Here is a 56717-nt window from a genome sequence, read left to right as displayed (position 1 = left end):
CGGTACAGCCCGCCGCTCATCTCCAGCCTCCAAGGGGTACGTCGGAGCCGGACCACCGGGCCCGCACGCCCATGACCTTAGTCAACCTCGACCGCTTACCCACGCCCGGCGCATTAGGTGCCGTCCCCGCCCGATAGGCTGGCGATCCCATGTCCGAAGCCTCCGCCTCCCACGCCGCTGACCGTCGCGAGCTGACCGCCGCGCAGCGTAACGCCGTCGCCGAACTGCTCCGCGTCTCACCGGTCGCCGACGAGCTCGGCCGACGGTTCGCCAGGGCCGGTCACGAACTGCACCTGGTGGGCGGCTCGGTCCGGGACGCGCTGCTCGGCCGCCTCGGCGAGGATCTCGACTTCTGCACCGACGCCCTCCCGGACCAGACGCTCGCCATCGTCCGCGGCTGGGCCGAGTCGATCTGGGAGACCGGGCGGGAGTTCGGCACCATCGGCTGCCAGCGCGCCGGGCTCCGCCTAGAGATCACCACCTTCCGCGCAGAGGCCTACGACCAGGTCAGCCGGAACCCGATCGTCGAGTACGGCACCAACCTGGTCGACGACCTCAAGCGCCGGGACTTCACGATCAACGCGATGGCGGTCAGCGTCCCCGACCATCGGTTCACCGACCCGTACGGCGGTTTGGCCGACCTGGCTGCGAAGATCATCCGTACCCCCGGCACGCCCCGGGAGTCATTCGGTGACGACCCGCTGCGGATGCTGCGCGCGGCCCGGTTCGCCGCCCAGCTCCGCTTCGCCGTCCACCCGGACGTCCGCGAGGCGATGACCCGGATGGCCGCCGACCTGGACCGGATCACCGCCGAGCGGATCCGCGACGAGTTCAGCAAGCTGCTCTGCGGCGCGGACCCGATCACCGGGCTGCGGCTGCTGGTCGACACCGGGCTGGCCGACCGGTTCATTCCCGAGCTCTCCAGCCTGAAGCTGGAGATCGACGAGCACGCCCAGCACAAGGACGTCTACGAGCACACCCTGACCGTGGTCAGCAACGCGATGGCGCTGGAAGAGGGCGGCTGCGACTTCGTACTCCGGATGGCCGCGCTGATGCACGACGTCGGCAAGCCGGCCACCAAGGCGGTCGGCCCGGACGGCCGGGTCAGCTTCCACCACCACGAGGTGGTCGGTGCCCGGCTGACCAAGGCCCGGATGAAGGCCCTGCGCTACCCCAAGGACGTCACCGCGCAGGTGGTCAAGCTGGTCGCGCTGCACCTGCGGTTCTACGGGTACGGCCGCGGCGAGTGGACCGACTCGGCGGTGCGCCGGTACGTCACCGACGCCGGTGACCTGCTGCCCCGCCTGCACAAGCTGACCCGGTCGGACGTCACCACCCGCAACCGGCGCAAGGCGGCCCAGCTCGCGGCCGACTACGACGCGCTGGAGGAGCGGATCGCCCGGATCGCCGCCGAGGAGGATCTGGCCCGGGTCCGCCCGGACCTGGACGGCAACGCGATCATGGAGCTGCTCGGCGTGCCGCCGGGGCCGCTGGTCGGAAAGGCGTGGCAGCACCTCAAGGAACTGCGCCTGGAGCGCGGCCCGCTGGACCGCGAGGAGGCCGAGGCGGAGCTGCTGCGGTGGGCCCGGGAGCAGGGCGTCCTCGACTGACAATGACGACAGCGCCCACCGGGTCCGGTGGGCGCCGTCGTTGCTGCGGTGTGGCGGCCGGGCCCGCCGAGGGCCCGGCCGCCATCGGTCAGTGCTCCACCGCGCTGCTGTCCACCGCGGTCCGGCCGTTGGCCTGCGTACCGCCGCCGAGCCGGGCGAGCAGCCCGGCCAGGTCGATGCCGGTGAGGTCGCTGCCGAGCTGGAGGCCCTGGGCCACGTTGCCAGCCACCGACTTGGTCAGCGAGGACGCGCCGTCGGTGGAGATCACCGTCATCTTGTCGATCGCGCCGATCGGCGCGCTGGCCGCCTCGACCACCTGCGGCAGCACCTTGACCAGCAGGTCGAGCACGGCGGCCTCGCCGTACGCGGCGAACGCCTCGGCCTTGCGGCCCATCGCCTCCGCCTCCGCCTGCCCCTTGGCCAGGATGGCCGCGGCCTCCGCCTGGCCCTCCCGCTCGATCGCCTCGGCGATCGCGGAACGCCGGCGCTGCTCCGCCTCACCTTCCTTGGCGCCCTCGATCGCGTTCGCCTCGGCCAGCGCGGCCCGGCGGGCCCGCTCGCCCTCACCGGTGAGCCGGGCCTGCTCGGCGGCGGCCTGCGCGGCGGCGATGGTGGCCTGCCGCTGCGCGTCCGCGTGCAGCACCGCCGCGTTGCGGGCCGCCTCGGCCTCCTGCTCGACCTTGTAGCGGGCCGCGTCGGCCGGCTTGCGCACCTCGGTGTCGAGCTGGCGCTGCTTCAGCTCCGCGTTCCGCTCGGCGACCTTCTGCTGCTCGGAGAGGATCGCCTGGTCCCGCTCGGCCTGGGCGAGCGGGCCGGCCGCCGCCGATTTCGCCTTGGCAGCGTCGATCTCGGCCTGGATGCCGGCCTGCTTGAGCGCCAGGTTCCGGTTCGCCTCGGCGATCGCCTCCTCGGCGAGCAGCCGCTCCTGCTCGGCCTGCTGCCGGGCCCGGGCCTCGGCGATGGCGGCGTCCTTGAGCACGCGGGCCGCCTCCGGCCGACCCAGGTCCTGCAGGTAGGACCCCTCGGCCAGGATGTCCTGGAGCTGGAAGGTGTCCAGCACCAGGCCCTGGTTGGTCATCGAGTGCTCGGCCTCCTCGGCCACCGCGCTGGCGAACGCCGCCCGGTCCCGGATGATCTCCTCGACGGTGAGCCGCCCGACGATCGAGCGGAGGGCACCGGCCAGCACCTCGCGGGTAAAGTTGTCGATCTCGTCCTGCTGGTGCAGGAAGCGCTGGGCGGCGGCGCGGATCGCGTCCTCGGTGCCGCCGACCTTGACGATGGCGACGCCGTGCAGGTCGGTCCGGATGCCCTGCTTGCTCACCGCGCCCTTGATGCCGACGTCGATCCGGCGGCTGGAGAGGTCGAGGGACTGGAGCTTCTGCACCACCGGCAGGACGAAGACCGAGGCGCCGAGCACGACCTTCTGCCCGGACATGTCGGTGGAGCGTCCGCCGTCGGCGGTCTGGGTGGTCCGACCCTTGCGGCCGGTGACGATGAACGCCTCGTTCGGGCCGGCCACCTTGATCCGGGAGAGCACGAAGAGGATGAGGAGGACGGCGAGGAGAACCGCGCCGCCGATGGCGACGAGCAGGAGCATGGGACTTCCCGTCTCTGCGATGGGGGTTTAGTAGGTCTCGACGTGCACGCTGGTCTCGCTCAGCGCCTCGACCACGAAGATCCGGGCGCCGACCGGGAGCGGCTGGTCGGCGCGGGCGTTGAGCTTGACCGGTTGGCCGGCGAGGCGTACCCGGACCTCGCCGTAGCCGCCGGCGGGGACCGGGGTCACCACCAGGCCGATCGCGCCGACCAGGTGGTCCCGGGTCGGCGTGGGGTCCGTGCGCATGTTCCGGGCCGCGCGGCTGAGCCGGGCCGCCAGCCACCCGGTGGGCACGGCGGCGAACACGCCGCCGGCCACCGCCGCCGCGATCATCCCGGGGGTACGCCCGCCGAGCAACTCGTTGACGATGGCGGCCCCGAAGCCGAACGCGCCGATGAACCCGGCGACCGCCTCCAGCGACACCGGACCGTCGACGTCCGGATGGCCGAAGGTGAACAGCTCGGTGCCGAGCAGGGCGAGCGCCAGCACGCCGACCCCGACTCCACCGATGATCAGGAAGATGAGCGTCCCCGTGGCCACGACCTGCACGGTATCGATGCCGCGCAAGGTCGTCGGCTGTCCGAACGCTCAGCTCGGCGCAACGGTCAGCTCAAGATCGACCAGCTGTTTCGGCAGTGGTTGACGGACCAGCTCCCGGCCGGTGGGCTCGGCGAGCACGAAGTCCCGCGACCCGTTCGGCCGCCGGTAGAGCAGCCGGTCGGCGGAGACCCAGGCCACCTCGGCGGTCGGCAGCGGGTTCACCACCCGGCCGGTCGCAGTTTCGACCAGCAGCGGCTCGTCCTGCCCTTGGACGACCACGAGCTTCCCGTCCGGTGACCAGGCATCCGGGCCGACCGGCGCGCCTGGCATGGTGACGAAGCGGGTGGGGCGGCCGTCGTCGGCCGAGAAGACCTGTACGCCCTTCGCGAGATCCCGCGGCGCGCTCTCCGGCGCCCGGCGGGCGGTCAGGGTCAGCCCCACCTCCCGGCCGTTCCGTAACCAGGTGAATTCGCAGAAGTTGGTACAGCCCAGCCAGCCAGTCACGTGGGCCTGTTTTGTGCCGTCCGTCTCCAGCACGATGAAACCGAAGTGGTCGACCTGCCTGGTGGTGAAGAGCAGTCGACGACCGTCCGGTGACCACTGCAGGCCGGCGAGGGCCCGGCCCACCTCGTACCAGCGGATCTTTCCGTTGCTGAGGTCGATCAGGCCGACGTCGCGGGGCCGGTTCTTGTCGGTGACGGCGACCAGGGAACCGGCCGGCGCGGGGAAGATCCCGTCGTAGCGGTCGGTCTGGAGGTACCGCCCGCGGCCCCGGTCGAGTAGGAAACCCTTGCCCGAACCAGCTCGGGTGCCCGCCCGGGTGACCACCCAGTCGCCGGGCAGCACCAGCGGCTTCGTCACCCAGTCCGGGCCGGGGGTGGGTCGGATCGGTGGTGACGGGGTGGCCGTCACGGGCGGCGTGGCGGGTGGCCCCGCGGGTCGCGCGGCCGGTTCCGGCCGGAGCAGCACGAACGGCAGCGCCACGGCGACGACCGCCAGCAGGGCCGCGCCGGCAGTGGTGGCCCGCCGGCGGCGACGCAGCCGGCGACCTCGGCGCAGCGCCGCGGCGGCCAGGTCGGGCGACGGCCGTACCCCGTCGGCGAGGTCCTGCACGACCGCCCGCAGCGTCGCGTCCAGGGCCGGGCTCATCGCGTCACCTCCGTACGGCTCGGCAGCTCGTCCAGCCCCGGCACCAGTTGGCGCAGCCGGGCCAGCGCCTTGGCGGACTGGCTGGCCACCGTGCCGGCCCGGCAGCCGAGGAGCGCCGCGGTCTGCTCAACGCTGAGGTCTTCCAGGTAGCGCAGGGTCAGCACGGCCCGCTGTCGGGGTGGCAGCGCCCGGAGCGCGTCCCGCAGCAGCAGCCGCAGGTCGGTGGCGTCGTCGCCGCTGTCGCCCACCGCTGCCCGCTCCGGCAGCTCCGCGACCGGGACCTCCGAGCGCCGCGAGCGGCGCCGCCAGCCGGAGACCTGGTCGTGGTAGAGGATCCGTTTCACGTACGGCTCGGCGTCGCCCCGGATCCGCGGCCAGCGCGCGTACGCCTTGGCCAGCGCGTTCTGCAGCAGGTCCTCCGCCGAGTGCTGGTCCCCGGCGAGCGCGTACGCGACGCGCAGCAGGGCGGCCCCCCGTTCGTTGACGAACGCGGTGAACTCCCCATCGGTCACCTCGGCCACCGCCCACCTCCGTACCTCAGACGCACGGGGTGCGGAGAACTTTGCCCGACCGGGCGACAGAATGGGGGGCATGCGTTGGACCGTGCTCGACTCACCGATCGGGGAGTTCTCCGTCGCCACCGACGGCGAGGCCGTCCGCGGGGCGCACTTCGGCCGGGTGGAGTCGGCGACCGACCGGCCCGGCGACGAGTTGGCCGCTCGCGCGCTCGCCGAGCTGCGCGCGTACTTCGCCGGTGAGCTGACCGAGTTCACCGTGCCGGTGGTGGCACCCCGGGGGTCGGAGTTCGAGCGCGCGGTGTGGCGGGAGATGACCCTCATCCCGTACGGGGAGACACGGACCTACGGCGAGGTGGCGAAGGCGGTCGGGGACCCGGGCGGGGCCCGCGCGGTCGGGGTGGCCTGCAACCGCAACCCGGTTCCGGTGATCGTGCCCTGTCACCGGATCGTCGGCGCGGGCGGCAAGCTGGTCGGCTTCGGCGGCGGCCTGCCGCGCAAGGTGACCCTGCTGGAGCTGGAGGCGGGCGTGGCGCTGCGACGCGCCTGGTCCTGACGTACCCCGGCCGGTGGGCCGGGACGCGCGAAGGGCCGGGTCCGCACGGACCCGGCCCTCGATAGTGCGGTGGTTCAGCGCGTCAGCGCTCGACCTCGCCCTTGATGAACGCCTCGACGGCGGCGTGCGCCTCGTGGTCGGCGTACTGCTTCGGCGGGGACTTCATGAAGTACGAGGAGGCGGAGAGGATCGGGCCACCGATCTTCCGGTCCAGCGCGATCTTCGCGGCCCGGACGGCGTCGATGATGACGCCGGCCGAGTTCGGCGAGTCCCACACCTCGAGCTTGAGCTCGGCGTTGAGCGGGGCGTCACCGAAGGAGCGGCCCTCCAGGCGGATGTACGCCCACTTGCGGTCGTCGAGCCACGGCACGTGGTCCGACGGGCCGATGTGCACGTCGCTCTTGGCCATCTCGTGCGGGATCTGGGAGGTCACCGACTGGGTCTTCGAGATCTTCTTCGAGACCAGGCGGTTGCGCTCCAGCATGTTCATGAAGTCCATGTTGCCGCCGAAGTTGAGCTGGTACGTGCGCAGCAGCTCGACCCCGCGGTCCTCGAAGAGCTTGGCCAGGGCGCGGTGCACGATGGTGGCACCCACCTGGCTCTTGATGTCGTCGCCGACGATCGGCAGGCCGGCGTCTTCGAACTTCTTCGCCCACACCGGGTCCGAGGCGATGAAGACCGGCAGGGCGTTCACGAACGCGCAGCCCGCGTCGATCGCGGCCTGGGCGTAGAACTTGTCGGCCTCCTCGGAGCCCACCGGCAGGTAGGAGACGACCACGTCGACCTGCGCGTCGCGCAGCGCCTGGGCCACGTCGACCGGCTCGGCGTCCGACTCCTCGATGATCTCCCGGTAGTACTGGCCGAGACCGTCGAAGGTCGGGCCACGCTGCACGGTCACGCCGGTCGGCGCCACGTCGCACAGCTTGATGGTGTTGTTCTCGCTGGCGACGATCGCCTCGGCGAGGTCCATGCCCACCTTCTTGGCGTCCACGTCGAACGCCGCGACGAACTTCACGTCGGATACGTGGTAGTCGCCGAAGGTGACGTGCATGAGACCCGGGACGCGGTCGGTCGGGTCGGCGTTGCGGTAGTACTCCACGCCCTGCACGAGGGACGAGGCGCAGTTACCCACGCCGACGATGGCGACGCGGACGGAGCCCATAGCGTCTGCCTCCTTCTTCTTTCATCACGGCCGCTCTTTCCTGGACTCTCCAGGCGGGGGCGGGCTGTCGTTTTCTCGTCGGCCGCCGGCCGTCCCGGGTTGCGGGACCGTCGGGGCTCGGCCGGAGCGCTCGTTGGCGATGAGCTCCTCCAGCCAGCGGACCTCGCGCTCACAGGCCTCCAGGCCGTGACGCTGCAGCTCCAGGGTGTAGGCGTCGAGTCGCTCGGCTGCCCGGCCGAGCACGTCACGAAGGCCTTCGCGACGCTCCTCGATCCTGCGACGACGACCTTCCAGGATCCGGAGCCGGGTGGCCTGGTCGGTCCGGGCGAAGAACGCGAAGTGCACGCCGAAGCCCGTGTCGTCGTACGTCTCGGGTCCAGCCTGCGCTATGAGCTGGGCAAAGCGTTCCTTGCCCTCCGCCGTAATGGTGTAGACCACCCGACCACGTCGGCTGGTCAGCGCGGGAACCTCCTCGGCGGTCGCGGGTGTCTCGGCGGCTTCGGTGATCCAGCCCGCCGCCTGCAGCCGGCGCAGGGTCGGGTAGAGCGAGCCGTAGCTGATCGCCGCCCGGATGGCGCCGAGCTTGGCGGCCAACTCCTTGCGCAGCTCATAGCCGTGCATCGGAGCCTCCTGCAGGAGGCCGAGGATGGCTAGCTCGAGCATGGGCCACCCCTTCTTACCCCCGGCGCGGAGTCGTAACCGCCGCGATGTATCGGACCGATACATCGCACGTTAGCGGAGACGCATGATCAGGGCAAACCTTCGTTTACGCGGTGCTACCGTCACGGATCGTGACGGTGGTCGCCTCGCCCGGCGGTGTCGCGTACCCTTTGCCGCATGCGTACGCAGCGCCAGGTCGTCGACTACTCGCTCCGGAAGCGAGCGGTGCTGCGTGACCTCCTCGCCAACCGGATCGGCACGTACGACGTCTGCGATGCCTCGCCGTACCTGAAAAACGCTGCCCGGTTCCATGGCGAGTCCACCGATGAGCGCTGCCCGATCTGCCGCCGCGAGAACCTCATTCACGTCCATTACATTTACGGAGACGAGCTCAAGCAGTCCGCCGGCCAGGCACGCAACCGGGCCGAGTTGTCGCTCCTGGCGATGACGCTGCGTGAGTTCCAGGTCTTCGTGGTAGAGGTCTGCCCCGGCTGCGACTGGAACCATCTCGTCGAGCAGTTCCTGCTCGGCCGGGACGGGCTGGCCGGCGGCACGGAGGACGGTTCGGAGCAGGAGGCGGTGCGCGGCTCGGCCGCGTCGACCGGCTCCACTCCTCGTCGAAGGCGAGAGGCGCAACGGTGAACCTGGCTGGTCAGGTCGCACCCGGCCCGATCCCCGGGCAGGGCGACCGACAGCTTTTAGGTCTAATTGGTCCGATTAGGTCGGATTCGACGACTGCGCCCCGGCACGCCCGGGGTGTAGCGTCTCGTGTTCCAGCTCACGGCAACCGGGTGGCGGCGCGTTCGTGCCCCACCGCGACCGGCAGGGTGTGAGGAATGAACTACGGCGATTCCAGTTCTTCGCGTGGGCGGGCCCAGATCCCGGGCCCGAGCGGTGACGCCGACTACGGCGGGAGCGCACACGGGAACGGCTGGTCATCCGGGTCGGAAGGCGGTGCCTCGGCCCGAGCCTCGGTGACGCCCCGGGGCTCCGCGTCCGGCGGGCGCGCCTCGGTCGGCGGCGTCGCCCCAACGCCGCGTGGCGCCGCGGGCTCGGCCTCGGTGGGCCGGGCCGGCGCGGGCCGCGCCTCGGTGCCGGTCTCGCCGGCCCCGGGTGGAGCCTCTGGCCGGGCCGGTGCCGGCCGCGCCTCCGTGCCGGTGTCCCCCGCCGGTCCGGCAGGACGCGCCTCTGTCGGCGCGGCCAGCGTGGGTACGGCCGGCCGGGCGAGCGTCGGCTCGGCGGCCGTCGGAGGCCGGGCCACGGTGGCCCGCGCCGGTGTGCCCGGCATGGCGGGCGGCGGCCCGGGAGGACCGGGCGGCCCGACCGGGCCCGGACGAGGCGGTCGGGGCGGCGACGACCCGGGCGCGCGGGCCCGGGCGAAGAAGCGCCGGCGGATCAACATGCTGATCGCCGGCTTCGCCGTCTTCATCATGCTCGCCGGCATCGGCGTCGTCGGCTTCACCTACTACTCGCAGAACGTGATCCTGCCCCAGGACACGCCCCCGCCGTTGTCCACCACGATCCTCTACAGCAACGGCAAGCAGATCGGCCGGGTCGGCGCGGAGAACCGCACCTTCGTCAACATCAAGGACGTCCCGGAGTACGTGCAGAACGCGGTGGCCGCGGCGGAGGACCGGAACTTCTACCGGCACTCCGGCGTGGACTACAAGGGCATCGCGCGGGCCGCCTGGAACAACCTCACCGGCGGCGACAAGCAGGGTGCCTCGACCATCACCCAGCAGTACGCCCGCAACGCGTTCGACAACCTGAACCAGGACACGTACGCGCGCAAGGTGAAGGAGGCGATCCTCGCCTCCAAGCTGAACGACCGGTACTCCAAGCCGGAGATCATGCAGCACTACCTCAACGTGATCTACTTCGGCCGGGGCGCGTACGGCATCCAGGCGGCGGCGCAGACGTACTTCAAGAAGGACGTGTCGAAGCTGACCGTGGCGGAGGGTGCGGTGCTCGCCGCGCTGATTAAGCAGCCCGAGCCGAGCGCCACCCACAAGGGCTACGACCCGGCGATCAACCCGCAGGCCGCGCTGGACCGGTGGAACTACGTCATCCAGGGCATGATCACCGAGGGGTGGCTCGACGCGCCCGGCAAGCAGCAGCACCCCACCGAGTACCCAACCAAGACACTGCAGCCCATGCCGAAGAACGCCAGTGGGCTGGATAACGTGGGCAAGACCCCGAACGGCAACATCGTCAACTACGTCAAGAGCGAGCTGCGGGACCTCAAGCTCTGCACTGACGACGAGGCCGCGGCCACCCCAAACAAGCCGCTCTGCAGCCAGGCGTTGCAGAAGGGCGGCTACCGGATCACGACGACCATCGACCAGAAGATGCAGGCGGCGGCGCTCGAGGCGGCCCAGCGCAAGTCGAAGGGGTCGGAGCTCGACGGCCAGCCGACGAATCTGATGGCGGCAGTGGTGTCCATCGACCCGCAGAGCGGCGAGGTGCGCGCCTACTACGGCGGTGACGACGGCACTGGCACCGACTACGCCGGCAAGAACTACGACAGCAACGGCGCGGTCAGCGGCGGCCACTCGCCGGGATCGAGCTTCAAGATCTACACCCTCGCGGCGGCCCTCAAGGAGGGCATCTCCATCAAGTCGCGGTGGAAGGGCACGGCGTTCACCCCGGAGGGGGTCGAGTTCAAGGTCAGTAACGCCGGCGCCGACAAGGTCTCCTGCGGCGACTCCTGCACGCTCGAACTCTCGACGCTGAAGTCGCTGAACGTGCCGTTCTACTACATCACCGAGAAGATCGGCGCGGACAAGGTCCTCGACATGGCCAAGCGGGCGGGCGTCACGACGATGTGGCGCACGGACACCAACCCGGCGAAGGGGTACGACCTGACCAAGGCGGACCCGAAGGAACTGGCCCCGAACCCGTTCTTCAACGTCATCGGCTACGGCCAGTACCCGATCACTGTGCTGGACCACGCCAACGGCGTCGCCACCTTCGCCAATCAGGGCGTCTATCACAAGGCGCACTTCATCAAGAAGGTGGAGCAGCAGGATCAGACCGGCAAGTGGCGTCCGCTTTCGGGCCCGAGCAAGAAGGGTGAGCAGCGGATCTCCAAGGACATCGTGGCCGACGTGACCTCGGTGCTGGAGCAGTACCCGGCCAAGTCGTCGCACCGTCCGCTCGCCAATGGTCGGAAGGTCGCCGAGAAGACCGGTACCTGGGAACTCAACGCGAAGACCACTGATAACGGTGACGCCTGGATGATCGGTTACACGCCGCAGCTCGCCACCGCCGTCTGGGTCGGCAACGTCAAGGACCGGAAGGCGATCAAGACCAAGGGCGGGGCCAACATCAGCGGCGCCGGCATGCCCGGTGCGATCTTCCAGCGGTTCATGAACGACGCGCTCAAGGGCATGGACAAGAAGGACTTCCCGCCCGCTGCGAACGTCGGCAAGGACGACACCGGCAACGGCGAGATGCCGCCACCCCCGGCGCCGACCCAGCCGGGCTGCGACAACCCGCTCGGCCTGTTCTGCCCGAACGGCGGCGGCAACAACGGCGGCGGCAACAACGGCGGTGGCAACAATGGCGGTGGGAACACCTGGCCGACCGACCCCCGCGGTCCGGGTGGCGGCGGCAACGGCGGCACCGGTGGTGGCCTTCTGCCGACCACACCCCCGAGACAGACGTACTGATCGCAGCACCCACGACGGCGGCTGGACCACTGGTCCGGCCGCCGTCGGCGTATCCGAGCACCGGAAATCTGCGGTCGAGGCGGGACGCGGAGCCCGACGTACGGCAGGATGCCTCTCCATGAGCACCCAGTCGACGGCAGGAATCGACGACACCGGGACTGTGGACCACCCGTCCCGCTCGGACGGCTTCGTCCGGGGCGCCTCGGAACTGATCGGCGGGCCGCTGGGCGACCACGCCGCCGCCCTGGACCGGCCAGCGGGCGGGGAGCGGCGGTTCTGGACCGCCGCCCGGATCGTGCTGGCCCTGGCCTGCCTGACGCTGGCCCTGCACTGGGTGCAGAAGTCGCCCTGCCAGGACGGCGCCTGGCAGAACAACACGCAGTACACCCGGATGTGCTACACGGACGTGCTCGCCCTCTACTACGCCGAGGGGCTCAACGAGGGCAAGGTGCCCTACGCCGACCATCCGGTGGAGTACCCGGTGCTGACCGGCTACTTCATGGGCGCGCTCGGGCTGCCGGTGCACGCCCTCGGCGTGGACAACCCGGGCATCAACCAGGGGCAGTGGTTCTACAACCTCAACGCCCTGGTGCTCAGCGTGCTCGCCGTCGCCACCGTCGCGGTCATCCTCAGTCTGCGCCGACGACGACCGTGGGACGCGGCGATGTTCGCGCTCGCGCCCGCCCTGCTGCTCACCGCCACCGTCAACTGGGACCTGCTCGCCGTCGGGCTGGCCGCGTTCGGGCTGCTGGCCTGGGCGCGCACCCGCCCTGGCCGGGCTGGTGCCCTGCTGGCCGTCCTGGCCGGGGTGCTGCTCGGGCTTGGCGGCGCGGCGAAGCTGTGGCCGCTGTTCATCCTCGGGCCAATCCTGGTGCTCGCGGTCCGCGTCGGCCGGTTCTGGGCCGTCCTCGCAGCCCTCCTGTCCGTCATCACGGCCGCGGTGACGGTGGTGTTGGTGAACCTGCCGGTGGCGATTCCCTACCGCGAGAGTTGGGGCCGGTTCTTCGAGCTGAACACCACCCGGCCGATCGACTGGGGCACCCTCTGGTACATCGGCCGGTATCTGGACGGCAAGGTGAGCCCGGCCGCACCCGGTGACCTCGGGCCCTTCGAGTGGCTGAACGCCCACGTCCCCACCCTCAACTGGGTGTCGTACCTGCTGTTCGGCCTGGCCTGCCTCGGGGTGGCCGCGCTGGCGTTGTTGGCCCCGCGCCGGCCCCGGCTCGCGCAGCTCGCCTTCCTGGTGGTCGCCGCCTTCCTGATCTTCAGCAAGGTCTGGTCGCAGCAGTTCGTGCTCTGGCTGCTGCCGCTCGCGGTGCTCGCCCGACCGCGCTGGGGAGCGTTCCTGGCCTGGCAGATCGCCGAGGTCTGCTACTTCGCCGCCTTCTACGGCGAACTGCTCGGCACGGCCACCAGCCGGCCGGTCTTCCCCGAGGGCGTCTTCGTGCTGGCCGCCAGCCTGCGCCTCATCACCGTCGCGGTGCTCTGCGGCCTGGTGATCCGCGACATCCTGCGCCCCGAGCGGGACGCGGTCCGGGCCACCTACGCCGACGACCCCGACGGCGGGGTCCTCAACGGTGCCGAAGATGCCCGCTGGTACCTCCGCTGGCGCCACCGCCCCGCCACCACGGACCATCCCGCCGAACCAATCACCGCCTGACCAGACAGAAGAGCACCAACCAAATCCGAGCCGCCCCGGAGACTCACCCGAAACCCGGGGAACTCAATCCATCCGAGCCGCCCTCATGCCCAGGTAAAGGGACGGCCAGCTGTTGTCAGGTTTGCGGGGAGCCCAGCTGGCGGAGGGATCAAGCCTGACCGCCCGGAGCCGGCTGGGCTCCCCGCAAACCCCACCCCGAGCAAGAAGCAGCTCAGAGACGGAAGACAACAGCGTCACCAACCTCCGAGCGAGTCACCCCCAGCCCGTCGGAAGGCCGGTCGAGAAGCCCCTCCCACGGCGTACCGGCGAGCTGCCCAGGCAGCACGACCACGGTCTTCACCCCCAGCTCGCGCAGGTAGGCGATGCTGGGCTGGTCGGGGAAGCCGACGACAGCGTCGCGGACCCGGGCCTGGCTGTCCGGGGTGAAGCCGCTGCCGCCGTTGACCATCTCCTGGAACCGGGTGGTCGACCAGAGCATCACCGGCTGGTCCAGGTTCTGGCTGCTGGGCAGGACCAGCAGCGGGCCATCGACCGTACGCATCACGGCCGGCTGCACCGGCACGACCGGATGCGGGGTGACGTTCAGCCCTTCCACGATCACCAGCACCAGGGGCAGCAGGGTGGCCAGGCGCAGCCACGGCCCGGGCCACGGGGGGACCCGCTCGGCGGCCAGTTCGCGTACCCGGGCGCAGAACGCGGTGACCGCGCCCGCCGCGAGCAGGCCGAGCAGGAGCGTGGCCCAGAGCATCATTCGGCCCGGGGTGCGCAGCCCGTTCCAGCCCGGCAGGTAGTCGAACAGCGGCACGTAGCTGAACCGGCCGCCGAAGAACCGGGTGCCCATGGCCAGCGCCATCGTCACCAGCACCCCGGCGAGCAGGAAGAGCCGGTGCCGGACTCGCCAGACGGAGAAGAAGAGCCCGCCAGCGGCCAGGGCGTACAGCACGAAGCCGGGCAGCAGCGTCATCTCGGGGTGCCAGGGCAGCACCGCCCGCGCCCCCTCGTGCAGCGGGCCCCAGATCCGCGACTCCGCCGGGGCGGTGAAGAAACCGCTCACCGGCGGCGAGTAGATCTCGATGTCGGCGATCGTCCGGGCCGCGTTCGGGTGCTGCTGGGCGACCGTGAAGTACGGCAAAGCCAGCAGCGCGCCCACCGCGGCGAAGAGCAACCCGCCGAGCGCGTCGGCGAGGATCAGTCGCCACCCGAACGGGCGCTTCACCGGTCGGACCACCCAGCGCCGGGCGAACCAGATCACGGCCGAGACCAGCACGATGCCGGCCAGCAGGTACGCGAACGGCAGCCCGATGCCGAAGCCCAGGCTGAGCTGCCACGCCGCCACCAGCCAGCCGGCGAACGCCCAACCGGCATGGCGGCGGTGCGGGCGGTAGCCGTACCGCAGGGACCAGCCGTGGCCGCGAGCGAGCATCGCCAGCGCCAGCGGGATGCCGCCGTTCGAGAGGATGTGCAGGTGCCCGGCCTGGGCGAGCAGCCACGGCGCGTATGTGTAGGCGGCGCCGGCCACCGCAGCCCCGATCCGGCCGGCACCCAACTGCCGGGCCAGCGCGTACGCCCCGAGCGTGGCGAGCGCGTGCGCCAGCACGAACATGATGTTGTAGCGCAGCACGGCGGCCTCGGGACCGTGACCGAGCATGCCGGCCGGGGCGTACCCGAGCAAGGTGTCGGAGAAGGCGAAGCTCCACGACTCGGGGAAGAAGGTGTTGGAGTGCCAGAGCTGCGCCGGGTTGGTCAGCAGGATGTGCCCGGACCAGGCCATCTGCCAGGCCTGGAGGCTCGGATCCCAGTAGTCCTGTGGCAGCGTGTAGCTCGGGTAGCGCAGCGTGGGCCAGGTCATCAGGACGGCCAGCACCAGCGAGGCGACGGTGGCCAGGGTCCACTCGTGGACCAGGAAGCGCCCCACCGCGCGGACCGCCCGGCGGGGCCGGGTGAGCACCGGGTCCGGTGCCGGGCCGAAGGCCGACCACGGATCCGCCGATGCGGTAGCCGACTTGTCCTCGCCCTTCTTCCCGGCTGCGTCGGCGGCGGTGTCGCCGCGATCGGCCTTCCCGGCCGGGTCCTCGGCGGACTTCGCGGTCTCCTTCGGGTCGGCCCCGCCGGCGGACTTCGCGGTGCCGGTCGCGTCGGTCTGCTGACTCTTCCCCGAAGTCGCGGCCGCCGCTGTCGCGTCGGTCTGCTGACCGTTTCCCGAAGTCCCGGCCGCGGCCGTCGTGCCGGCCCTGGACCCGGAGCGGCCCGGGCCGGCATCCGCGTCCGTGGCCGGCGGCGAGCCGGCGGTCGCTGTGATGTCCTTGGTGGCTGTGTCCTTCGTCGAGGTGGCGACCGTTCCGGTGGCCGGCTCCTTCGCCGCCGTAGCGGCTCTTCCGCCGGCCGCCTTCGCCGCCGTGGGGACGGTGTCCGCGCCGGGCTGCCGGACGACCGGCTCGGGGGCCGCCGCGGCGGGAGCGTCCGGGTCGCTGCTGTCGGCGGACGGCCGCGGGTCACTCCCGGCGGGGCGACCGCCGTCGGTGGTGTCGGACTGCTCCGTCGTCATGCCGCCTTGCCCAACTGCTCGCGCAGGAAGGCGATGTCCGCCGCCTGGCCTTCGGTGCCACCCGGGGTCTCCACGATGACCGGCGCGCCGGCCGCGCGGATGACCGCCACCACCAGTTCAGGGTCGATGGTGCCGCCGGTCAGGTTGTCGTGCCGGTCCTGCCCGGAATTGAAGGCGCCCTTGGAGTTGTTCGCGTGGATCAGGTCGATCCGGCCGGTGATCGCCTTGACCCGGTCCACCAGCCCGAGCAACTCCTCGCCCCCGGCGTACGCGTGGCAGGTGTCCAGGCAGAAGCCCACCTCGTAGTCGCCGAGCGCGTCCCAGAGCCGGGCCAGCGCGTCGAGGTGCCGGGCACAGGCGTTGTCGCCGCCGGCGGTGTTCTCGATCAGGACCGGGAGCGGGAAGCCGCCGGAGTCCGCGGCGTACGCGAAGGTCTTGCGCCAGTTGTCGAAGCCGACGGCGAGGTCGTCGCCGGCGTTGACGTGGCCGCCGTGCACGATGAGGCCCTTGGCGCCGACGGCCGCCGCGGCGGCCGCGTGGCCGAGGAGCAGCTTGCGGCTGGGGATGCGGATCCGGTTGTTCAGGGTGGCCACGTTGATGACGTACGGCGCGTGGACGTAGAGGTCGACGCCCGCGTCGCGCAGCCGGTCGGCGTCCTCCCGGGGCTTCGGGGCCTTCCATCCCTGCGGGTCGGCGAGGAAGAACTGGACGGCGTCGGCGTCCCGGGCGGTCGCCTCGGCCAACGGGTCGGTCGGATCGACGTGGGCTCCGATTCGCATGCAGGGCAGCCTACGTCGCGCCCCCGACGTGCGGGGCGACCGCGGCGTGCCCGCGTACGGGCGGCGCCGTGCGCGGGCGGCGCCGCGCCGGCCGTCACCCGGCGGCCGGGCACTCGTTTTCCAGGTGGGATCGACGGTCGACCCTGCACCCGGGCCCGAATCCACAGCGGGCACGGGTGCAGGGAAGACCCCCGGAAACGGGACGCCCCGCCGTGCGGCCCGGCACGACGGGGCGGGATCCGACTCGTCAGACCCGACGACCGGACATCAGGTCGGTGGGGCAAATTCCTCCATTTCCCCCAAGAGGTGACGAGAGCCGTTGTATGGTCAGACCAGATGACAACACGATAAAGCTCCGCGGGGCGTCCTCGATCCAACCTCATCGGTGTGGTCGTTCCTCCCCAGGTCCCACCCAAGGAATGCGGACGGGACGCCCCGCGGCCCTGTGGACAGGGGTCCACCACCGGTACGCGACGCCGGCGGTGGGCCCCTGTCGCCGCGTCCGGGCAGCGCGTACGACCGGCCCGGGCATGATCGTCCGGACCGGGTATCCTGGTCCGGTTGTCCGCGCCCGGCCGGGTCCCCCCGCTGCCGGTCACGGGCACGACGCACGACCTCCTGCCACGGAAGGACCGTGGCCGCTTAGCCCACAGGAGGTGAGCACGTCTTGCGTCATTACGAAGTCATGGTGATCCTCGACCCCAGCCTCGAGGAGCGCACCGTCGCCCCGTCGCTCGACACGTACCTGAACGTGATCCGGACCGCGGGTGGCTCGGTGGAGAAGACCGACGTGTGGGGCCGCCGGCGCCTCGCGTACGAGATCAACAAGAAGGCCGAGGGCATCTACGCCGTCATCGACCTCCAGGCGTCGCCGGAGGCCGTGGCTGAGCTGGACCGTCAGCTCCGACTCAACGAGTCGGTGCTGCGCACCAAGGTCATCCGCCCGGAGATGCGCTGAGCATCTAGACCCGGCACGTCCGGATCAAGCCTCATCGACGCTGTCGGAGGGCTCTGAGAGCCTGTAGGGCACAGAGATGAGTGCGCGAGGAGATGGTCATGGCAGGAGACACCACCATCACGGTCATCGGCAACCTGACCGATGACCCCGAGTTGCGGTTCACCCCCTCCGGGGCGGCGGTCGCCAAGTTCCGGGTCGCCTCGACGCCCCGCTTCATGGACAAGGCGTCCGGCGAGTGGAAGGACGGCGAGCCGCTGTTCCTCTCGTGCACGGTCTGGCGGCAGGCCGCCGAGAACGTCGCCGAGTCGCTGCAGCGCGGCGCCCGGGTGATCGTGTCCGGCCGGCTGCGTCAGCGGTCGTACGAGACCCGCGAGGGTGAGAAGCGCACCGTCATCGAGCTGGAGGTCGACGAGATCGGCCCATCCCTGCGCTACGCCACGGCGAAGGTGCAGAAGATGTCCCGCTCGGGCGGCGGAGGCGGCTTCGGTGGTGGTGGTGGTGGCCAGGGCGGCGGAGGCAACTTCGACGACCCCTGGGCCTCGGCTGCCCCGGCTCCCTCGCGCGGTGGTTCGGGCGGCGGAAACTTCGACGAGGAGCCCCCGTTCTAATGGCGCCGAGCGCCCGCGATCGCAAACCAGGAGCAAGAGCAATGGCCAAGGCTGCGGCACTGCGCAAGCCGAAGAAAAAGGTGAACCCGCTCGACAAGGACGGGATCACCTACATCGATTACAAGGACACCGCGCTGCTGCGCAAGTTCATCTCCGACCGCGGCAAGATCCGCGCTCGGCGGGTGACCGGCGTGACCTCGCAGCAGCAGCGGCAGATCGCCCGTGCGGTCAAGAACGCCCGCGAGATGGCGCTCCTGCCGTACACGGCCACGACCCGCTGAGAGGAGGCGCGGACATGAAGATCATCCTGACTCAGGAGGTGTCCGGCCTCGGCACTCCGGGCGACATCGTCGAGGTGAAGAACGGCTACGGCCGTAACTACCTGCTGCCGCAGGGCTTCGCGATCGCCTGGACCAAGGGCGCGGAGAAGCAGGTCACGGTCATCAAGCGGGCCCGCGCGGCCCGGGAGATCCGCGACCTCGACCACGCCAACGAGGTCAAGGCCCAGATCGAAGGCCTGAAGGTCAACCTGAAGGCCCGCGCCGGCGACGGTGGCCGGCTCTTCGGCTCGGTCACCCCGGCCGAGGTCGTCGATGCCGTCAAGGCGGCCGGCGGTCCGAGCCTGGACCGCCGCCGGCTGGAGCTGCCCGGTCACATCAAGTCGACCGGCTCCTACCCGGTGAGCATCAAGCTGCACCCCGAGGTGACCGCCAAGTTCAACCTGAACGTCACCCCGAGCTGACGCAGACAGCACGACGGAAGGGCCCGTACCGGGAGACCGGTGCGGGCCCTTCCGCATGTCCCTTCCGACGGCTCCGGTTCGGCGCGTCTACGCGCCGCGACCTGAAGCCATCGTCCGATGACCCCAGCTCGGCTGGCGGCCATGATTCGGCCTCCGCGCCGCCCAGGCGGCGCTCCGGACCGAATGAAGGCCCGTCCTACGCTGCGCCGTGACCTGGAGCCGTCGTCCGATCAGCCGATCGGCTGGCCGGTCGCCGCGCTGATCATCACCGTCGACGGGGCTGGCGCTCGCTCGGGCTGCCCTCCCCGCCTCCCCGGTCCCGGTATCTAACGGCCGGAGCGTGGCCCTTCTCAACCGAAGGTGCAATCCGTTGTCCAGGTGTAGCCGTTCGCAGAGATGCTACGAGACGAACAGCGCGCAGGCTCGACCGGAAATCTGTCGTCCACAGGGTGTGGATTACATAACCGCAGGTCAGAGGCGTTCGGGCTGGAATTCCCCATCACTTGTCCACACCCTACGCACACGCTGCGCACATGTCCTTCCCCAAACATCCACAGGTTGTCCCGAGGCTCGTCCACCGGCATGGTTGAGGGCCTGACCTCGGGTTCCGTATCGTGGTCCCCCGACCGTCCGGGCGGTGGCCCCCGATCGACCGGAGGGTCGTCGGAGATGTCAGAGCCTGGCGGCAGAGCTGGACTCGACCCGACGCAGCGAGGGGGGACCCGTGTCGGTCAGCGACGACACGCGGACGGAGCGGACCGGGGGGCCGCCGCCCGCGCCCGCGCAGCGGGACGCACAGTTCGAGAAGACACCGCCCCAGGACGTGGCCGCCGAGCAGTGTGTCCTCGGCGGCATGCTGCTCTCCAAGGACGCCATCGCGGACGTCGTGGAGATCCTGAAGTCCAACGACTTCTACCGCCCGGTGCACGCCACGATCTTCGACGCCATCCTCGACATCTACGGCCGCGGCGAGCCCGCAGATCCGATCACCGTCGCCGCCGCCCTCGCCGACTCCGGCGACCTGGCCCGGATCGGCGGCGCGCCCTACCTGCACACGCTGATCGCCAGCGTGCCCACCGCCGCCAACGCCGCCTACTACGCGCGCATCGTCGGCGAGCGGGCCGTGCTGCGCCGGCTGGTCGAGGCCGGCACCAAGATTGTCCAGCTCGGCTACGGCACCGGCCAGGGCGGCAGCCGGGACGTCGACGACATCGTCGACCTCGCGCAGCAGGCCGTCTACGAGGTGACCGAGAAGCGGGTCAGCGAGGACTTCGCCGTCCTGGCCGACATGCTCCAGCCGACCCTCGACGAGATCGAGGCGGTGGGCGCCCAGGGCGGCGTGATGACCGGGGTACCGACCGGCTTCAGCGACCTCGACCGGCTGTTGAACGGCCTGCACCCGGGCCAACTCATCATCGTGGCCGGCCGGCCTGGTTTGGGCAAGGCGCTTGCGCTCGACACCCCGCTTCCCACCCCCGAGGGCTGGACCACCATGGGTGAGGTGGCAGTCGGAGACAAGTTGCTTGCCGCGGACGGCACCCCCACCACCATCACGGCAGTCTTCGACGTCATGTACGACCGACCGTGTTACGAGGTCGAGTTCTCCGATGGTTCGGTCATCGTGGCGGACGCCGAGCACCTCTGGAAGACGACCACCCGGGCCAGCCGGCGGCAGCCGGAGGCGCGCCTGCGCCACTACTGGTCGGAGGAGTCGCTGGCCAAGGTGTGGGCGGCTGCGGCGACGGCCGGAGCGGAGCCGCACCGCCTGGTCACGCTCGCGCAGACCATCGAGCAGGTCGGCCCCGAGTTCCGCAACGTGCTGCACACCGTGGCGCCGCAGTTGGGGGCCAACGGCCGGGTCAGTCGGCCGGTTACCCGTGCCGGCAAGGTGCGGAACTGGACCGCGCCCGGCTATCCGGTCGGCGCGCTTCTGGCCGGCCTCCGTGAGCGGGCCGAGCGGCACGTCAACGACGGCGCCCGGGCGCGCCACGACGGTGTGGTGACGACCGCGCAGATTGCTGCAACCCTGCGTACGGACACGGCTGATCGTCGACTGAACCACGCGGTGGAGAACTGCGCGCCGCTCCAGCTCCCCGAGCGGGGCCTGGTGGTTCCGCCGTACACCCTCGGGGTGTGGCTCGGCGACGGGCACACCGGAGCGAGCCGCTTCACCAGCGCCGACCCGGAGATGGTCGACCTGGTCACGCAGGACGGCTTCGTGGTACGCCCCAGCGGGCCGATGGTCTACACCGTCGTGCTGCCCGCTCCCACCGCCAACCCCGATCGGACCTGTGTCGACTGCGGCTGCTCCACCCGGGCGCTTCGGGAGAACCCTGCGACGCGTCGATGCGCTGAGTGCCACGATCGGAACGGGTCCTTCCTGGCGCTGCTTCGGCAGGCCGGCGTGGCGCAGGAGAAGCACATCCCGCAGGAGTACCTCCGAGCCTCGGAGGCGCAGCGTCGAGCGTTGCTCGCCGGCCTGATGGACACCGACGGCACGGTCGCCCCGGCGGGGAACCTCCAATACACGTCCACCTCCAAGCGCCTCATCGAGGGCGTCAGGGAACTGGTGGTCAGCCTCGGCTACCGGTGCACGATCAACGAGAAGCGGGTGCGGGGACGGACGGAGGATTCGTCGACCGCGTACACCCTCAACTTCTCCACGCCCGACGCGGTCTTCCGTCTGCCGCGCAAGAGCACGGCGCACACGGCGCGGCGGAGGACATCCTCGGACATCCGGACCACTGCCCGGTTCATCGTGGACGTCCGGCCGGTGACGAGCGTCCCGGTGCGCTGCGTCACGGTGGACAACCCGGACCATCTCTACCTGGCCGGCCGGTCCATGATCCCGACGCACAACAGCACGGCGAGCATGGACTTTGCCCGAAATGCTGCTATTCGCTCCAACCAAGCCTCGGCGATCTTCTCGCTGGAAATGAGCAAGGTCGAGATCGTCATGCGACTCCTCTCGGCCGAGGCGCGCGTACCGCTGCACGTGCTGCGCAGCGGCCAACTCTCCGACGACGACTGGACCAAGCTGGCCCGCTGCATGGGCGAGATCAGCGAGGCACCGCTCTTCGTCGACGACACGCCGAGCATGAACCTGATGGAGATCCGGGCGAAGGCGCGGCGGCTCAAGCAGAAGCACGACCTCAAGCTGATCGTGGTCGACTACCTCCAGCTGATGACCTCCCCGAAGCGCACCGAGAGCCGGCAGCAGGAGGTGGCCGACCTCTCCCGTGGCCTCAAGCTGCTGGCCAAGGAGGTCGAGTGCCCGGTGATCGCGGTGAGCCAGCTGAACCGTGGCCCCGAGCAGCGCACCGACAAGCGGCCCCAGTTGTCCGACCTGCGCGAATCGGGATCAATTGAGCAGGATGCCGACGTGGTCATCCTCCTGCATCGCGACGACTACTACGACAAGGAGTCGCCGCGGGCCGGGGAAGCGGACTTCATCGTGGCCAAGCACCGAAATGGCCCCACCGACACGGTGACCGTCGCGGCCCAGCTGCACCTGTCCCGCTTCGTCGACATGGCCATCGTCTGACCCTCCCGCCGCGATGACTTCCCGCCCCGAACGCCGTTACCAGGAAGACGACAGGACCGGGGACGAACCGGCCCGCGGGTGGCCTGTCGGCGGCGTTCTGACTCCCCTGGGAGATCAGCCGAGGAGCGGGAACCAGCCGGCGACCTCACCCAGTTCCCGCCGGTCGCGGTCGGTGAGCGGGATTCGGCCAGCGGCCTTGAGCAGGTACTCCCGGTCGTCCCAGCCGGTCGGCCGGACCGCGTCGTCGCTGAGCAGGCCGTCCACGGTGGCCACCGCGACGTCGACGGCGACGGCACCGGGTGGGGGCGCGTCCGGCAGCTCGACCACCAGGTCGAGGTGGTGGATGACCGCCTCCGTGGTCAGGGTGGCGAGGAAATCCGGTACGCGCAGCACGTGCCCCTGCGTGGTGACGTACCCGTCGGGGTCGGCGGCGGCCGCGCGGACGGCGGCGGGGGCGGTGTCGCGCCAGAGCCGCACCACCCCGCTGGGCCGGTCGAACGCGGCGGCCGAGCGGCGGACCCACTGGGCGTGCCGCACACTGGCCCCGTCGTCGCCGCCCGGGGTGAACGCGCGCCAGTAGCTGACATCGTCCACGTCGGCCGGGCCGTCGACGGGGCTGGCGAGCGTGACCAGGGCCCGCTGGGCGTCGCAGAGGACGTGGAAGAGCAGGTCGGCGACGAGCCAGCCCCGGCAGCGGGTGGGTCGTTGCAGGTCGACGTCGTCGAGTCCGGTGACGACGGCGCTGATCCCGTCATACGCCTGCGCCAGCGCCTCGTGCGCGCGGATCGCGGTCATGGGATGCAGCCTGCCACGGCTGCCGGCGACCGGCAGCACGGGACGGCCGGGCCGGTCGGTCGCCGGCCCGGCCGCACGCCGGTCAGTCGAAGAGCTCGCCGAGGAAGCCGTGGTGCTTCTTGCGCCGGTAGTGGCCGTGGTAGCCGTAATGCTGGCCGTGGCCGTACGCGGGCTGCGCGTAGCCGTGGCCGGGAGGCGGCGGAGGGGGCGGCGGGACGGCGCCGTAGCCGGGCTGGTGCGGCGCGGCGGTGGGCGGCGGTGGCGGCGGCGGGGTGTAGCCGCCGGCGGCGGGGGCGGCCGGCTGCGGGGCGTGCTGCTTGTTCCAGTTCGCCTCGGCCTCGAACAGCTTCTCGAGTTCGCCGCGATCGAGGAAGATGCCCCGGCACTCGCCGCACTGGTCGATGATCACTCCGCTGCGCTCGTACTGGCGCATGTCGCCATGACACTTGGGACAGGTCAGCTGCATGGGACCGACGGTACCCGGTCGATTCACGCGGTGGCCTTCAGCGTTTCCGTCACCTCGTCGTCGGAGACCTCGTGGAAATCGTCGTAGTACGCGCCGACCGCCATGAAGTCGGGCGGCGTCTCCCGGATGACCACCTGGTCGGCCTCGGCGGCCAGCATCTCGTACGCGTCGCGGGAGCCGACCGGCACGGCCACGACGACCCGGGCCGCACCCAGGTGGCGGGCGACCTGCACGGCCGCGCGGGCGGTGGCGCCGGTGGCCAGCCCGTCGTCGACGATGACCGCGGTCCGCCCGGTGAGGTCGAGCGGTGGCCGGCCGGCCCGGTAGAGGCGCTCGCGGCGCTCCAGTTCGGCCTGCTCCCGCTGCCGTACCTCGGCCTTGTCGACCTCGCTGAGCCGGTTGGCGACCATCTCGTTGAGCACCTGCACCCCGCCGGGGCCGAGCGCGCCGTACGCCACCTCGGGTGCGTACGGCACGCCGAGCTTGCGGACCACCAGCACATCCAGGGGCACGCCGAGCCGTTCGGCGATCACCCGGGCGACCTCCACGCCACCGCGTACCAGCCCGAGGGCGATGACGTCCCGCCGCCCGGCGAGGTCGGTGAGCCTGTCGGCGAGCATGCGGCCCGCGTCTGCCCGGTCGCGATAGGTGGTCATATCCTCAGGTTTACGCCCTGCCGACCGGCCGCGTCCACGAGTTGCCGGAAGCGGCGCGGGTGGCGGCGTCGGGGGCCATCCCGGGTTTCGCAGCTGCCAGCGCCGGGGCCCAGACCAGCAGGGCGACCGGGTAGAGCAGGTAACCGAAGCGGGTCGAGGGCATCAGCAGGATCGCCGCGAGCAGCCCGTACCCGCAGATCAGCGCGGTGGTGGCGGCGGTGCGCGGCGGGCGGCGGAGGAGCCGGACGGCGATCGCCGCCCCGGCCGCGACCAACAGCGTGGCGGCGACGATCCGGCCGGCGGGCAGCGCGGTGGCGATCAGGTGACCGGGGAACGGGGACTGCGCGGGGCTGGTCACCAGCCCGTGTCCGAGCGGGAACCGCAGCACGTTCTCCACCAGCGCGTCGCGGTCGACCAGGAGGGCGGGGACCAGCGCGAGCGCCGGCAGCCCGAGGGCGCCGAGGGCGGTGCGGAGGGCGCCCCGGCGGGTGGCGGCCCAGCAGATCAGCACGACCGCGACCGGCCAGGCGAAGAGCTTCAGGGCACCCGCCGCGCCGACCGCCAGGCCGGCCCGTCCGGGCCGGCCGGCGGCGGCGAAGGCCAGCCCGAGCAGGCAGAGCGCGAGTACGGGCAGGTCGTCGCCGCCGGTCGCCAGGGTGAGCGCGCAGATCGGCAGCACGGTGGCCGCCTGTACGGCTCGGAGCAGCGCGGCGTCGCGACGGGGCGTGGCCGGGGCGGGCCGGTTGCGCAGCGTGACCACCGCGAGGGCCAGCACCCCGGCGGTGACCAGGGCGAACCAGACCCGCGCGTCGGTCCACCAGGCGTCGACGGCGGCCCGGGGCAGCCCGAACAACGCCATTCCCGGCTGGTACGGGGTGTAGCCGAGCAGATGCTCGGCCGGGGGCAGCGCGGCGATCGCGTCGTGCCCCAGATAGGGGGTGCCGTGTTCGGCGAGCCGGCTGCCGGCGTGCTCGACCACGACCACCTCCTCCTGCGCCCGGTCGGTACGCCCGGCCGCCCGCTGGATGCTCTGCACCACGACCGGCAGCAGCGCGGTGGCGGCCCAAGCGAAGCCGGTGACCGCCCAGCGGGCGCGGTGCCCGGCGAGCGGCGCGTCGGCGCGGCGGCGCCGGGCGAGGAACTGGCCGGTCACGGCGAGCGCGGCCACCAGGTAGCCGACGGCGGCGAGCGTGCCCCAGGCCCGGTGCGGGAGCAGGGTGGAGGTCGCGGCGGTGACCCCGGCGAAGACCGCCGAGACGGCGTAGAGGCCCAGGTCGAGGGCGAGCCCGCCGGCGGCGGTGTCGATGGCCGTCCAGCGTCGGGTGGCGGGGGCGGGCCGGTCGGGGTCGGCGGTCACGCCGGCCAGTCTGGCAGACGGCCGCCGCCACGCCGGTCCGCCCACCGTGCGCCGGCTCCGCTCGGCTTGCGGATCTTGGAAAGTCTCCGTTCGCAGCTGACGGCAACGGTCCAAGATCTCGCGGGGAGCGGCCCTCGGGGTGCGGGATCAGTGGCGGCTGGGCTCGTCGGCGGTCTGGCCGGCCACGGACGTCGAGGTGGCCCCGCGACCCCGGCCGGCGGAGCGGCGACCCGGCAGGCGGATCACCGCGCCCGCGTCGTGCAGCGGCGCCACGAGGCTGCCCGGTCGGCCGCCCGCCCCCCGCTGGAGGGCGGCGAGCAGCGCGCCGGCCGGCAGCGGCCGGGCGAAAAGGTGACCCTGGCCGGCGGCGCAACCCAGCTCCCAGAGCGCCCGCCGCTGCGGTTCGCTCTCCACGCCCTCGGCCACCACGGTCAGGTCGAGGCTGCGGCCCAGGTCCAGCGTGGAGCGGATCACGGCGGCGGCCTCGGCCGCGCTCTCCATCGCCGTGACGAAGCTGCGGTCGATCTTCAACTCGTGCACCGGGATGCGGGACAGCAGCGACAGCGAGGAGTAGCCGGTGCCGAAGTCGTCCAGAGCCAGCCGTACGCCGGAGTCGCGCAGCCGGCTGAGCACCCGGTCCACCACGTCGAGCTGGCTGAGCGTCAGGGTCTCGGTCAGCTCCAGCACCAGCCGGTCCGGGGGCAGGTCGTGCGCCCGCAGCCGGGCCAGCACCGCCCCGGGGAAGCGGGCGTCGAGGAGGCTGCGGGGCGACACGTTCACCGAGACGGGCAGGTCGAAGCCGGCGGCCCGCCAGCTGCCAGCCGCGATCAGCGCCTGGTCGAGGATCGCCTCGGCGAACGCGGGCAGCAGCCCGGAGCGTTCCACCGCCTCGATGAAGCGCAGCGGATCGATCATGCCGTGCGTCGGGTGGTGCCAGCGGGCCAGCGCCTCCGCACCGATCACCTCGCCGCTGCCCAGGTCGACGATCGGCTGGAAGTTGACGGTGAACTCGTGATCGGCCACCGCGCGGGAGAGTTCGCCGCCGAGGGTGAGCCGGCCCAGGTCCGCGGTGTCCCGGGTCGGGGCGTACGTGGAGATCCGCTGGCCGGCCCGCTTCGCCTGGTACATCGCCACGTCGGCGCGGCGCAGCAGCTCCGGCATCCCGCCGCTGGCCGGGGCGGCCGCGATGCCGCCGCTGGCCTCCACGCTGATCCGCATGCCGTCCAGGTCGAGCGGCTCGTGCAGGGCGGCCAACAGCGCCTCGGCCCGGTGCGCGGCCACCGCCGGGGCGGGCAGCCCACGCAGCAGTACGGCGAACTCGTCGCCGCCGAGCCGAGCCACCAGGTCACCCGGGCGGGCAGCGGCGCGTAGCCGGTCGGCGACCTGCATCAGCACCCGGTCACCGGCACCGTGCCCGAGCGTGTCGTTGACCTCCTTGAAGTGGTTGAGGTCGATCAGCACCAGCGCGGTGACGCCGTCGGCATGCCGGGCGGTCAGCTGCTCGGTGCCCTCGTCGAGCAGGTGACGCCGGTTGGAGAGCCCGGTCAGAGCGTCGTGGGTGGCGGCGTACGCGTGCTCCTCGGCGATCCGGGCCAACTCGGCGTACGCCTGGGCGTTGCGGACCGCCGTGCAGAGCGCGGAGGCGAAGGTACGCAGCGTGTACTGCTCCCGCTCGGAGAGCTCGACGGGGCCGGCGAACCGGAGACGCAGCACCCCGAGATCGGCCACGCGGTCGTGCCCCTCCAGCGCGACCGGGATGACCGTGCCGTCCACCACGCTGGGCTCGGGGGTCTCACCGTCGTACGCGATGCCGCCGGTGCCGCCGCGAACCGTGCGTCGCTCCTCGTGCAGCTCGATCTCGACCTCGTCGGCGGAGAAGAGCTCGGCGGCCTGGGTGACCGCGGTGGTCAGCACCTGGTCGAGGTCGACCACGTTGAGCGCGTCGGTGGTCCGGGCGAGTCGCTGCCAGGCCTGCTGCTCGGTGCGCGCACGGATCCGGGTGGAGTAGGCCAGGTGCAGGCTGAGCACCAGCGGCGGCACGGCGAGCAGCAGCCTCGGGTCGGCCTGGAGGATGAGCAGGGTGCAGACCGCCACCACGAACCGGACCGCGAAGCCGGCGATCCGCAGATCGAGGTCGCTGCGGAACTGCTGCGAGATCCGGGTGCCGGATGCCAGGGCGATGACCGGCATGGCGAGCAGGTCGTCGAGGAGCGCCGCGACCAGGTAGACGATACCGAGTGTGCCGATCAGATCGCTGATCGACGGGGACGCCCAGGGCCAGTCGAGGAACCGGGCCACCGTCACGGCCCCCGCCGCGATGAGCACGTTCTTGCCAATGCCAAAGGCAGTCTTGATCGCCGGTAGGCGCAGTATGGCCGAGGACGCGGCCACACCCACGGCGGTGCCGAGAATGACCCAGGGAGCCGGCGCGATCGCGACCCCGATGACGATGGCCGTCTCGACCCAGGCGATGGCGAGCGTCGTCGACCGTATCCGGACCGAGGTCTTGACGATCCCCCCGACGGCGATCATGAAGATCAGCGTGACGAGCGTCGCGACATCCCTGACCGAGTGGGGAGGCTGCCGCACCAGGAAGATCAGAGCGGTGGCTGCCGCGGCTGAGGCGAAAGCGACGATGAGACCGACGAGCGCCACAAGGTGCCGATCGGTCTCAACAACACGTCGTCCGTCGGTGTGGCTCATCCAGCTCCGTTGGCTGAATGGCTGAAGCCCGTAGCGGCATCAACCAACACGTCTGATGCCCGGAGCCTACAGTGCGAGATTTCCTGCGTGAAGTCTCGAGTTTCAGTGCCACTCGCTGCCGCGCATCGCCCGACTCCTTCCGACTGTCTTTCACAACGTTCGATGGGTCTTAAACCCTGGGAAAGCAGCTTAGGAGTGAGATGCGTCGGTTCAGAAGCCATAAATGTCGGTATGCGCAATATTAGCCAAGACTGTGGCGCTATATGACGTTCTGTCCATCAGTGCTGTGCGGAGCGAAGTGACCTCGATCCCGCACGTGCCCGGCCGGTCGCCCAACGCAATCGCTTGCTGGAAGTGGCATCCTGACTGCAAGCGTCCTCAGTGTCTGCACACTTTTCAACCTCACTTCGGATGGCGTTTCCGGGACCACGATCGGTGAGGTCCCCGGTTGCCGCCGCCGTCTCACGAATGTGCGTCACGGGCCATCGGCCTTCGGCATTCGTCGCTAAAATCCCGGTGCGATCAGTTGAAGCGCAATCAAACCGGAGTCGACCCTCGTGGAAATTCGAGTCCTGGGTGGTCTCGCAGTACGACTCGAGGGACAGCGCCTCCAACTCGGGACACCGAAGCAGCGACTGGTCCTCGCGATGCTCGCCCTGCGTGCCGGCCGGCTGGTGACCATGGACGAGTTGGTGGACGAACTCTGGCCCGAGGAGCCGCCACGTTCCGCCGTTCCCAATGTGCGCACCTACGCGGCCAATCTTCGACGCGCCCTCGGATCCGCTCCGGGCGGGCACGCGACCGTCGTCCGCGAACAGGGCGGATACCGCCTCCGGACGGACGAGCGCAGGGTCGATCTGATCCGCCTGTCGGCGCAGTGGCTCCACGCCCGAGAGGTGGCCGACGCCGGTGATCTGGTGTCGGCGGCGGCTCTGCTCACTGCCGTGCTCAAAGCGTGGCAGGGTCCGCTCTTCGCCGGGCTGCCACTCGGCCCGTCCCTGCTCGCGGCCCGAGAGGTCGTCGAGCGCGAACGGCAGTCCGCCGTCGAGCTCCTGGCCGACCTCCACCTGCGGACCGGTCGCGCCGACCTCGCGGTCCCTCTCCTCCGCTCCCATACGTCCCAGCAGCCCGTACGGGAGCCGGCACAGGCCCTGCTCATGCGAGCCCTCATCCAGACCGACGATCTCAGCGGTGCCCTCTCCGTCTATCAGGCCACCCGTGACGCTCTCGCCGACCAGTTGGGCGTCCGGCCCGGTGCCGAGCTGGAACAGCTCCGGCGACAGGTGGTCGACACCCGGCGGACGGTTCACAAGGCAGGCTGGTTTCCCGGATCGGAGGCGGCCGGGCGTTCCGACGACCAGGGCCGGCACACCAACTGGCTGCCCCGGGTCGTGCCAGACTTCGTCGGCCGCTCGGAGATCGTCGAGCGGATGCTCGCCGAGATCGCCGCCGGGGACGAGGCCGCCCCGGTGATTCGGTTGGTCGACGGGATGGCTGGCTGCGGGAAGACGACCCTCGCTGTACATCTGGCCGCCCGCCTCGCCGACCGCTATCCGGACGGGCAGTTGTTCATCGACCTGCGGGGGCACTCAGAGGGTGCGTCGGTTCAACCCGCCGCGGCGCTGGTCGTCCTGCTCCGGCAGTTGGGCGTGCCGGCCGGCCGGATACCCGGCGAGCTGTCGGACCGGATGGAGATGTGGCGGCGGGAACTTGCGCTCCGCAGAGTCGTGGTGATCCTGGACAACGCGGCTGACAGCGCTCAGGTCGAGGCGCTGCTACCCACCTCCGGCGGTTGTGTGGTCTTCGTGACCAGCCGGCGCCGCCTGCTGGCTCTCACGGCACGGCCTCCGGTGTCCCTTCCGGTGCTCGCCGAGCCCGAAGCGCTGACTCTGCTCAGAGCACTGGTCGGTGAGCATCGAGTGAGAGCCGACGTCGAGGGCGCGATGGACCTGGTGCGCATCTGCGGTCGCCTGCCGCTGGCCATCAGGTTGGCCGGTACGCGACTCGCGCACCGGCCGGCCTGGAGCATGTCCGACATGGTTCGCCGGCTCGTCGGCAAGCCGGCCTTCCTGCCGCAGTTGCAGGCCGAGGACCGGACCGTGGTCGAAGCCTTCGCCGAGTCGTACGAGCCGCTCAGCGACCCGGCGAAGAGAGTCTTCAGATCGTTTGGACTGGCTGCCGGGAGCCATCTCGATGTTGCGATGATCGGCGCCCTCACGGACGTTCCGCTGGACGAGGCGGCCGAACTGGTGGACGAACTCGTCGACCGCCACCTGATGGAGGAGATCGCCGACGGACGCTACCGCCTCCATGACCTGATGAGGCAGTACGCCTTCGAGTTGAGCCTGCAGGCGGATCCCGAAACGACTCGAAGAACGACGATGGAGAGTCTTCTGGACCACCTCGTGCATTCGGTGGTGAAGGTCTCCGCGTCGATCGACGAGCAGCGCCTGGTCAGTCAGCACCTTCGCCTGACCAGCCCCCTACGCCCCGACCTTCTCTCCGTCCGACTGCCCGGCGACCTGGAATGGTTGGAGGAGCAGCGACTCAACCTGGGCGCCCTGGTCCGGCAGGCCGGGCAGGAGGGCCACGACGGGCTGGCGTGGCGGCTGGCCCGGGCAGCCTGGAGGTTCTTCTACACGCGGGGCTATTACGACGACATCACCGCGACCCATCGGGAAGGGCTGGTCGCAGCGCGTAGGTCCGGCGACCGGCATGCGGTCGCTCTCATGCACAACTACCTCGCCTCGGCCTGTGTGCGCACCGGCGCGTACCAGGAGGCGTTGGCGCACTTGAACGAGGCCGTGTCAATCCGAGCCGAACTCGGCGATATCGAGGGCACGAACCGGGCGCGGGTGAACCTGGGGGTCGTCCACTGGCTCACTGGCCGGCTTCAGGAGTCCCTGGAGATCACCAGGTCGGCGCTGCGGGCAGGTGTCCTGGACAACCTTCCGGTGCTGCCGAACCTTGGCCTGACGCTGAGATTCCTCGGCAGGTACGAGGAGTCCATGGCGCTGAACCGGCTGCACCTCTACCTCGCCGGGACCCGACGGGACTACTTCCATGTGGCGAACGCGCTCGGCCATCTGGGCGGGGTGCGCTACCGCCTGGGTGAGAGTGTGCAGGCGGAGCGCCTGCTCCGCGCCTCCCTGGCGCTCCGGGACCGCAAGGGGAACGGGTTCGGCAGGGCCGAGGTGCTCAGCGACCTCGCCGGCACGTACCGGCAGCTCGGTCGCTACGACGAAGCCATGCGGGGCCACCAGGCGGCTATCGAATCCGCCGCCAACTCGGGCGAACGCCACGTGCAAGCCGAGGCGCGCAACGAACTGGCCATGACGCTCCGGGCGATGGGGCGCCTCGAGGAATCGGCGGCGATGTACCGGGAGGCGCTCGACATCGCGACCCGCATCGCTCATCCCTACGAGCAGGGTCGAGCGCTCAACGGACTGGCCGAGCACCTGGTCGCCGGCGATCCGGCCGAGGCACGCAGGTTCTGGCGACGCGCGCTGGCCATTTTTGAGCGAATGGGTGTCCCCGAGCGCCACGAGATTCGTCGGCGGCTGTCCGAAGCGGCTCCCTGACAGGCCGCTATCCGGCTTATCGATTTCTTATCGCGCCGCCCGCTACCGTCCCCCGCGTGTCGACCGAACGGGGGGTCCCGCCACCGGCGGACCCGGTCGACGGGACGCCCGCTGTCAGGTTCCCCCCAGCGACTTCGACGGCGGGTGGCTGAGGGAGGAGCGCCGTGCGGCACGATCGGCACGTTCCGACACCGGCGCTCCTCCCCACCGACGGGTCCGGCGGCCGGTCGTACCCGGGGGTTAGGCTCGCGGCCGTGACCGATCACGCGCAGCTCACCCACGTCGATCAGGCCGGCGCGGCCCGGATGGTCGACGTCTCCGCCAAGCCGGTCTCCGGCCGGCTCGCAGTCGCCGCCGGCCGGCTCCGCACCACGGCCGAGGTGGTGGAGTTGCTGCGCCGCGACGGCCTGCCCAAGGGGGACGCGCTGGCGGTAGGTCGGCTCGCCGGGATCATGGGGGCGAAGCGAACCCCCGACCTGATCCCCCTCTGCCACCCGATCGCCCTGCACGGCGTCACCGTCGACCTGCGGCTCACCACCGACACCGTCGAGATCACCGCGACCGCGAAGACCGCCGACCGGACGGGCGTGGAGATGGAGGCGCTCACCGCGGTGGCGGTGGCCGGCCTCGCCCTGGTCGACATGGTCAAGGCCGTCGACCCGGCGGCCTCCGTGGACGCGGTACGCGTCCTGCGCAAGGAGGGCGGCAAGACCGGCGAGTGGGTCCGGCCGGAGGACCGGCCGTGATCCGGGCCCGAGTGATCGTCGCCTCCAACCGGGCCGCCGCCGGGGTGTACGCGGACACCAGCGGCCCGCTGCTCGTCGCTGGCCTGCGCGAGCTGGGCTGCGAGGTCGACGAGCCGGTGGTGGTGCCGGACGGCGAGCCGGTGGGGGCCGCGCTGCGCGCCGCCCGCGACGAGGGCGTCGACGTGGTGCTGACCAGCGGCGGCACCGGCATCACCTCGACCGACCGGACGCCTGAGGTGACCCGGGCCCTGCTCGACTACGAGGTTCCCGGCATCGCCGAGGCGATCCGGGCCTACAGCCGTGACACCGTGCCCACCGCCGCCCTCTCCCGGGGGCTGGCCGGCGTGGCCGGCCGGATGCTGGTGGTGAACCTGCCCGGCTCCCGGGGTGGGGCGAAGGACGGGCTGGCCGTGCTCGGCCCGATCCTCCGGCATGCCGTCGACCAACTGAGCAACGGCGACCACTGACGAGGCACCCGGCCGGCGATAGGCTCGCCGAATGAGCACGAAAACCGCAGCTACGGCGGCCGAGGTGAGCGCACCGCCGGCCGGGTGGGAGGAGGCCCGAGCCCGGGTGTACGCGGTGGGTCTGGCCGCCGCGCTCCCCGCGGTCGACCGGCCGCTCGCCGACGCCGACGGCCACACCCTCGCCGAGCCGTTGACCACCCGCACCGACCTGCCGGCGTTCCCCACCTCCAGCGTGGACGGCTGGGCGGTGCGCGGGGACGGCCCGTGGCAGGTGGTCGGACGGGTGCTCGCCGGGCACACCCCGCCCCCGCTGACCACCGACGGCACCACCGTCGAGATCGCCACCGGCGCGATGGTGCCGGCGGGGACCACCGCGATTCTGCGGATCGAGGAGTCGACCCGGACCGCCGACGGGCGGGTGGCTGGCACGCCGCGTCCGGCGCCGGAGTGGCGGGAGCCCGGCGAGGAGGCGTACGCCGGGGAGGAGCTGCTGCCCGCCGGCACCCCGGTCGACCCGGCGCTGATCGGGCTGGCCGCCTCCTGCGGTCACGACACCCTGCGGGTCCGTCGCCCGCCCCACGCGGCGCTGCTGGTCTTCGGCGACGAGTTGCTGACCGCCGGCCCGCCGGGCGCCGGCCGGGTCCGCGATGCCCTCGGCCCGGCCGTGCCCGCCTGGCTCCGCCGGTACGGCTGCGCGGTGCGCGCGGCCGATGTGGTCGGCCCGGTGGCCGACACCCTGCCCGCGCATGTGGCGGCCCTGCGCGGCGCGCTCGCGAGCGCCGACGTGGTGTGCACGACCGGCGGGACCATGCACGGTCCGGTCGACCACCTGCATCCGGCGTTGGCGGAGCTCGGCGCGGACTACGTGGTCAACACGGTGGCGGTGCGCCCGGGTTTTCCGATGCTGCTGGCCCGGCTGGTGGACGCCGACGGCCGAGTCCGGTTCGTGGCCGGTCTGCCGGGCAATCCGCAGTCGGCCGTGGTGGCGCTGGTCTCGCTGGTGGCGCCGCTGCTCGCCGGCCTGCAGGGTCGGCCGATGCCGGTGCTGCCGCAGGTCGCCCTCGCCGAACCGATCAGTGGCCGGGGCGACTACACCCACCTCGCCCTGGTCCGGTGGGACCGGGTTGCCGGCACCGCCCATCCGGTGCGCCACGTCGGCTCGGCGATGCTGCGCGGCCTGGCCGGGGCGGACGGCTTCGCGGTGATCCGCCCGGGCACCAGCGGCGTGGCCGGCGACCGGGTGCCGCTCGTACCGCTGCCGCTGACCCCCGGGGAGCGGTCGTGGTGAGCGCGAGGACACGCGTTCCGGGGCGGCTCGCGGGGGATGCGGCCGTGCCGGAACGCGCGCTTGAGCCGGGGTGGCGAGCCCCGCGGTCGCGAACGAAGGAGGAGCAGTGAGCCCGGTCGTGGAGGTTGTCATCGGCGTGGTGACCGACCAGCCGCTCGACCTGGCCGCCCACGAGGCGGCGGTGGCCGACCGACGGGCCGGCGCGGTGGTCTCGTTCCAGGGCGTCGTCCGTGACCACGACCACGGCCGGGCGGTCACCCTGCTCGAATACGAGGGGCACCCGACCGCCGAGGCGGTGCTGCGCGAGGTGGCCGCCGAGATCGCCGCCGACCCGGAGGTGTACGCGGTGGCCGTGTCGCACCGGATCGGTCGGCTGGAGATCGGCGACCCCGCCCTGGTCGCGGCGGTCAGCACCGCCCACCGGGCGGCGGCCTTCGCGGCCTGTGCCCGGCTGGTGGACGAGGTGAAGGCGCGGCTGCCGATCTGGAAGCGGCAGGTGTTCGCCGACGGCACCGAGGAGTGGGTGAACTGCCCCTGACCGGGTGACCCCCGGCGGCGCCGGGTGGGAACGGCGGGCGACGGTCAGCGGCGGCCGGTGAGCTGGGCGGCGCGGACCAGCCGGTCGTGGTAGAACGCGGGTTCCGCGCCGGGTCGCCAGGGCAGCGCCGCGACGAGCACGATCAGGGCGACCGCCAGGGAGTTCTCCATCAGCGCGCCGAACAGGCCGTCCTGGTAGTGCGACACCTCGGGAAGCTGGTGCTCGTACGGCCAGATCGGCGAGATCAGGAAGAGCAGGTAGAGGGCGAGCGCGCCGACCCCGTGCCGCAGCCCGGTGAGCGTCGGATACCAGATCGGCGGGCGCAGCGAGGGCACCCCGCCGGTGGGCGGTATCCCGGTGATCCGCACGGACAGGCCGCGGCTCGCCTCGTGGCGGCGTACCGCGGCGTCGGCCAGCACGATGACCGCCGGGATCACCCAGACCAGGTGGTGCGACCAGGAGATCGGGCTGATGACATTGGCGGTCAGCCCGACCAGGGTGAACGCGGTCAGCTCGTCGCCGTCGGCCCGGGCGCTGGCCGCCCGGGACAGCCCCAGCGCCAGAAGCAGCACTGAGAACGCCAGCCAGAGCAGTCCGGGCGTCTCGATCGAGTCGTAGAGCCGGGCCAGCAGCCCGGCCAGGGACTGGTTGGCGGTCATGTCCGCCGCACCGACCCGCTCGGTCTGCCAGAGCACGCTGCCGAAGTACGTCCGCGACTCCGGCCCGACCACCGCGAACGTCCCGAGGGTCACCCCGATGGCGGTGCCGATCGCGGTCGTCGCCGCCCGCCACTGTCGCGTGATCATCAGGTACGCGATGAACAGCGCCGGGGTGAGCTTGACCGCCGTGGCCAGCCCGATGCCGACGCCGGCCCAGGTGCCGCTGTAGACGAACCGGGCCAGCGCCGAGTCGGCGGTGTCGTGGTGGGTGCCGCGCTTCGCCCGCCAGCGCAGGCCGACCAGGTCCCCCATGACCAGGGCGAACAGCAGCAGGTTGACCTGGCCGTACCCGAGGGTCTCCCGGGACGGCTCGATGGCGACGGCCATCGGCGTGGCGATGCCGACGGTGAACCAGAGCGACCAGCCGAGCCGGTCGACGATCGGGCGCAGCAGCGCGGCCAGTACGACGGCGAGCGCGGCGATGCTGGCCAGGGCGTTGAGCCAGCCGGCGGCCGCGACCGGCAGCCAGGACATCGGCAGCATGACCAGACCGGCGAACGGCGGGTAGGTGAAGCCGAGGGTCGTCGAGGGGGCGATGAAGTCGTAGAGCCCGTTGCCGTTGGCCCACCACACCACGGCACCGTGGTAGATCCGCATGTCGAAGAAGTTGTACGGCCGCCCGAACGCGCCGATGGCGAGCCAGGCGGCGTAGGCGACGGCGACTACGATGCCGATGCGTACGGCTGTCCTGCGATCGACCCGACGCGTGCCGCCCTGGACTGGAGTGAGGCGGTCGATCCGTCTACCGACAGTCGCCGGCATGGCGGTGCCACCCCCGTACCAAGATCGTACTTCCCGTCCAGGTCCCGCACGGAGCCTAGAACGGCGCCTCACGTTGCTGCCTCCCGCGTTATGCGACCGTGTCCGATCCCACACGTGTTTTTGACATTTCCACCGCGTTAACGGGTGTCGGACGGTTCAGGTGATTAGTGGCCTTGCGGGGGGTGGAGGCCGTATTGGTGCAGGTCAGCCCGGTAGTCGCCGGGCGGAGGCCGCCGAGCGTACGGCGATCTTGGCCTCTCGGCGGGCGGTCCGGACGGCGCGCTGCACCGAGCGGCGCGAGTGGCCGATCCGGTGACCGGCCCGCCAGCGCAGTCCGGGCTTGCCCTCGGTGTCCGCGGCGGCGAGGAGCAGCCCGCCGAACAGGCCGAGGTTCTTCAGGAAGTGGATCTGGTTGTTGTTGCGCGCCATCGGGTCGTCGTTGCTCCAGAAGGGATGGCCGGCGATGGTGGTCGGCACCAGGGTGCCGGCGAGGACGAGCGCGACGGGCCGGGTGAACCTGCCGGTCGCCAGCATCAGCCCGCCGACGAGTTGGGTGGCCGAGTTGGCCCGGATCAGCGTCTCGGTGTCGGTCGGGATGCGCGGGTGCAGGTTCTGGATCAGCGGGGCGACCCGGTCGGTGACCGGTTTCGCGGCGGTGGCCAGCCGGCCCGGGTTCTGCAGGTTGCGAGCGCCGCTGACCACGAAGATGCCGCTCAACATGACACGGGCGAGGGAGCGCACGGGCTTCATGAATCAGTCATACCCCGTCGAGCTGGTCGCCACCCCTGCAACACTCGAAAGGGATCGGCCGACATGGACGTCCGGCCGGGCCGGTCGCCGGGCCGATTTCAGCGACCGTCGCTGATGGACCGCGATCGGACGGTAAGGTCGCGCGGGTGACGACCCTGCGACTCCGACCCGAGAATCCGGCGGACGAGGCACCGGTCGCCCGGGTGCTGGCGACCGCCTTCGCCCGCCCCGACGTGACCACCCCGCCCGAGGTGGGGCTGGTCGACGAGCTCCGGCACAGCGACGCCTGGATCCCGGAGCTGGCCATGGTCGCCGAGTACGGCGGCGAGGTCGTCGGCTACGCGCTGCTCACCCGGGTGCGGGTGTGCACCGACGACCACACGTACCCGGCCCTGGCGCTCGGACCGGTGGCGGTCGCGCCCAACCGGCAGCGGATCGGACACGGTACGGCGGTGGTGCAGGCGGCCCTGGACGCCGCGACCGAGCTGGGCGAACGGCTGGTGGTGGTGCTGGGCGATCCGGCGTTCTACCGCCGTTTCGGGTTCGGTCGGGCGGACCGGATGGGCCTGACCAGCCCCTGGTCCGGCCTCGGTGAGCCGTGGCAGGCGTTGCTGCTGCCCCCGTCCACCACCGACGAGCCACCGCCACCAGGGGGTGAGGTGCTCTTCCCGCCGCCCTGGGCGAAGGTGTGAGCCGGGCGGTCAGGCCGGCTGGGTGCGCAGGTAGCGGCCGAAGTGGGGAACGGTGAAGGCGACCGTGCCGCGCTCGCCGGAGTAGATCAGCCCCTTCTTGATCAGGGCGTCCCGGGCGGGCGACAGGCTGGCCGGCTTGCGGCCGAGCGCCCGGGCGATCTCCGCGGTGGGCACCGCCGCGTCCATGTCGTCCCGGCCGTTGTCCTCCCCTTCCACCAGGGAGAGCGTCGCCATCGCCCGCATGTACTCGCGCTCGGCGGGGGTGGCCCGCTCGAACCGGGAACCGAAGAAGCCGACGGCCAGCTCGGCCTCCGCCTCGGGCGCGGCGACCCGGACGTCGGCGGCGGTGATCGGCGAGCGGGGCGCGTGGTCCCAGGTGGCCTTCCCGTACGCCTGGACGAAGTAGGGGTAGCCGCCGGACTTCTCGTAGAGCAGGTCGAGGGCCTTCGGCTCGTACTCGACCTCCTCCCGCTCGGCCGGCGCGCAGAGCGCCTGGTCGGCGGCGATCCGGTCCAGCCGGTCGATGCGCTGATAGCGGAAGAGCCGCTCGGAGTAGGATTTCGCCGCGCTCAGCACGGCCGGCAGGTGCGGCAGCCCGGCGCCGACGACGATCAGCGGCGCGCCGAGCTGGGAGAGCTCGTGGCAGGCGGCGCAGAGCGCGGAGACGTCCTCCGCACCGAGGTCCTGCATCTCGTCGATGAAGATCGCGACGCCGGTGCCCACGTCGGTGGCGACCGCCGCGGCGTCGCTGAGCAGCTCGACCAGGTCGATCTCGATGTCCCCGGAGTCGGCCCGGCCACTGGTGGCCGGCACGTCGATGCCCGGCTGCCAGCGGTCGCGCAGCTTCGGCGCGGCACCGCCGCGTCCGGTGGGCGCGGCGCGCTGGGCGAACGCCTTGAGTACGCCGAGGAAGGCGTCGATCCGGTCCGGGGCGCGGTGCCGGGGCGCCAGCTCGCGGACCGCCATGTGCAGCGCGGCGGCGATCGGCCGGCGCAGCGACTGGTCGGGCCGGGCCTCGATCTTTCCGGTGCCCCAGAGGTGGTTGATCGCCTGCGAGCGGAGGGTGTTCAGCAGGACCGTCTTGCCGACCCCGCGCAGCCCGGTGAGCATCAGGCTGCGTTCCGGCCGGCCCCGGGCGATCCGTTCCAGCACCACGTCGAAGACGTCCAGCTCGCGCCCCCGACCGGCGAGTTCGGGCGGGCGCTGGCCGGCGCCGGGGGCGTACGGGTTGCGGACCGGATCCACGAATCGCACAGTATCGGGCCGTCTAGCTGCGAGGCTAGACATCCGTAGATGGGGCTACCGGCGTGTCGGGCTCCTCGACAGAAAACTAGGGCTGTCTAGCATCCACGCTAGACAGCCCTAGTTTTGGCTACCGTCGCCGGGCCGCCGCTCCCCGCCGGCGCGGTGGCCGGCGGTGATGGTCAGCGGCGCTTGAGGCAGAGCACGAAGTCGAGCGTGTCCAACTCGCTGTCGAAGAAGTACCAGTCGGTGTAGCCCTCCACCTTGGCGCACTTCGCCTCGGCGTCCTTCTTGCCGGTGGTCTCACCGTCGAAGCGGCGCAACACCTGATAGGTGTTCGCGCCGCACTCGCTGATCACCAGCTTCGGCTGCCGCCCGTTCCCACCCTCGTTGCTGACGCACTGGCCCGCCTTGACGAAGCGCGAGTCGGTCGAGGAGGCCGGGGCCGGTGCGGTGGTCGGCGGGTCGGCGGGGCCGCCCCCCGCCGTGGGGTCGGCTGCCGCCGAGGCGGACGTGCCGGAGTGGTTCACCGGCTCGTCCCGGCCGAGGACCCAGTACGCCCCGGCCCCGCCGAGCACCAGCACCGCCAGCACGACCAGCACCGCGAGCAGCCGCCCCTTGCCGCGCTTCGGCGGGGTCGGCTCGGCGTACGGCGGCTGCCCGGCGTACGTCGGCCGCTCGGCGTGCGGCGGCTGCCCGGCGTAGGGGGTCGGCTCGATGTACGGCGGCTGCCCGGCGTACGTCGGCTGGTGGGCGTAGGGGGTCGGCTCGGCGTACCGCGGCTCGGCGTCGGGCGGCCGGCCGGCGTACCGCGGCTCGGCGTAGCCGGGCTCGGCGGGCGGGTGTCCCTGGTACCCCGGCGCGCCGGCCGGCTGCCCGGTGTCCCAGCCCGTGGTCGGCTCGTACCGCTGGGCGGGCGGCTCGCCCCACCCGGCGGGCTGAGGGGCATAGCCGGGGTCGTAGCGCGGGTCGGCCGCCGGGGCGTAGCCGTCGTCCGGTCGGCGTCGGTCCCACGGATCGGGGGAGCCGCCACCCGGTGGTCCGAAGTTCGACATGCCACGTCCTCCTGGTTACGCCAGTGGTGAGAGGCCGGCCACCAACGGGGGACGCCGACGCCGTGGTCACCGTAGCGTGGTCCACCGATGAGCTCACGCCCCACAGGTGCGAAGTCGACCGTCGACCACGCCACCACCACCACCACCGCCACCCGTCCCGCCCTGGTCTGGACCGCGCTGGTCCTCGTCTACGTGCTCTGGGGCTCGACCTACCTGGGCATCCGGGTCGCGGTCGAGTCGCTGCCGCCACTCGCTTCCGCCGCGATGCGGTTCGCCGCCGCCGCGGCGGTGCTCGCCCTGGTGCTCCGACTCCGCCGCGGGCCGGGCGCGCTCCGCGTCGACCGGCGGCAGCTCGGGTCCGCCGCCCTGGTCGGGGTGCTGCTGCTCGCCTGCGGCAACGGCCTCGTGGGCCTCGCCGAGTCCGGCCCAGCCGGAGTGGCACCGCTGCCCTCCGGCATCGCCGCGCTGCTGGTGGCCACCGTCCCGCTGCTGGTCGTGCTGCTGCGTACGCTCGGCGGCGACCGGCCCCGGCCGTGGACCTTCGTCGGGGTGGGCGTCGGCTTCGTCGGTCTCGTCCTGCTCGTCCTCCCCACCGGTGGGCCGGGAGGCGTACCGGTGGTCGGAGCGCTCATCATCGTCGCCGGGGCCATCTGCTGGTCGGTCGGCTCCTACCTCTCCGGGCGCATCCGGATGCCCGCCGACCCGTTCGTCGCCACCGTCTACGAGATGGTCGCCGGCGCGGCGGCGCTCACCGTGCTCGCCACCCTCCGGGGCGAGCTGCACGGCTTCTCCCCCGCCCAGGTGACCGGCCGCTCCTGGGCGGCGCTGGCGTACCTGATGGTGGCCGGCTCGCTGGTCGCCTTCACCGCGTACGTCTGGCTGCTGCACCACGCCCCGATCTCCCTCGTCGCCACCTACGCGTACGTGAACCCGGTGGTCGCGGTGGCGCTCGGCGCGCTGTTCGCCGCCGAACCGGTCACCACCCAGGTGTTGCTCGGCGGCGCGGTGATCGTCGTCGGGGTGGCCGTGGTGGTGAGCACCGAGCGTCCCCGCCGGCGGGTCGACGGGGCAGCCCCGGAGCCGGTCCGCCGGTAACATCCCGGCGCGTGTCCGCCGGGTTGGTGACGGGTGTCGCGCTCCTCGGCGCGCTCGCCGGCTGGGCGGCCGTCCCGCTCGCCCGCCGCTTCACCGCCCCCGACGTCAGCGTCGCCGCCGTGGGCCGCGCACACCAGGTGGCCGCCGCCGGCCCGCGGGCGCCGGCCCGGTCCGATGCCGCCCACCGCGCCGGAGCGGACGGTGACCGGGACATCCGCCCTCGATCGGTCGGGCGGCTCGGGATGGCTCTGACGGGCACGGCGGTGTTCGGCGGGTTGGCCGTCGCGCAGGGCGGCGAGCCGGCGCTGCCCGCGTTCCTGCTGGTCGCGGCGCTCGGGCTGGTGCTGGCCCGGGTGGATTTGGCCTGCCTGCGGCTGCCCGATCCGCTGGTCGGCGCGGCGGCGCTCGGCGGCGGGCTCGGCCTGGTCGGGGCGGCGCTGGCGGCCGACGCCCCGGGTCGCCTGCTGGCGGCGCTGGTCGGCGCGGCCGTCTCGTTCGCCGGCTACGTGCTGCTGGCGCTGCTGCCCGGAGCGCGGCTCGGGTTCGGCGACGTCAAGCTCGCCGCCGCGCTCGGCCTGCCGCTCGGCTGCCTGGGCTGGCCGACCCTGGGCCTCGGGCTGCTCCTGCCGCACCTGCTCAACGGCGTGGTGGTGCTCGCCCTGCTGGCCGCCCGCCGGGTACGCCGGGACACCGCCCTCCCGTTCGGCCCGGCGATCCTGGCCGGCGCCTGGCTCGCGGTGCTGCTCGCCTGAGCGCTGCACGGGCGGACCCGCGCCGCGCTGCTCGCCTGAGCGCTGCACAGGCGCGGGCCCGCGCCGTCGGCTGTCGAGCAGGGGCCCCTGCTGAGCCTCAGGCGGTTGAGCACGGGCCCCTGCCCTCAGATCAGGCGGAGCTGGCGGTCCTTGGGGCGGCGGGGTTCCGCCTCGCCGAACCGTTCGAAGAGCCCCGGGTCGATCACGTCGAGGAACGGCGACGGTCGGCAGTCGCGTTCCGATCCGTGCCGGGTACGCCGGGCGGCGTGGCTGACGTACAGCCGGTCCTGCGCCCGGGTGAGCCCGACGAAGAAGAGCCGGCGCTCCTCGGCGATCGCGTCGTCCTCCGGCTCCGACCCCGGCCAGCGCAGCGGCAGCAGCCCGTCCTCCGCGCCGACCAGGAAGACCACCGGGAACTCCAGGCCCTTGGCCGCGTGCAGGGTGAGCAGGGTGACCGCCTCGGCGCGCGGATCCAAGGCGTCCACCTCCGCCCCGGTGGCGAGCTGGGAGAGGAAGAGCCCGAGGTCGTCGCCGCACCGCCGGGCCAGCGGGGTGAGCAGGTCCACCGCGGTGCGGACGTCCTCGGGGCGTACCGAGCCGGCACCGTCGAGCGTCGGCACGGCGAAGCGCTCCGCGAGGATCTGCCCGGCCAGCCGGACCCGGGCGGTCAACGAGCCGTCCAGCCCGGCGTGCCGCAGCTCGCGGGCGATCGCCGTCACCCCGGGCCGGTCGCGGAGCCGGTCGTGCGAGCGCTTCTGCACCGGGATGTTGGCCCGGGCCAGGGCGTCCACGATCGGCGCGGCCTGCGCGTCGGTGCGGTAGAGCACGGCGATGTCGGAGAACGACAGCGAGGTGGACCGGCCGTCGATCCGGCCCGAGTCGAGCGAGCGGTGGGACAGGCCGCCGACCAGTTCGTCGATGGTGCGTACCACGAAATCGGCCTCGTCGGCGACGGAGGCCGCGGCGTAGCGGCCGACCAGGGGGGCTTCCGGGTCGAGCCGGGCCGGGTCGAGCCGGCGGCCGCGGACCAGCGACGACGGCGCGATGGCCTGCACCGCGGCGGCCAGGATCGGTGCCGACGAGCGGTAGTTGCGGTTCAGCCGGACCAGCCGGGCATCGGTGAAGTCCTGGGAGAAGCGCAGGAAGTAGCCGACGTCCGCGCCCCGGAACGAGTAGATCGCCTGATCGGGGTCGCCGATCGCGCAGAGGTTGCCGTCGGCGGGGCTGAGCAGCCGCAGCAGCTCGTACTGGACGGCGTCGACGTCCTGGTACTCGTCGACGAAGATCCACTTCCAGCGCTCGCGGTACTCGCGCACCAGCTTCTTGTCCGCCTTCAGCAGCGCCACCGGCAGGGTGAGCAGCTCGTCCAGGTCGACCAGGTCCCGCTTGCGCAGCAGCGCGGTGTACCGGCCGTCGTCGTCACCCGCCTCGGCCCGGGCCGCCGCGCGGTCCGCGTCGTCGGCGATGCGGAAGTCCGCCGGCAGCCGGGCGGCCGCGGCGTTCTCCCGCAGGATGGTCAGCCCCAGCGAGTGGAACGTGCCGACCGTGATGTCCTCGGCCACCGGGCCGAGCAGCCCGTCCAGCCGGTGTCGCAACTCCTCGGCCGCCCGCCGGGTGAAGGTGATCGCCAGGCACTGCTCCGGGAAGACGTTCAGCTCCGCGCAGAGGTACGCGATCCGGTGGGTCAGCGTCCGGGTCTTGCCGGTGCCCGGACCGGCCACGATGAGCAGCGGGCCACCCGGTGCCGAGGCCGCCACCCGCTGCATCGCGTCGAGCCGGTCCAGCAGGCCGGTGCCCACCTCCTCCATGCCGGCGAGCATCGGCTCGAACGGCTCGTGCGGGGAGGGCGCCGGCGCGATCGGCGGCGGCGGTGGCGGGCCGGGCTTCCGCTTCGGCTCCGTCCGGGCCGCCGCCGGGCGCTTCGCCTTCGACTTCGGCGCCGGCTCCACGGGCTTCCGCGGCGCGGGCACGGGTACGGGTACGGGTACGTCGAAGAGGGTGTCCTGGCCGCTCGCCCCGCTCGTGGTGCCCAGTTCGGCCGGGTCGAACAGGGTGATCACCCCGTACTCGCCGTCGTAGCCCGGGACCCGGCGCACCTCGCCGCGGCGGAGCCGGCCGATGCCCTCGGCGAGCAGTTCGCCGCCGACCCGGCCGATCTCGTCCAGCGGGCTGGTGGTCAGGATCTCCAGCTCCGGGCCGAGCGCGGCGACCAGTTCGTTGAGCTTCCCCTCGACCTTCTTCGAGCGGGCACCCACCTTGTTGATCTCGCCGAGGATCTCGGCCAGCGGCACCAGGTGCGTCACCTCGCGGGCGTGCGCCGGCCGGTGCCCCTCGGGCCGGTCGGCCAGCTCCTCCACCCGACTGAGTACGCCCACCGTCAGCGGCTTGCCGCACTCCGGGCACCGCCCGCCGGCCTCGCGGGTCCGCTCGGGCGACCAGTTCACTCCGCAGAGCCGGTGCCCGTCGGCGTGGTACTTGCCCTCCTCGGGGAAGAACTCGATGGTGCCGGCGAGCCCGTCCCCGGTGCGCAGCGCCTCCCTGATCGCGAAGTAGTCGCGGGCGGAGTTGAAGACGGTGGCCTCGCGGGCCAGCGCCGGCGGCGAGTGCGCGTCCGAGTTGGACACGAGCCGGTAGCGGTCCAGGCTGCCGACCCGCCAGTTCATCTCCGGGTCGGAGGAGAGGCCGGTCTCCACGGCGAAGACGTGCTCGGCCAGGTCGGCGTAGCAGTCGGCGATCGCGTCGAAGCCGGACTTCGAGCCGAGCGCGGAGAACCAGGGCGTCCAGATGTGCGCCGGCACCAGGTAGCCGTCCGGGCTGGCCTCCAGCGTGATCTCCAGCAGGTCCCGGGAGTCCAGGCCGAGGATCGGCCGGCCGTCCGACCCGAGGTTGCCGATCCGCCCCAGCGCGGCGTTGAACCGGGCCACCGCGTCCAGGTCCGGCAGGTAGATCAGGTGGTGCACCTTCCGGGTCCGGTCGTCCCGCTTGTAGATCGTGGAGATCTCCACGCTGAGCATGAACCGGACCGGGTCCGCCTCCGCCGCGCTGGCCAGCCGCGGCGGCAGCCGCCGGGCGATGTCCCGCTCCGCCTCCGGGCTGAGCCGGTACAGGCCGGGCTCGGCCGGATGCAGCGTCTCGCGCAGATGGTCGTACCAGGCGGGATGGGTGAAGTCGCCGGTGCCGAGTACGCCGATGCCCTTGCGTCGGGCCCACCAGCCCAGGTTCGGCAGGGTCAGGTCCCGGCTGCACGCGCGCGAGTACTTCGAGTGGATGTGCAGATCCGCGACGAACGGCGGGAGGCCACCGGGGGGTGCGGCGCTGAACGGAGGCACGCCGCATCCTGCCACGAGCGGTCCGCGGCCCGCCCGCCGCCACGCGTACGGGTGACCTGAGCAATCCGATGCGGGACCCGGCGGCCCGGTCGCGCTATTGGGCGCGGAGCTCCACGAGGGTCACCTGCGGCGGCGCGCCGACCCGGACCGGCGGGCCCCAGAAACCGGCCCCGTTGGTCACGTAGACCTTGGTGCCGTCCACCTCGCCGAGGCCGGAGACCACCGGCTGCTGGAGCTTCACCAGCAGGTTGAACGGCGCCATCTGCCCCCCGTGAGTGTGCCCGGAGAGCTGGAGGTCGACGCCGTACTTCGCCGCCTCGTAGGCGGCCACCGGCTGGTGGGCCAGCAGCACCACCGGGCGGCTCGGGTCCCGGTCGCCGAGTGCGGCGGCGTAGTCGGCAGGGGCGGCCAGCCCGGTGCCGGCGGCGGTGACGTCGTTCACCCCGGCCAGGTCGAGTACGCCACCCCGGGCCCGGATCTCCTGCCGCGCGTTCTGGAGCACCCGCAGGCCCAGCCGGTCCACCTCCTGGACCCACTCCTCGACGCCGGAGTAGTACTCGTGGTTGCCGGTGACGAAGAAGCTGCCGTGCCGGGACCGCAGGTCGCGCAACGGTTCCGCCGCCGCGCCCAACTCGGCCACCGAACCGTCGACCAGGTCACCGACGACCGCCACCAGGTCGGCGTCGAGCCGATTGATCATGGCGACGATCCGCTCGGTGTGCGACCGGCCGCGCAGCGGGCCCAGGTGGATGTCGGAGACGGTGGCGATCCGCAGCCCGTCCATGCTCCGGGGGAGCTTGGCCAGCGCGATCTGCACCCGGTCCAGGCGGGGCGGTCCCATCGCGGTGCGGACGCCGTACCCGGTGATGCCGGCGGCGGTGAGCCCGGCGAAGATCGCGGCGCCCCGGGCGAGCAGCAGCCGCCGGGACGGGTCGTGATCCGGCTGCCCGACCGCCACGGCGGCCGGCGGGGCGACGGCCGGCCCGGCCGGGTCCGGGACCGGCGGCTCGGCGGTGCCAAGGTCGGCGGCCCCGACGAGGGCCGGCTCCGGCGCGGCCGTGGTGGGCTCGGCGAGCGCCGCCCGGCGGCGCAGCACGAGCTTCGCCACCGCCATCGGCACTTCCAGCACCAGCAGCAGCACCAGCAGGTAGAACATCAGGGCGACCCAGACGAAGCCGGGCCAGGAGAGGAAGCGGATGGCGGCCCGGTTGGTGCCCATCGTGGCCGGGATCAGCAGCCCGAGCGCCAGAACCGCCCACCCGCCGATCCTCCGCCAGCGCCCCGGGACGGTGGTGTCCAGCACCAGCCGCTTCCACAGGTAGAGATGGATCAGGACGATGACGACCAGCGCGAAGCCGATGAGCGTCACCAACGCCAACAACTGAGCCTCCCTCAGCCGCCGGCGAACGGCGGCAGCACGTCGACCGTCACCCCGGCCGGCAGCGGTGCCTGACGATCATGGCAGGCCACGCCGTCGACCAGAAAGCTGGCCGCCTTCAGCACGTCGGCCAGCCGTTCGCCGTGCCGCGCCGTCAGCTCGTCCACGAGCTCGTCCAGGGACCGGCCGGCGAGGGCGGTCTCCTCGGACCGGCCGGCGGCGGCGCGCGCGCCGGCGAAGTAGCGGACGGTGAGCTCCAAGGTCAGCCTCCGATCGCCGACATCGGACGGGCGGGCTGCAGGAAGGTCGGGTCGTCGATGCCGTGCCCGGCCCGCTTGCCCCACATCGCGGTACGCCAGCGGTGGGCCAGCTCGGCGTCGTCCGCCCCGGCGCGCAGCGCGCCGCGCAGGTCGGACTCCTCGGTGGCGAAGAGGCAGGCGCGGACCTGGCCGTCGGCGGTGAGCCGGGTCCGGTCGCAGGCGCCGCAGAACGGCCGCGTCACGCTGGCGATCACCCCGACCCGGGCCGGTCCGCCGTCCACCAGCCAGGTCTCGGCCGGAGCCGCGCCCCGCTCGTCCGGATCGGCGGTCAGCGCGAACTCGGCGCGCAGGGCGGCCAGGATCTCGTCGGCGGTGACCATGCGGCTGCGGTCCCAGCCGTGCTGGGCGTCCAACGGCATCTGCTCGATGAACCGCAGCTCGTAGCCGTGGGCCAGGGCGAACCGGAGCAGCGCAGGGGCCTCGTCGTCGTTGATTCCGCGCATCAGCACCGCGTTGACCTTCACCGGGGTCAGCCCGGCGGCCGCCGCGCCGGCCAGCCCGGCCAGCACGTCACCGAGCCGGTCCCGCCGGGTCAGCTCGGCGAACCGGGCCCGGTCCACCGTGTCCAGCGAGACGTTGACCCGGTCCAGGCCGGCGGCGCGCAGGGTGGACGCGAGGCGGTCCAGGCCGATGCCGTTGGTGGTGAGCGAGATCCGGGGCCGGGGCTGCAACGCGGCCACCGCCGACACGATGCCGACCAGGCCCGGCCGGATCAGTGGCTCGCCGCCGGTGAAGCGCACCTCGGTGACGCCGAGCCGGTGCACCGCGACGCGGATCAGCCGGACGATCTCGTCGTCGGTGAGCAGCTGCGGCCCGGACAGCCAGGGCAGGCCCTCGGCCGGCATGCAGTACGTGCAGCGCAGATTGCACTTGTCGGTCAGCGAGACGCGCAGGTCCCGGGCGACCCGGCCGTACCGGTCGACGAGGACGCCGTCAGTCGTCGGGGCGGCGGTCACCTGTCGACCGTAGCGCGCCCGGCGCCCCCCAGCGCGGAGTGGGCGGCGGAGACCACCGCATCCTGATACGCCGCGCCGAACAGGGCGGTGTGCACCAGCAGCAGGTGGAGCTGGTGCAGTGGCCTCCGTTCCTGCCAGCCGTCGGCCAGTGGCCACGCCTCCTGGTAGGCCGCCACGATCCGGTGCAGGTGCGGCGGGCCGCCGAAGAGCGCCAGCTGCGCCAGGTCGGTCTCCCGGTGGCCGCCGTGGGCCGCCGGGTCGACCAGCCAGACCCGGTCGTCCGCCCCCCAGAGCAGGTTGCCGGGCCAGAGGTCGCCGTGGATCCGGGCCGGCGGCTCGTCGCCGCCGAACTCGCCGATCCGCCCGATCAGTTCCTCGACCAGGCTGGCGTCCCCGCCGGTGAGCGCGCCCCCGTCGACCGACATCTTCAGGTACGGCAGCAACCGGCGGCGGGCGAACCACCCCGACCACGGGCCGGGGTCCGGGGTGTTGTCCTGCGGCAGCGTGCCGATGAAGCCGGGCCACTCGGCGCCGAACTCGGGTGCCCCGGCCCGGTGCAGCCCGGCCAACTCGCGGCCGAACCGCTCGGCCGCCTCCGGCGTCGGCTCGCCGGGCTCGACCCAGTCGAGCGCCAGCAGCTCCGGCAGCGCCACCACCACCTCGGGTACGGCGACCGTGCCCGGCTCGTGCAGCCAGCGCAACCCGGCCGCCTCGGTGGCGAAGAAGTCCTCCGGCACCGGGCGGGTCGCCTGTTCCGGCCAGGTCTTCGCGAAGACCGAGTGCCCGTCGTCGAGGGTGAGTCGGGACGCGGCGCAGCTGTCCCCGCCGGAGACCGGCGTCTCCCGGATCCGCTGGTGGGTCAGGAAGGTCGGCAGGTGCTCCGGGTGTGCCCGCAGGTACGCCAGGTCCATGAGCGCAAGGTAGCCGGTCCGGCCGCTCGCCGTGGGGTGGTAGCCCGTCTGGGCGCATGCCTATCGGTGCCTACCTGCACCGATACTCTGCGTGTCTGTGGATAACCCGCGTGTCGTCCACAGGGGCTGTCGCGCCGGCACCCGGCCGCCGCACGCTCCCGGCATGACTCCCACCCAGCCCCCGCGACTCGCCGTCCGCTCACCTGCCGACCTGATCGCCGCCGTGCCGTACCTGCTCGGCTTCCATCCCGCCGACAGCACCGTGGTGGTGGCCCTGCGGGGCCGGCAGGTGATCTTCGCCGCCCGAGGCGACCTGCCCGAGCCGGGTTCCGACCCGCGTCCGGCCGCCCGACATCTCGCAGAGGTCATCGCCCGGCAGGGTGCCGAGGCCGCCACGGTGATCGGTTACGGTCCGGCCAGCCAGGTGACCGGGGCGGTCGACGCGGTGGGCGAGGCGCTGGACGACGCCGGGCTCGTCGTCCTCGACGCGCTGCGGGTGACCGGCGGGCGCTGGTGGTCCTACCTGTGCACCGAGCCGGAGTGCTGCCCGCCCGACGGCACCCCGTACGACCCGGCGGCCAGCGAGGTCAGCGCGGCCGCCGTCTTCGCCGGTCAGGTCGCCCTGCCCGACCGGGCCGCACTGACCGCGCAGGTGTCCGCGCTCGACGGTCCGGTCCGGGTGGCTATGCGCCGGGCCACCGACCGGGCGCGTCGACGGCTGGGTGAGCTGACTGAGGAGGCGGCCGAGACCGGGCTGGTCGGCGGCGCTCCGTACGTTCGGCGGGCGTGGCGGCGGTGCGTGACGCGTTCCGCCGGCAGCGGCGCGGCGAGCGGTTGGGCGACGACCAGGTGGCCTGGCTGACCGTGCTCCTCACCCAGCTCCCGGTACGCGACCATGCCTGGGAACGGACCGACGGCCGGGACGCCGACATCAGCCTCTGGACGGACGTGCTGCGCCGGGCGGAGCCGGAGCTGATCGCCGCCCCCGGTAGCCTGCTCGCCTTCGCGGCCTGGCGGGCGGGGCACGGTGCCCTGGCGGCGGTGGCGCTGGAGCGGGTGCTCGCCGACCGCCCCGACTACTCGCTCGCCCTCCTCCTGGACGACATGCTCCGCCGCGGGCTGCCTCCGTCCGAGCTGGACGGCTGGCCGGCGGTCGGCTTCCCCGGAGTGCTACGCCGCCGGGCCCGCCGCCGCGTCCCCCGCCGGCGGATCTGACGCGCCCGCCGGCCTTGGCGTGGCGGGCCGGATCAGCGGGCCGGCTCGGCGAGGCGGTGGGCACCGGTGTAGACGTTCATGGTCCGGCCGCGGAGGAAGCCGACCAAGGTCATCCCGGCCTCCTCGGCCAACTCGACGGCGAGGGTGCTGGGTGCGGAGACCGCCGCCAGCAGAGGCACCCCGGCCATCCACGCCTTCTGGGTCAGCTCGAAGCTGGCCCGGCCGGAGACCAGCAGCACGTGCCCGGCCAGCGGCAGTCGGCGTTCCCGGACCGCCCAGCCGACCACCTTGTCCACCGCGTTGTGCCGGCCGACGTCCTCGCGCAGCACCACCAGGTCGCCGCCAGCGGTGAAAAGGCCGGCCGCGTGCAGCCCGCCGGTCCGGTCGAAGGCGCGCTGCGCCGCGCGCAGCCGGTCCGGCAGGGCGACCAGCGCCTCGGCGGGCACGCGGAGCGGATCGTCCCGCACCGCGAAGCGCGACCGGGTGCGGACCGAGTCGATGCTCGCCTTGCCGCACACCCCGCACGAGCTGGTCGTGTAGAAGTTGCGGGCCGGGTCGGTGGCGGGCTCGGGCACCCCGGGCGCCAGCACCACATCGACAACGTTGTACGTGTTCGGCGTCTCCGCCCCGGCGCAGAGCTGGGCGGTGTGCACGTCGTCGGCGGACCTGATCAGGCCCTCGGTGAGCAGGAAGCCGATCGCCAGATCCAGGTCGTCGCCGGGGGTGCGCATGGTCACGGCGAGCGGCTTCCGCCGGCCGGGGCCGGCCGGGCCGACCCGGATCTCCAGGGGCTCCTCCACCGCCAGGGTGTCCGGTCGTCGTACCCGCGCGCGCCCGTCGGCCGCCGCGTCGAGATCGATCCGGAGCACCCCGCGCCGATCAGTCGCCCGTCCCATCCCGCCATCCTGCCTCGCGGGGTCCGCCACCCGCACGGCGACGCCGCCCATGTCCGCCCGGCCCGTCAACCGGCAGCAGGCTGGTGGAGGCCGCCCCCAGGCTCGTCGGCCGGCCCACAGGAAGATCTCGGGTTGCGGCGAGTTGGTCTGTCGGCGGGCTGGGAAGGGCCGGCTACCGCACCGAGGTGTGGATCTTGCGGCCGAGGGGAGAGCGGAGCGGCTCCGCGCGGTTTACCGTGGGCCGGTGACGGCGTACGCGGCGGTGGTGCTGTCGGGCGGCTCGGCCCGCCGGATGGGCGGGGTGGACAAGCCGGCGCGCCCGGTCGGGGGGCGGCCCATGCTGCACCGGGTGCTGGCCGCGGTCGCCGACGCCGCGCCACGGATCGTGGTCGGCCCGGCCGGCCCGCTGCCCGAGGGCGTACGGGTGACCCGCGAGCAGCCGCCCGGCGGTGGCCCGGTGGCCGCCACCGTTGCCGGGTTGGCTCTGCTCGACCCCGGTACGGCCACGGTCGCCCTGCTCGCCGCGGACCTTCCGCTGCTCACCCCGCGGGCGGTGGCGGACCTGCGGCGCGCGCTCGACGGGTCGACCGCCGACGGGGCCTGCTACGTCGACGGTGACGGCCGCCGGCAGCAGCTCTGCGGGGTGTGGCGGGTGGACGCGCTGCGGGCCGCGGTCGGCCGCCTCGCCGCCGAGCGGGGTGGCACGGTCGACGGGGCCCCGGTACGCGGGCTGCTGGCCGGCATGGTGGTCCGGGAGGTGTCCTGGTCCGGCTCCGGGCCGCCGCCCTGGTTCGACTGCGACACTGACGAGGACGTACGCCGGGCCGAGGAGTGGGCGACATGACGGTGATGGACGACTGGGTCACGGCGGCCTGCGCCGAGCTGGGGCTCGACCCGGGGGAGGTGTCGGTGCCGGTCGTGCTGGACCTGGCCAAGGACGTGGCCCACCAGGTGCTGCGTCCGGGTGCGCCGGTCAGCGCGTACCTGTTGGGGGTGGCCGTGGGGCGCGGCGGCGACCTCGCCGAGATGGCCACCCGGCTCAGTGAGCTGGCCAAGTCCTGGCCGCTCGACCTGGACGGCACCACTCCGGCCGAGTAGCCCTCCGGCCGAGCACCCCTCGGGGCGTGCGGCCCGCGCCCGGCCCGGGAGGCGGGCACCAGCGGGGCGACTGGGGCGCTTGTCCGATCACGGTCCGCCGTGATTCGACCCCCACTGTCCCTGGGTAGGGTGGCCGTGACGGACGGAGGCGATCATGACGGCTGACCACCCCTCGGCGCCGACCGGTGAGCCCGCCGGCGGTGCGCCGGAGCAGCCCACCGGCGGTGCGCCGGAGCAGTACGAGTCGATCCTGCTGGACGAGCCGACCACGGCCGACCTCCGGGCCAAGGTGACCGAGGCCTGGCGGGAGTTCGCTCGCGCGCTGGCCGACCGGCTGCGCGCCCTGCCGGCCGGTACGCACCTGGAGTTGACCCTGGACCCCACCGCCTCCGGTACGGGGGACGCCGTCTACTCGATCAGCGTGGACGTCGGCGAGGAGGGCCGGCTGTCGGCGCGGGCGGTGGGCAACGCCATGCTGCCGCAGGGCTACCGCCTGGACCGCGCGGCCGTGGCCGACATGATCGCGCTCGGCTGGTCCCCGCCCGGGGTGGTGGAGGGCTCCGGCGAGCAGTTCGGCCTGGACTGCGCCGTCGACGAGGCCGCCCGGCTGGCGGCCGTGCTCTCCCGCACCCTCCGCGACGTCTACGGGGCGCCGCACCCGGCCTTCCTGGTCTATCTGGTGCACGACGCCGAGGGGGAGCCGCTGCCGGCGGAGCCGCTGGGCACCGCGCGCAGCGAGTTCGGCCCGGCCCGCGACGTGGAGGCGGACCTCGACGAGGCGCTGGCCGCGGCCGCGACCGCGCAGGCCGCCGGGAACGACGTGCTCGCGCTGGAGGAGCGCGTCCGCACCGTCGTCTCCACCATGCTCAAGTCGCAGGCCGACCAGTTGCAGATCGACTCGGACGGCGACATCAACATCCGCGCCGGCTCGGCCATGGTCTTCGTCCGGGTACGCGACAACCCGCCCCTGGTCGACGTCTTCTCCCCGGTGCTCACCGAGGTCGAACCGACCGAGCGCCTCTACGTGAAGCTCTCCGAACTGACCAACCGGATGCCGATCGGCCGCCTCTACTGCGCCGACGACACGGTGTGGGCCTCGATCCCGGTCTTCGGCCGCAACTTCCAGCCCACCCACCTGATGCTCGCGGTCCAGGTGATGACCGGCCTGGCCGATGAGCTGGACGACCGGCTGCACGGCGAGTTCGGCGGCCGGCGCTTCTTCGGCGAGGCCGACAAGCCCTCCCGCGCGCAGCCGGAACACCGCACTGGCATGTACCTCTGATCACCCCGCCCTCCCGCCAGGGTGGGGCCGTAGCTTTACCGGAAATGGTGGCCATCCCGCACCACACGGCCACCATTTCCGGGAATCTGGGCGGATCTTAGGGTGACCCCCGGCGACCCTCCCCGCGCGGGGCACGCCCCGGCGACCCTCCTCCGCGCGGGGGTGGCTCCGGCGACCCTTCCCCGCGCCGGGCGCGCGGCGAAGGGGTTACAGGTCGAGGAGGGTCTTGCCGGTGGTGGTGCGGGCTTCGATGGCGGCGTGTGCGTCGGCGGCCTGTTCCAGCGGGAAGCGCTGCCCGATCAGCGGGCGCAGCCGCCCGGCTGCCGCCTCGGCGAGCACCTGTTCGGTGAACGCGCGCAGCTCGGCCGGCGCGGCGGACGGCCGGAGCAGGCTCACCCCGCGGGCGGCCGCGAGGTCGGCGGGCAGGTCCGCCCAGGCGCCGCTGGCCAGCCCGAAGCTGAGCATCCGCCCGCCCGGGCCGAGCAGGTCGAACGCCTCCCGGGCGAGCTGGCCACCCACCCCGTCGAAGACCACGTCGACCCCGCCGGTGGCCGCGCGTACCCGGTCGGTCCAGTCCGGCTGGCGGTAGTCCACCACCGCGTCGAGGCCGCGTTCGCGGAGCAGGGCCACCTTCCGGGCGCCCCCGGCGGCGGCGACGACCCGCGCCCCGGCGGCCGCGGCGAGCTGGGTCAGCAGGATGCCGACGCCGCCCGCCGCCGCCTCGACCAGCACCCGCTCGCCGTCGCGTAGCCCTGCCGCGTGCACCAGCATGGCGGCCGTCCGACCGTCGGCGAGCAGGGCCACCGCCTGGTCCAGCGGCAGCCCGTCCGGCACCGCGAACGGCGCGTCCCGGTCGACCACCACGCGCTCGGCGTACCCGCCGGAGCCGCCGGTGCTGCTCACCACCCGCCGCCCCACCAGCGCCGGGTCCACGCCGGGGCCCACCTCGGTGATCACTCCGCCGACCCCGTTGCCCGGAATCAGCGGGGGCGACCCGGTGAACGGCCCGAACCCGGTCGACCGGAACATGGTCTCCACGAAGGTGATGTTGGCGTGCGCGACCTCGATCAGCACCTGGTCCGGCCCGGGCGTCGGGTCCGGTGCCGGCCCCGGCACCAGCACCTCCGGGCCGCCGAACTTCCGTAGCCACACCGCGCGCACGCCGTCTCCTCCGGTCGGGGACCCGCGCCCCGTCGGCGTCCAGTGGACAACCTCAAGCGGGGATGAGGTCAAGAACGGCGGGTGGGGTCCGGACCGACGGATGCCCGGATCCCACCCACCGGGGGAGGGAGGAGAGGGTCCAGGGGGTACACCGCTTGGACGAGGCCGCACCCGCACGGGTTCCCGGCCGGCGTCAGGCGGCGGACGGGCCGACGCCGGGCGACTCGACCAGCCGGGAGAGCACGATGGTGCTGCGGGACGAGGTCACGAAGGACTCGGCCCGCAGCCGCTCCAGCGCCTCCTCGAGGTGGGCGATGTCGGCGGCCCGCAGGTGCACCAGGGCGTCCGCCTCCCCGGAGACGGTGTAGGCGCCGACCACCTCGGGGTGCCGGCGTGCGGCGGCTCCGATCTGTGCCGGAGTGGTCCGCCCGGCGCAGAAGAGCTCGACGAACGCCTCGGTGGTCCAGCCGACGGCGGCCGGGTCGACGACGGCCGTGAAGCCGCGGATGACGCCCGCAGATCGGAGCCGATCGACCCGACGCTTGACCGCGGGGGCGGAGAGTGACACCCGGGTACCGATGTCCGCGTACGAGGCGCGGGCATCTGCCACGAGCAACGCAATGATTCGCTGGTCGACCGCGTCTATCTGCAACGTTCCGCCTCTGGGAAGCAATGGTTGTGGCTGTTACCAAAGTTGTACCGTACCTACTCTTGGTGACCGTGAACCAGCAGCGAGTCCCGCGAAAGCGGACATATCTCATGTGCTCGCCCGAGCACTTCGCGGTCGAGTACGCGATCAACCCGTGGATGGATGTGACCGCCCCGGTCGACGCGGAGCTGGCGGTCAAGCAGTGGGACCGCCTGCGGGAGACGCTCGTCGCCCTCGGCCACGAGGTGCACCTGCTCAGCCCCGAGCGTGGGCTGCCGGACATGGTCTTCGCGGCCAACGGCGCCTTCGTGGTGGACGGCACGGTCTACGGCGCCCAGTTCAAGCACGAGCAGCGGACCGCCGAGGCCGCCGCGCACCGGGCGTTCTACGAGGCGAACGGCTGGCGGTTCATCGCGCCGAGCGAGACCAACGAGGGTGAGGGCGACTTCGCGTACCTGCCGGACGCGCACGGCGGGCTGATCCTCGCCGGCCACGGCTTCCGTACCGAGCTGGCGGCGCACGCCGAGGCGCAGGAGGCGCTCGGCCGGCCGGTGGTCTCGCTGCGCCTGATCGACCCGCGCTTCTACCACCTCGACGTGGCGCTCGCGTCGATCGACGACGAGAACATCGTCTACTACCCGGGCGCCTTCTCCGCGGCCAGCCAGCAGGTGCTCGCCCAGCTCTTCCCGGACGCGGTGCTCGCCGACGACGCCGACGCCCTGGCCTTCGGCCTGAACCTGGTCAGCGACGGGCTGAACGTGGTGCTGAACAGCGAGGCGACCCGGCTGGCCGGCAAGCTCAAGGCCGCCGGCTACCACCCGGTCCCGGTCGAGCTGGCTGAGCTGAAGAAGGGCGGCGGCAGCGTGAAGTGCTGCATCGCCGAGCTGCGCCACTGACGCGCGCCCGACGCTGGGCACGAAAACGGGCGGCCTCCCCGCGGGGAGACCGCCCGTTCGGCGTACGGGTCAGCCGAGGGTCGCCAGCTCGTTGATCACCATGTTCGACAGGAGCCGGCCGTCGAGCTGGACCTTGCGCAGGTACCACTTCTGCTGGGGGGTACGCGACTGGTTGAACTGCCAGGACCCGCGCGGGCTGTCGATCTGGCCGATCTTGCCGAGCGCCAGGTTGACCTGCTGCGGGGTCGGGTCACCACCGACCAGCCGGACCGCCTTGTCCAGCACCTGCGCGGCATCGTACGAGGCCATCGCGTAGGTGGTCGGCGAGCTGTTGTGCGTCTTCCGGTACGCCGAGGCGAACACCCGGTTGGCGGTGTTGTTGAGGTCGGCCGAGTAGTTCAGTGCGGTCTCGATGCCGCCCCTGTTCTTCAGAATCCGCGCCCGCAGCTCGCCGTTCTCCCCGTCGTCCAGCTGGCTGAGCACCGTGCCCTCGGTGAGGAAGCCCGGGGCGTAGATCGGGCCCTGGTAGTCCTCGACGTAGAGCTCCTTGATGAACTGCACCGCCTGCGTACCGGCGTAGTGGCAGAAGATCGCGTCGGGCCGCTTGCCCAGCGCCTTGTGGATCGTCCCGGCGAAGATCCCCTTGCCCAGGTCGGCCCGGTCCGG

At 72.5% G+C, this 56717-nt stretch carries 49 protein-coding genes and 1 pseudogene (2 of these 50 running past the window's edge); 23 read left to right on the top strand and 27 right to left on the bottom strand.

Features of this window, described 5'->3' with window-relative positions; translation table 11 throughout:
* Positions 1–20 carry the start of a murein biosynthesis integral membrane protein MurJ gene (murJ, locus tag ACY34I_RS02940; protein ID WP_462752194.1) on the bottom strand. It extends 1720 nt beyond the left edge of the window, so the window shows 20 of its 1740 coding nt (coding positions 1–20); the start codon lies at positions 18–20; its stop codon lies beyond the left edge, outside the window.
* A gap of 129 nt (positions 21–149) precedes the next feature.
* Here murJ and ACY34I_RS02935 point away from each other — a divergent pair, with 129 nt between their 5' ends.
* Complete coding sequence (locus tag ACY34I_RS02935; RefSeq protein ID WP_148793755.1) at positions 150–1610, top strand: CCA tRNA nucleotidyltransferase; 1461 nt, start codon at positions 150–152, stop codon at positions 1608–1610.
* Between the two features lie 88 nt (positions 1611–1698).
* On the opposite strand, the gene ACY34I_RS02930 is transcribed toward ACY34I_RS02935, so the two are convergent.
* From ACY34I_RS02930 to ACY34I_RS02915, 4 genes are read right to left on the bottom strand one after another with little or no spacing between them, the layout of a single operon-like run.
* Complete coding sequence (locus tag ACY34I_RS02930) at positions 1699–3207, bottom strand: flotillin family protein (RefSeq protein WP_148793754.1); 1509 nt, start codon at positions 3205–3207, stop codon at positions 1699–1701.
* A 27-nt stretch (positions 3208–3234) separates the two neighbouring features.
* Positions 3235–3756: a hypothetical protein gene (locus ACY34I_RS02925; protein WP_462752527.1), complete on the bottom strand. Its 522-nt coding sequence runs from the start codon at positions 3754–3756 to the stop codon at positions 3235–3237.
* A gap of 39 nt (positions 3757–3795) precedes the next feature.
* The gene (locus ACY34I_RS02920) at positions 3796–4896 is read right to left on the bottom strand and encodes a TolB-like translocation protein (RefSeq protein WP_462752191.1); all 1101 of its coding nucleotides are present in this window, start codon (positions 4894–4896) and stop codon (positions 3796–3798) included.
* On the bottom strand, positions 4893–5417 hold the full coding sequence (locus tag ACY34I_RS02915; protein ID WP_462752189.1) for a SigE family RNA polymerase sigma factor: 525 nt from the start codon (positions 5415–5417) through the stop codon (positions 4893–4895). The genes ACY34I_RS02920 and ACY34I_RS02915 overlap by 4 nt, the downstream gene beginning before the upstream one ends.
* 70 nt (positions 5418–5487) lie before the next feature.
* Between ACY34I_RS02915 and ACY34I_RS02910 the strand changes: the two genes are divergently transcribed.
* Positions 5488–5967, top strand: a complete 480-nt coding sequence (locus ACY34I_RS02910) for a methylated-DNA--[protein]-cysteine S-methyltransferase (protein WP_462752187.1) — start codon at positions 5488–5490, stop codon at positions 5965–5967.
* 82 nt (positions 5968–6049) lie between these two features.
* Here ACY34I_RS02910 and ACY34I_RS02905 read toward each other — a convergent pair whose 3' ends face one another.
* Positions 6050–7129 (bottom strand): inositol-3-phosphate synthase, encoded by a 1080-nt coding sequence (locus ACY34I_RS02905; protein WP_462752185.1) that lies wholly within the window; start codon positions 7127–7129, stop codon positions 6050–6052.
* Positions 7130–7153: 24 nt separating this feature from the next.
* Positions 7154–7792, bottom strand: a complete 639-nt coding sequence (locus ACY34I_RS02900; protein ID WP_148793748.1) for a PadR family transcriptional regulator — start codon at positions 7790–7792, stop codon at positions 7154–7156.
* 174 nt (positions 7793–7966) lie between these two features.
* Here ACY34I_RS02900 and ACY34I_RS02895 point away from each other — a divergent pair, with 174 nt between their 5' ends.
* The 3 genes from ACY34I_RS02895 (at position 7967) to ACY34I_RS02885 (ending at position 13120) form a co-directional block, all read left to right on the top strand.
* Positions 7967–8431, top strand: a complete 465-nt coding sequence (locus tag ACY34I_RS02895) for a DUF5318 domain-containing protein (RefSeq protein WP_462752182.1) — start codon at positions 7967–7969, stop codon at positions 8429–8431.
* Between the two features lie 194 nt (positions 8432–8625).
* Positions 8626–11460, top strand: a complete 2835-nt coding sequence (locus ACY34I_RS02890; RefSeq protein ID WP_462752180.1) for a transglycosylase domain-containing protein — start codon at positions 8626–8628, stop codon at positions 11458–11460.
* A 118-nt stretch (positions 11461–11578) separates the two neighbouring features.
* Positions 11579–13120 (top strand): glycosyltransferase family 87 protein, encoded by a 1542-nt coding sequence (locus tag ACY34I_RS02885; RefSeq protein WP_462752178.1) that lies wholly within the window; start codon positions 11579–11581, stop codon positions 13118–13120.
* A gap of 211 nt (positions 13121–13331) precedes the next feature.
* Here ACY34I_RS02885 and ACY34I_RS02880 read toward each other — a convergent pair whose 3' ends face one another.
* Together ACY34I_RS02880 and ACY34I_RS02875 are read right to left on the bottom strand one after the other, a co-directional pair.
* A complete protein-coding gene (locus tag ACY34I_RS02880; RefSeq protein WP_462752176.1) occupies positions 13332–15665 on the bottom strand; it encodes an ArnT family glycosyltransferase in 2334 nt (777 codons plus the stop codon).
* Complete coding sequence (locus ACY34I_RS02875) at positions 15662–16444, bottom strand: deoxyribonuclease IV (protein ID WP_462752174.1); 783 nt, start codon at positions 16442–16444, stop codon at positions 15662–15664. The genes ACY34I_RS02880 and ACY34I_RS02875 overlap by 4 nt, the downstream gene beginning before the upstream one ends.
* 667 nt (positions 16445–17111) lie before the next feature.
* Here ACY34I_RS02875 and rpsF point away from each other — a divergent pair.
* The 5 genes from rpsF to dnaB all read left to right on the top strand — a co-directional run bounded on the left by rpsF (position 17112) and on the right by dnaB (position 22296).
* Positions 17112–17402 (top strand): 30S ribosomal protein S6, encoded by a 291-nt coding sequence (gene rpsF / locus ACY34I_RS02870; RefSeq protein WP_046563719.1) that lies wholly within the window; start codon positions 17112–17114, stop codon positions 17400–17402.
* Between the two features lie 80 nt (positions 17403–17482).
* The gene (locus ACY34I_RS02865) at positions 17483–18010 is read left to right on the top strand and encodes a single-stranded DNA-binding protein (RefSeq protein WP_187413307.1); all 528 of its coding nucleotides are present in this window, start codon (positions 17483–17485) and stop codon (positions 18008–18010) included.
* 41 nt (positions 18011–18051) lie between these two features.
* The gene (rpsR, locus tag ACY34I_RS02860; RefSeq protein WP_013289355.1) at positions 18052–18291 is read left to right on the top strand and encodes a 30S ribosomal protein S18; all 240 of its coding nucleotides are present in this window, start codon (positions 18052–18054) and stop codon (positions 18289–18291) included.
* A gap of 14 nt (positions 18292–18305) precedes the next feature.
* Positions 18306–18752: a 50S ribosomal protein L9 gene (rplI, locus tag ACY34I_RS02855; protein ID WP_462752170.1), complete on the top strand. Its 447-nt coding sequence runs from the start codon at positions 18306–18308 to the stop codon at positions 18750–18752.
* A gap of 724 nt (positions 18753–19476) precedes the next feature.
* Positions 19477–22296, top strand: a complete 2820-nt coding sequence (dnaB, locus tag ACY34I_RS02850) for a replicative DNA helicase (protein WP_462752168.1) — start codon at positions 19477–19479, stop codon at positions 22294–22296.
* 114 nt (positions 22297–22410) lie between these two features.
* Here dnaB and ACY34I_RS02845 read toward each other — a convergent pair whose 3' ends face one another.
* From ACY34I_RS02845 to ACY34I_RS02825, 5 genes are all read right to left on the bottom strand, one after another.
* Positions 22411–23091: a maleylpyruvate isomerase N-terminal domain-containing protein gene (locus tag ACY34I_RS02845; RefSeq protein ID WP_462752166.1), complete on the bottom strand. Its 681-nt coding sequence runs from the start codon at positions 23089–23091 to the stop codon at positions 22411–22413.
* Between the two features lie 82 nt (positions 23092–23173).
* Positions 23174–23557, bottom strand: coding sequence for a TFIIB-type zinc ribbon-containing protein (locus tag ACY34I_RS02840; protein ID WP_462752164.1), 384 nt, complete (start codon positions 23555–23557; stop codon positions 23174–23176).
* Positions 23558–23580: 23 nt separating this feature from the next.
* Positions 23581–24213: a phosphoribosyltransferase gene (locus ACY34I_RS02835; protein ID WP_462752162.1), complete on the bottom strand. Its 633-nt coding sequence runs from the start codon at positions 24211–24213 to the stop codon at positions 23581–23583.
* Between the two features lie 10 nt (positions 24214–24223).
* Positions 24224–25570, bottom strand: coding sequence for a glycosyltransferase 87 family protein (locus ACY34I_RS02830; RefSeq protein ID WP_462752160.1), 1347 nt, complete (start codon positions 25568–25570; stop codon positions 24224–24226).
* A 147-nt stretch (positions 25571–25717) separates the two neighbouring features.
* Positions 25718–28273: a putative bifunctional diguanylate cyclase/phosphodiesterase gene (locus tag ACY34I_RS02825; protein WP_462752158.1), complete on the bottom strand. Its 2556-nt coding sequence runs from the start codon at positions 28271–28273 to the stop codon at positions 25718–25720.
* A gap of 647 nt (positions 28274–28920) precedes the next feature.
* Between ACY34I_RS02825 and ACY34I_RS02820 the strand changes: the two genes are divergently transcribed.
* The 5 genes from ACY34I_RS02820 to ACY34I_RS02800 all read left to right on the top strand — a co-directional run bounded on the left by ACY34I_RS02820 (position 28921) and on the right by ACY34I_RS02800 (position 34893).
* Positions 28921–31854 carry an AfsR/SARP family transcriptional regulator gene (locus tag ACY34I_RS02820; protein ID WP_462752156.1) on the top strand — a complete coding sequence of 978 codons (2934 nt, stop codon included), beginning with the start codon at positions 28921–28923 and terminating at the stop codon, positions 31852–31854.
* Positions 31855–32108: 254 nt separating this feature from the next.
* Positions 32109–32600, top strand: coding sequence for a cyclic pyranopterin monophosphate synthase MoaC (gene moaC, locus ACY34I_RS02815; protein ID WP_462752154.1), 492 nt, complete (start codon positions 32109–32111; stop codon positions 32598–32600).
* Positions 32597–33067, top strand: a complete 471-nt coding sequence (locus ACY34I_RS02810) for a MogA/MoaB family molybdenum cofactor biosynthesis protein (RefSeq protein WP_462752152.1) — start codon at positions 32597–32599, stop codon at positions 33065–33067. Before moaC ends, ACY34I_RS02810 begins: the two co-directional genes overlap by 4 nt.
* A 31-nt stretch (positions 33068–33098) precedes the next feature.
* Entirely contained in the window at positions 33099–34355 is a 1257-nt protein-coding gene (locus ACY34I_RS02805; protein WP_462752150.1) for a molybdopterin molybdotransferase MoeA, read from the top strand.
* Between the two features lie 106 nt (positions 34356–34461).
* Positions 34462–34893 carry a molybdenum cofactor biosynthesis protein MoaE gene (locus ACY34I_RS02800; RefSeq protein ID WP_462752148.1) on the top strand — a complete coding sequence of 144 codons (432 nt, stop codon included), beginning with the start codon at positions 34462–34464 and terminating at the stop codon, positions 34891–34893.
* A 44-nt stretch (positions 34894–34937) separates the two neighbouring features.
* Here ACY34I_RS02800 and ACY34I_RS02795 read toward each other — a convergent pair whose 3' ends face one another.
* Both ACY34I_RS02795 and ACY34I_RS02790 read right to left on the bottom strand, forming a co-directional pair.
* Complete coding sequence (locus ACY34I_RS02795; RefSeq protein WP_462752146.1) at positions 34938–36374, bottom strand: glycosyltransferase 87 family protein; 1437 nt, start codon at positions 36372–36374, stop codon at positions 34938–34940.
* 204 nt (positions 36375–36578) lie between these two features.
* Positions 36579–37124, bottom strand: coding sequence for a DoxX family protein (locus ACY34I_RS02790; RefSeq protein ID WP_148793732.1), 546 nt, complete (start codon positions 37122–37124; stop codon positions 36579–36581).
* 146 nt (positions 37125–37270) lie between these two features.
* Here ACY34I_RS02790 and ACY34I_RS02785 point away from each other — a divergent pair, with 146 nt between their 5' ends.
* The gene (locus tag ACY34I_RS02785) at positions 37271–37816 is read left to right on the top strand and encodes a GNAT family N-acetyltransferase (protein WP_462752144.1); all 546 of its coding nucleotides are present in this window, start codon (positions 37271–37273) and stop codon (positions 37814–37816) included.
* A 9-nt stretch (positions 37817–37825) separates the two neighbouring features.
* Here ACY34I_RS02785 and ACY34I_RS02780 read toward each other — a convergent pair whose 3' ends face one another.
* Positions 37826–39061, bottom strand: a complete 1236-nt coding sequence (locus tag ACY34I_RS02780) for an AAA family ATPase (protein WP_462752142.1) — start codon at positions 39059–39061, stop codon at positions 37826–37828.
* 179 nt (positions 39062–39240) lie between these two features.
* Entirely contained in the window at positions 39241–40113 is an 873-nt protein-coding gene (locus ACY34I_RS02775) for an LppU/SCO3897 family protein (RefSeq protein ID WP_462752140.1), read from the bottom strand.
* An 87-nt stretch (positions 40114–40200) separates the two neighbouring features.
* Here ACY34I_RS02775 and ACY34I_RS02770 point away from each other — a divergent pair, with 87 nt between their 5' ends.
* Both ACY34I_RS02770 and ACY34I_RS02765 read left to right on the top strand, forming a co-directional pair.
* Positions 40201–41208, top strand: coding sequence for an EamA family transporter (locus ACY34I_RS02770; protein ID WP_462752138.1), 1008 nt, complete (start codon positions 40201–40203; stop codon positions 41206–41208).
* A gap of 11 nt (positions 41209–41219) precedes the next feature.
* Positions 41220–41960, top strand: a complete 741-nt coding sequence (locus ACY34I_RS02765; protein WP_462752136.1) for an A24 family peptidase — start codon at positions 41220–41222, stop codon at positions 41958–41960.
* Positions 41961–42085: 125 nt separating this feature from the next.
* Here the strand turns inward: ACY34I_RS02765 and ACY34I_RS02760 are convergent, their stop codons facing one another.
* The 5 genes from ACY34I_RS02760 to ACY34I_RS02740 all read right to left on the bottom strand — a co-directional run bounded on the left by ACY34I_RS02760 (position 42086) and on the right by ACY34I_RS02740 (position 48854).
* On the bottom strand, positions 42086–45289 hold the full coding sequence (locus ACY34I_RS02760) for a UvrD-helicase domain-containing protein (RefSeq protein WP_462752134.1): 3204 nt from the start codon (positions 45287–45289) through the stop codon (positions 42086–42088).
* Positions 45290–45383: 94 nt separating this feature from the next.
* A complete protein-coding gene (locus tag ACY34I_RS02755) occupies positions 45384–46670 on the bottom strand; it encodes a metallophosphoesterase (RefSeq protein ID WP_462752132.1) in 1287 nt (428 codons plus the stop codon).
* A gap of 11 nt (positions 46671–46681) precedes the next feature.
* Positions 46682–46927, bottom strand: a complete 246-nt coding sequence (locus ACY34I_RS02750) for a MoaD/ThiS family protein (protein ID WP_462752130.1) — start codon at positions 46925–46927, stop codon at positions 46682–46684.
* A gap of 2 nt (positions 46928–46929) precedes the next feature.
* Complete coding sequence (gene moaA, locus ACY34I_RS02745; RefSeq protein ID WP_148793724.1) at positions 46930–47943, bottom strand: GTP 3',8-cyclase MoaA; 1014 nt, start codon at positions 47941–47943, stop codon at positions 46930–46932.
* A complete protein-coding gene (locus ACY34I_RS02740; protein ID WP_462752127.1) occupies positions 47940–48854 on the bottom strand; it encodes a fructosamine kinase family protein in 915 nt (304 codons plus the stop codon). The genes moaA and ACY34I_RS02740 overlap by 4 nt, the downstream gene beginning before the upstream one ends.
* Before the next feature lie 163 nt (positions 48855–49017).
* On the opposite strand from ACY34I_RS02740, the pseudogene ACY34I_RS02735 reads away from it, so the two are divergent.
* Positions 49018–50069, top strand: a pseudogene (locus tag ACY34I_RS02735) (DUF4192 domain-containing protein).
* A 32-nt stretch (positions 50070–50101) separates the two neighbouring features.
* Here ACY34I_RS02735 and fdhD read toward each other — a convergent pair.
* Positions 50102–50965 (bottom strand): formate dehydrogenase accessory sulfurtransferase FdhD, encoded by an 864-nt coding sequence (fdhD, locus tag ACY34I_RS02730; RefSeq protein ID WP_462752125.1) that lies wholly within the window; start codon positions 50963–50965, stop codon positions 50102–50104.
* 244 nt (positions 50966–51209) lie between these two features.
* Between fdhD and mobA the strand changes: the two genes are divergently transcribed.
* The 3 genes from mobA (at position 51210) to ACY34I_RS02715 (ending at position 53345) form a co-directional block, all read left to right on the top strand.
* On the top strand, positions 51210–51809 hold the full coding sequence (mobA, locus tag ACY34I_RS02725) for a molybdenum cofactor guanylyltransferase (protein WP_462752123.1): 600 nt from the start codon (positions 51210–51212) through the stop codon (positions 51807–51809).
* Complete coding sequence (locus ACY34I_RS02720) at positions 51806–52063, top strand: DUF6457 domain-containing protein (protein ID WP_462752121.1); 258 nt, start codon at positions 51806–51808, stop codon at positions 52061–52063. The genes mobA and ACY34I_RS02720 overlap by 4 nt, the downstream gene beginning before the upstream one ends.
* A gap of 154 nt (positions 52064–52217) precedes the next feature.
* Complete coding sequence (locus ACY34I_RS02715) at positions 52218–53345, top strand: T3SS (YopN, CesT) and YbjN peptide-binding chaperone 1 (protein ID WP_462752119.1); 1128 nt, start codon at positions 52218–52220, stop codon at positions 53343–53345.
* Between the two features lie 207 nt (positions 53346–53552).
* Here the strand turns inward: ACY34I_RS02715 and ACY34I_RS02710 are convergent, their stop codons facing one another.
* A complete protein-coding gene (locus ACY34I_RS02710) occupies positions 53553–54506 on the bottom strand; it encodes a zinc-binding dehydrogenase (protein WP_462752118.1) in 954 nt (317 codons plus the stop codon).
* Positions 54507–54699: 193 nt separating this feature from the next.
* Positions 54700–55158, bottom strand: a complete 459-nt coding sequence (locus ACY34I_RS02705; RefSeq protein ID WP_462752116.1) for an Lrp/AsnC family transcriptional regulator — start codon at positions 55156–55158, stop codon at positions 54700–54702.
* A gap of 59 nt (positions 55159–55217) precedes the next feature.
* On the opposite strand from ACY34I_RS02705, the gene ddaH reads away from it, so the two are divergent.
* Positions 55218–56051 (top strand): dimethylargininase, encoded by an 834-nt coding sequence (gene ddaH, locus ACY34I_RS02700; protein WP_462752114.1) that lies wholly within the window; start codon positions 55218–55220, stop codon positions 56049–56051.
* A gap of 69 nt (positions 56052–56120) precedes the next feature.
* Here ddaH and ACY34I_RS02695 read toward each other — a convergent pair whose 3' ends face one another.
* Positions 56121–56717, bottom strand: the 3' end of a protein-coding gene (locus ACY34I_RS02695; protein WP_462752112.1) for an ABC transporter substrate-binding protein. The gene runs 624 nt beyond the window's last position; only the last 597 of its 1221 coding nucleotides appear in the window; the start codon falls outside the window, past its right edge; its stop codon occupies positions 56121–56123.

Source organism: Micromonospora sp. RTBAU3-60 (assembly GCF_054963695.1).
The sequence above is the reverse complement of the archived record's forward strand: the minus strand, read 5'-3'. Positions and strand labels throughout refer to the sequence as shown.

What these genes read in the sequence shown, in the direction of transcription:
- ACY34I_RS02790 (WP_148793732.1), bottom strand. Translation starts at nt 37,124, where the DNA reads ATGAAGCCCGTGCGCTCCCTCGCCCGTGTCATGTTGAGCGGCATCTTC.
- ACY34I_RS02770 (WP_462752138.1), top strand. Translation starts at nt 40,201, where the DNA reads ATGAGCTCACGCCCCACAGGTGCGAAGTCGACCGTCGACCACGCCACC.
- ACY34I_RS02935 (WP_148793755.1), top strand. Translation starts at nt 150, where the DNA reads ATGTCCGAAGCCTCCGCCTCCCACGCCGCTGACCGTCGCGAGCTGACC.
- rplI (WP_462752170.1), top strand. Translation starts at nt 18,306, where the DNA reads ATGAAGATCATCCTGACTCAGGAGGTGTCCGGCCTCGGCACTCCGGGC.
- ACY34I_RS02845 (WP_462752166.1), bottom strand. Translation starts at nt 23,091, where the DNA reads ATGACCGCGATCCGCGCGCACGAGGCGCTGGCGCAGGCGTATGACGGG.
- ACY34I_RS02835 (WP_462752162.1), bottom strand. Translation starts at nt 24,213, where the DNA reads ATGACCACCTATCGCGACCGGGCAGACGCGGGCCGCATGCTCGCCGAC.
- ACY34I_RS02740 (WP_462752127.1), bottom strand. Translation starts at nt 48,854, where the DNA reads ATGGACCTGGCGTACCTGCGGGCACACCCGGAGCACCTGCCGACCTTC.
- ACY34I_RS02775 (WP_462752140.1), bottom strand. Translation starts at nt 40,113, where the DNA reads ATGTCGAACTTCGGACCACCGGGTGGCGGCTCCCCCGATCCGTGGGAC.
- ACY34I_RS02820 (WP_462752156.1), top strand. Translation starts at nt 28,921, where the DNA reads ATGCTCGCCCTGCGTGCCGGCCGGCTGGTGACCATGGACGAGTTGGTG.
- ACY34I_RS02890 (WP_462752180.1), top strand. Translation starts at nt 8,626, where the DNA reads ATGAACTACGGCGATTCCAGTTCTTCGCGTGGGCGGGCCCAGATCCCG.
- ACY34I_RS02905 (WP_462752185.1), bottom strand. Translation starts at nt 7,129, where the DNA reads ATGGGCTCCGTCCGCGTCGCCATCGTCGGCGTGGGTAACTGCGCCTCG.
- ACY34I_RS02875 (WP_462752174.1), bottom strand. Translation starts at nt 16,444, where the DNA reads ATGCGAATCGGAGCCCACGTCGATCCGACCGACCCGTTGGCCGAGGCG.
- fdhD (WP_462752125.1), bottom strand. Translation starts at nt 50,965, where the DNA reads ATGGGACGGGCGACTGATCGGCGCGGGGTGCTCCGGATCGATCTCGAC.
- ACY34I_RS02910 (WP_462752187.1), top strand. Translation starts at nt 5,488, where the DNA reads ATGCGTTGGACCGTGCTCGACTCACCGATCGGGGAGTTCTCCGTCGCC.
- ACY34I_RS02805 (WP_462752150.1), top strand. Translation starts at nt 33,099, where the DNA reads ATGAGCACGAAAACCGCAGCTACGGCGGCCGAGGTGAGCGCACCGCCG.
- ACY34I_RS02715 (WP_462752119.1), top strand. Translation starts at nt 52,218, where the DNA reads ATGACGGCTGACCACCCCTCGGCGCCGACCGGTGAGCCCGCCGGCGGT.
- rpsR (WP_013289355.1), top strand. Translation starts at nt 18,052, where the DNA reads ATGGCCAAGGCTGCGGCACTGCGCAAGCCGAAGAAAAAGGTGAACCCG.
- ACY34I_RS02795 (WP_462752146.1), bottom strand. Translation starts at nt 36,374, where the DNA reads ATGCCGGCGACTGTCGGTAGACGGATCGACCGCCTCACTCCAGTCCAG.
- ACY34I_RS02885 (WP_462752178.1), top strand. Translation starts at nt 11,579, where the DNA reads ATGAGCACCCAGTCGACGGCAGGAATCGACGACACCGGGACTGTGGAC.
- ACY34I_RS02840 (WP_462752164.1), bottom strand. Translation starts at nt 23,557, where the DNA reads ATGCAGCTGACCTGTCCCAAGTGTCATGGCGACATGCGCCAGTACGAG.
- ACY34I_RS02920 (WP_462752191.1), bottom strand. Translation starts at nt 4,896, where the DNA reads ATGAGCCCGGCCCTGGACGCGACGCTGCGGGCGGTCGTGCAGGACCTC.
- ACY34I_RS02900 (WP_148793748.1), bottom strand. Translation starts at nt 7,792, where the DNA reads ATGCTCGAGCTAGCCATCCTCGGCCTCCTGCAGGAGGCTCCGATGCAC.
- ACY34I_RS02895 (WP_462752182.1), top strand. Translation starts at nt 7,967, where the DNA reads ATGCGTACGCAGCGCCAGGTCGTCGACTACTCGCTCCGGAAGCGAGCG.
- ACY34I_RS02720 (WP_462752121.1), top strand. Translation starts at nt 51,806, where the DNA reads ATGACGGTGATGGACGACTGGGTCACGGCGGCCTGCGCCGAGCTGGGG.
- ACY34I_RS02930 (WP_148793754.1), bottom strand. Translation starts at nt 3,207, where the DNA reads ATGCTCCTGCTCGTCGCCATCGGCGGCGCGGTTCTCCTCGCCGTCCTC.
- ACY34I_RS02880 (WP_462752176.1), bottom strand. Translation starts at nt 15,665, where the DNA reads ATGACGACGGAGCAGTCCGACACCACCGACGGCGGTCGCCCCGCCGGG.
- ACY34I_RS02825 (WP_462752158.1), bottom strand. Translation starts at nt 28,273, where the DNA reads ATGAGCCACACCGACGGACGACGTGTTGTTGAGACCGATCGGCACCTT.